The 57,671-nt window shown below is 60.9% G+C and carries 42 protein-coding genes (2 of these 42 only partly in view); 20 read left to right on the top strand and 22 right to left on the bottom strand.

What is annotated here, in order from left to right; translation table 11 throughout:
• Positions 1-1,462 carry the 5' portion of a flagellar basal-body MS-ring/collar protein FliF gene (gene fliF / locus F8A90_RS09205; RefSeq protein ID WP_200016786.1) on the bottom strand. Its footprint begins 305 nt before the window's first position, so only the first 1,462 of its 1,767 coding nucleotides appear in the window; its start codon is at positions 1,460-1,462; its stop codon lies off the left edge, out of view.
• Positions 1,463-1,731: 269 nt separating this feature from the next.
• Here fliF and fliE point away from each other — a divergent pair, with 269 nt between their 5' ends.
• Complete coding sequence (fliE, locus tag F8A90_RS09200) at positions 1,732-2,094, top strand: flagellar hook-basal body complex protein FliE (protein WP_233593261.1); 363 nt, start codon at positions 1,732-1,734, stop codon at positions 2,092-2,094.
• Positions 2,095-2,306: 212 nt separating this feature from the next.
• Here fliE and F8A90_RS09195 read toward each other — a convergent pair whose 3' ends face one another.
• Positions 2,307-3,452, bottom strand: coding sequence for a FliC/FljB family flagellin (locus tag F8A90_RS09195; RefSeq protein ID WP_200016785.1), 1,146 nt, complete (start codon positions 3,450-3,452; stop codon positions 2,307-2,309).
• Positions 3,453-3,869: 417 nt separating this feature from the next.
• Here F8A90_RS09195 and F8A90_RS09190 point away from each other — a divergent pair, with 417 nt between their 5' ends.
• On the top strand, positions 3,870-4,628 hold the full coding sequence (locus tag F8A90_RS09190) for an RNA polymerase sigma factor FliA (protein WP_200016784.1): 759 nt from the start codon (positions 3,870-3,872) through the stop codon (positions 4,626-4,628).
• A 201-nt stretch (positions 4,629-4,829) separates the two neighbouring features.
• On the opposite strand, the gene F8A90_RS09185 is transcribed toward F8A90_RS09190, so the two are convergent.
• Positions 4,830-6,431, bottom strand: coding sequence for an MFS transporter (locus F8A90_RS09185; protein ID WP_200016783.1), 1,602 nt, complete (start codon positions 6,429-6,431; stop codon positions 4,830-4,832).
• A 763-nt stretch (positions 6,432-7,194) separates the two neighbouring features.
• On the opposite strand from F8A90_RS09185, the gene F8A90_RS09180 reads away from it, so the two are divergent.
• The 7 genes from F8A90_RS09180 to F8A90_RS09150 all read left to right on the top strand — a co-directional run bounded on the left by F8A90_RS09180 (position 7,195) and on the right by F8A90_RS09150 (position 14,619).
• Complete coding sequence (locus F8A90_RS09180; RefSeq protein ID WP_200019960.1) at positions 7,195-8,184, top strand: DctP family TRAP transporter solute-binding subunit; 990 nt, start codon at positions 7,195-7,197, stop codon at positions 8,182-8,184.
• A gap of 209 nt (positions 8,185-8,393) precedes the next feature.
• Complete coding sequence (locus F8A90_RS09175) at positions 8,394-8,921, top strand: TRAP transporter small permease (protein ID WP_233593260.1); 528 nt, start codon at positions 8,394-8,396, stop codon at positions 8,919-8,921.
• Positions 8,911-10,206 (top strand): TRAP transporter large permease, encoded by a 1,296-nt coding sequence (locus F8A90_RS09170; protein WP_200016781.1) that lies wholly within the window; start codon positions 8,911-8,913, stop codon positions 10,204-10,206. The genes F8A90_RS09175 and F8A90_RS09170 overlap by 11 nt, the downstream gene beginning before the upstream one ends.
• A gap of 418 nt (positions 10,207-10,624) precedes the next feature.
• Positions 10,625-10,867 carry a DUF1656 domain-containing protein gene (locus F8A90_RS09165; RefSeq protein ID WP_233593259.1) on the top strand — a complete coding sequence of 81 codons (243 nt, stop codon included), beginning with the start codon at positions 10,625-10,627 and terminating at the stop codon, positions 10,865-10,867.
• A 105-nt stretch (positions 10,868-10,972) separates the two neighbouring features.
• Positions 10,973-11,941, top strand: a complete 969-nt coding sequence (locus F8A90_RS09160; RefSeq protein WP_166018037.1) for an efflux RND transporter periplasmic adaptor subunit — start codon at positions 10,973-10,975, stop codon at positions 11,939-11,941.
• A gap of 3 nt (positions 11,942-11,944) precedes the next feature.
• A complete protein-coding gene (locus F8A90_RS09155) occupies positions 11,945-14,155 on the top strand; it encodes an FUSC family protein (protein ID WP_200016780.1) in 2,211 nt (736 codons plus the stop codon).
• A gap of 140 nt (positions 14,156-14,295) precedes the next feature.
• The gene (locus F8A90_RS09150) at positions 14,296-14,619 is read left to right on the top strand and encodes a hypothetical protein (RefSeq protein ID WP_166018033.1); all 324 of its coding nucleotides are present in this window, start codon (positions 14,296-14,298) and stop codon (positions 14,617-14,619) included.
• A gap of 167 nt (positions 14,620-14,786) precedes the next feature.
• Here the strand turns inward: F8A90_RS09150 and F8A90_RS09145 are convergent, their stop codons facing one another.
• The 10 genes from F8A90_RS09145 to F8A90_RS09100 form a co-directional block, all read right to left on the bottom strand.
• Positions 14,787-16,175 carry a GntP family permease gene (locus tag F8A90_RS09145; RefSeq protein ID WP_200016779.1) on the bottom strand — a complete coding sequence of 463 codons (1,389 nt, stop codon included), beginning with the start codon at positions 16,173-16,175 and terminating at the stop codon, positions 14,787-14,789.
• A gap of 548 nt (positions 16,176-16,723) precedes the next feature.
• A complete protein-coding gene (locus F8A90_RS09140; RefSeq protein ID WP_200016778.1) occupies positions 16,724-18,712 on the bottom strand; it encodes a beta-galactosidase in 1,989 nt (662 codons plus the stop codon).
• A gap of 70 nt (positions 18,713-18,782) precedes the next feature.
• On the bottom strand, positions 18,783-21,005 hold the full coding sequence (locus F8A90_RS09135; protein WP_200016777.1) for an alpha-galactosidase: 2,223 nt from the start codon (positions 21,003-21,005) through the stop codon (positions 18,783-18,785).
• A 59-nt stretch (positions 21,006-21,064) separates the two neighbouring features.
• On the bottom strand, positions 21,065-21,991 hold the full coding sequence (locus tag F8A90_RS09130; RefSeq protein WP_200016776.1) for an SMP-30/gluconolactonase/LRE family protein: 927 nt from the start codon (positions 21,989-21,991) through the stop codon (positions 21,065-21,067).
• A gap of 73 nt (positions 21,992-22,064) precedes the next feature.
• Entirely contained in the window at positions 22,065-22,679 is a 615-nt protein-coding gene (locus F8A90_RS09125; RefSeq protein ID WP_200016775.1) for a 2-dehydro-3-deoxy-6-phosphogalactonate aldolase, read from the bottom strand.
• A 48-nt stretch (positions 22,680-22,727) separates the two neighbouring features.
• A complete protein-coding gene (locus tag F8A90_RS09120) occupies positions 22,728-23,753 on the bottom strand; it encodes a 2-dehydro-3-deoxygalactonokinase (protein WP_200016774.1) in 1,026 nt (341 codons plus the stop codon).
• Positions 23,750-24,547, bottom strand: coding sequence for an SDR family NAD(P)-dependent oxidoreductase (locus tag F8A90_RS09115; protein ID WP_200016773.1), 798 nt, complete (start codon positions 24,545-24,547; stop codon positions 23,750-23,752). The genes F8A90_RS09120 and F8A90_RS09115 overlap by 4 nt, the downstream gene beginning before the upstream one ends.
• 152 nt (positions 24,548-24,699) lie before the next feature.
• A complete protein-coding gene (gene dgoD / locus F8A90_RS09110) occupies positions 24,700-25,848 on the bottom strand; it encodes a galactonate dehydratase (RefSeq protein ID WP_054556643.1) in 1,149 nt (382 codons plus the stop codon).
• Between the two features lie 95 nt (positions 25,849-25,943).
• Positions 25,944-26,741, bottom strand: a complete 798-nt coding sequence (locus tag F8A90_RS09105; protein ID WP_233593258.1) for a FadR/GntR family transcriptional regulator — start codon at positions 26,739-26,741, stop codon at positions 25,944-25,946.
• A gap of 357 nt (positions 26,742-27,098) precedes the next feature.
• Positions 27,099-29,573 (bottom strand): cache domain-containing protein, encoded by a 2,475-nt coding sequence (locus F8A90_RS09100; protein ID WP_200016772.1) that lies wholly within the window; start codon positions 29,571-29,573, stop codon positions 27,099-27,101.
• Positions 29,574-30,036: 463 nt separating this feature from the next.
• Here F8A90_RS09100 and F8A90_RS09095 point away from each other — a divergent pair, with 463 nt between their 5' ends.
• Positions 30,037-30,336: a hypothetical protein gene (locus F8A90_RS09095; protein WP_200016771.1), complete on the top strand. Its 300-nt coding sequence runs from the start codon at positions 30,037-30,039 to the stop codon at positions 30,334-30,336.
• A 368-nt stretch (positions 30,337-30,704) separates the two neighbouring features.
• On the opposite strand, the gene F8A90_RS09090 is transcribed toward F8A90_RS09095, so the two are convergent.
• Positions 30,705-31,064 carry a hypothetical protein gene (locus tag F8A90_RS09090; protein WP_166018012.1) on the bottom strand — a complete coding sequence of 120 codons (360 nt, stop codon included), beginning with the start codon at positions 31,062-31,064 and terminating at the stop codon, positions 30,705-30,707.
• Between the two features lie 284 nt (positions 31,065-31,348).
• Here F8A90_RS09090 and F8A90_RS09085 point away from each other — a divergent pair, with 284 nt between their 5' ends.
• Positions 31,349-31,522, top strand: coding sequence for a DUF2970 domain-containing protein (locus tag F8A90_RS09085; protein WP_082388754.1), 174 nt, complete (start codon positions 31,349-31,351; stop codon positions 31,520-31,522).
• Positions 31,523-31,710: 188 nt separating this feature from the next.
• Here F8A90_RS09085 and F8A90_RS09080 read toward each other — a convergent pair whose 3' ends face one another.
• The 6 genes from F8A90_RS09080 to metH all read right to left on the bottom strand — a co-directional run bounded on the left by F8A90_RS09080 (position 31,711) and on the right by metH (position 43,650).
• Positions 31,711-32,262, bottom strand: a complete 552-nt coding sequence (locus F8A90_RS09080) for a DUF934 domain-containing protein (RefSeq protein WP_233593257.1) — start codon at positions 32,260-32,262, stop codon at positions 31,711-31,713.
• Positions 32,255-33,907 (bottom strand): nitrite/sulfite reductase, encoded by a 1,653-nt coding sequence (locus tag F8A90_RS09075; protein WP_200016770.1) that lies wholly within the window; start codon positions 33,905-33,907, stop codon positions 32,255-32,257. Before F8A90_RS09075 ends, F8A90_RS09080 begins: the two co-directional genes overlap by 8 nt.
• 293 nt (positions 33,908-34,200) lie before the next feature.
• Entirely contained in the window at positions 34,201-36,798 is a 2,598-nt protein-coding gene (locus F8A90_RS09070; protein WP_200016769.1) for a sensor domain-containing protein, read from the bottom strand.
• Positions 36,701-38,056 carry an ABC transporter substrate-binding protein gene (locus F8A90_RS09065; RefSeq protein ID WP_233593256.1) on the bottom strand — a complete coding sequence of 452 codons (1,356 nt, stop codon included), beginning with the start codon at positions 38,054-38,056 and terminating at the stop codon, positions 36,701-36,703. Before F8A90_RS09065 ends, F8A90_RS09070 begins: the two co-directional genes overlap by 98 nt.
• A 197-nt stretch (positions 38,057-38,253) precedes the next feature.
• Positions 38,254-39,582: an MATE family efflux transporter gene (locus F8A90_RS09060; protein ID WP_200016767.1), complete on the bottom strand. Its 1,329-nt coding sequence runs from the start codon at positions 39,580-39,582 to the stop codon at positions 38,254-38,256.
• A 342-nt stretch (positions 39,583-39,924) separates the two neighbouring features.
• The gene (gene metH / locus F8A90_RS09055) at positions 39,925-43,650 is read right to left on the bottom strand and encodes a methionine synthase (RefSeq protein ID WP_200016766.1); all 3,726 of its coding nucleotides are present in this window, start codon (positions 43,648-43,650) and stop codon (positions 39,925-39,927) included.
• A gap of 386 nt (positions 43,651-44,036) precedes the next feature.
• Here metH and nfuA point away from each other — a divergent pair, with 386 nt between their 5' ends.
• The 6 genes from nfuA (at position 44,037) to F8A90_RS09025 (ending at position 51,959) form a co-directional block, all read left to right on the top strand.
• Positions 44,037-44,627, top strand: a complete 591-nt coding sequence (nfuA, locus tag F8A90_RS09050; protein ID WP_166018000.1) for a Fe-S biogenesis protein NfuA — start codon at positions 44,037-44,039, stop codon at positions 44,625-44,627.
• A gap of 320 nt (positions 44,628-44,947) precedes the next feature.
• Positions 44,948-46,747 (top strand): sensor domain-containing diguanylate cyclase, encoded by a 1,800-nt coding sequence (locus F8A90_RS09045; RefSeq protein WP_200016765.1) that lies wholly within the window; start codon positions 44,948-44,950, stop codon positions 46,745-46,747.
• Positions 46,748-47,130: 383 nt separating this feature from the next.
• Positions 47,131-47,688 (top strand): diaminobutyrate acetyltransferase, encoded by a 558-nt coding sequence (ectA, locus tag F8A90_RS09040; RefSeq protein ID WP_082388757.1) that lies wholly within the window; start codon positions 47,131-47,133, stop codon positions 47,686-47,688.
• Between the two features lie 282 nt (positions 47,689-47,970).
• Complete coding sequence (gene ectB, locus F8A90_RS09035; RefSeq protein ID WP_200016764.1) at positions 47,971-49,236, top strand: diaminobutyrate--2-oxoglutarate transaminase; 1,266 nt, start codon at positions 47,971-47,973, stop codon at positions 49,234-49,236.
• A gap of 159 nt (positions 49,237-49,395) precedes the next feature.
• Positions 49,396-49,788: an ectoine synthase gene (locus tag F8A90_RS09030; RefSeq protein WP_043334232.1), complete on the top strand. Its 393-nt coding sequence runs from the start codon at positions 49,396-49,398 to the stop codon at positions 49,786-49,788.
• 278 nt (positions 49,789-50,066) lie between these two features.
• Complete coding sequence (locus F8A90_RS09025; RefSeq protein WP_200016763.1) at positions 50,067-51,959, top strand: EAL domain-containing protein; 1,893 nt, start codon at positions 50,067-50,069, stop codon at positions 51,957-51,959.
• A gap of 105 nt (positions 51,960-52,064) precedes the next feature.
• On the opposite strand, the gene F8A90_RS09020 is transcribed toward F8A90_RS09025, so the two are convergent.
• Complete coding sequence (locus F8A90_RS09020; protein ID WP_200016762.1) at positions 52,065-52,592, bottom strand: DUF3833 domain-containing protein; 528 nt, start codon at positions 52,590-52,592, stop codon at positions 52,065-52,067.
• A 1,209-nt stretch (positions 52,593-53,801) separates the two neighbouring features.
• Between F8A90_RS09020 and F8A90_RS09015 the strand changes: the two genes are divergently transcribed.
• From F8A90_RS09015 to F8A90_RS09005, 3 genes are all read left to right on the top strand, one after another.
• The gene (locus tag F8A90_RS09015; protein WP_200016761.1) at positions 53,802-54,632 is read left to right on the top strand and encodes an ATP-dependent zinc protease family protein; all 831 of its coding nucleotides are present in this window, start codon (positions 53,802-53,804) and stop codon (positions 54,630-54,632) included.
• A 102-nt stretch (positions 54,633-54,734) separates the two neighbouring features.
• A complete protein-coding gene (locus F8A90_RS09010) occupies positions 54,735-56,297 on the top strand; it encodes an inactive transglutaminase family protein (RefSeq protein ID WP_200016760.1) in 1,563 nt (520 codons plus the stop codon).
• A gap of 1 nt (position 56,298) precedes the next feature.
• Complete coding sequence (locus F8A90_RS09005; RefSeq protein ID WP_200016759.1) at positions 56,299-57,315, top strand: alpha-L-glutamate ligase-like protein; 1,017 nt, start codon at positions 56,299-56,301, stop codon at positions 57,313-57,315.
• 109 nt (positions 57,316-57,424) lie between these two features.
• On the opposite strand, the gene F8A90_RS09000 is transcribed toward F8A90_RS09005, so the two are convergent.
• Positions 57,425-57,671, bottom strand: partial view of a DUF1826 domain-containing protein gene (locus F8A90_RS09000; protein WP_200016758.1) — the final stretch only. Its footprint extends 467 nt past the window's final position; only the last 247 of its 714 coding nucleotides appear in the window; the start codon falls outside the window, past its right edge — the gene reads right to left on this strand; its stop codon occupies positions 57,425-57,427.

Genomic DNA, 57,671 nt, shown 5'->3' with positions numbered 1-57,671 from the left:
AGGCGATGAAACCGATGATCAGGTAGCGGCCAAGCTCGATGGCCAGCGCCTGCATCTCGGGATTGTTCAGCCACTTCTCCCACCATTGCTGCGGCGGGCCGGCGTTCTGCTGTTCGGCGGTCATGAAGGGCGCATTGATCACGCTTAGGCTATCGCCACGTTCGGCATTGAAGCCCATCGCCTCGCGCACCAGCGAATCGATCTGTGCCAGCTGGTCAGCAGCGAGCGGCTCGCTGATCGGGTTGCCGTCACTGTCCATGCTGCGACGGTGATTGATCACCACCGCCACCGAGAGATTGTCGAGGCGACCCAGGCGAGCACGGGTGTGGCGCACGCGCTTGTTGACTTCATAGTTGATGGTGCTGCTGCGCTGATAGTTGCTCAGACCGCTGGCCGCGTCGTCTGTCTGTGTTCTGCCATCAGCATTCGCCGCGTCATCGGCATTGATGGGCGAGGCGGCAATTCCCGGGGGCGTGTTGGAGAGGGCGCCCGGCACGCCGCCGATGCCGAGCATCTCGCCGGCGCCGGTGTTGTTGAGCTGTTCACTGCGCACTGCTGCGCTGCCCGGTTGCTGGTTGGGCGTGTAGTGCTCTTCGGTCTCTTCGGCGTGGGAGAAGTCGAGCTGAGCGCTGACCTCGGCGCGGAAGTTGTCGCGTCCCACCAGTGGCGTCAGCAGGGCATTGATGCGCGATTGATAGCTGCGCTCCAGGGCCTGGGCGTATTCCAGCGCACTGCCATCGAGGTTGAGCGCATCGCCCGCCGGGCGCGACAGCGGATTGCCGTCCTGGTCGACGACAGTGATATCTTCGCTTGCCAGGCCCTGCACGCTGCCGGCCACCAGATGCTGGATGGCCTGGATCTGACGTGCCTTGAGCTGCTGGCCGCCCTTGAGTTCAACCACGACGGAGGCCGTCGCTGGGCGGCGCTCGCGCACGAAGACGGAATCTTCCGGCAGCGCCAGGTGCACACGGGCGCTGGACACCGGCTCGAGACTGGCGATGGTGCGCGACAGTTCGCCGGACAGGGCGCGCTGATAATTGACGTGTTCGGTGAACTGGCTGATGCCGAAGGCCTGGGTATCCATCAGTTCGAAGCCGGAACCGCCCTGACTGGGCAGGCCCTGCTGGGCAAGTGCTAGGCGCAGGCGATAGACATCTTCCTTGGGGACCTCGACGGTGGCGCCTTCATTGCTCAGTCGATAGGGCACGCCGGTCTGCTCCAGCTGTGCGACGATCTCGCCGCCTTCGCTGGCGGGCAGGTCGCGATAGAGCACGCTCCACTGGGTGCCAGCGCCCCACAGCAACAACGCGACAATGACGGCCACGCTGAAGGCAGCCGCCATGATGAGCGGCAGGCGTGGCAATGCCGCCAGGCGCGCCAGCAAGGGATTGGCTGGCTTGTCCGGTGATGATGACGTCGACGAGGTGCCCGACTGGGGCGCTGTCTGGCTGGGTGTACTCATGCAGATGTCCGATAAGCGCCGTGGTCTGAACTCGCAGCGGGTGATTCCAGCAAGCAGGGCGAGACGTGAAAGCGAAGGGCCAACAACCTCACGTTTCGCATCGCCTTTTTGCGTAGGCTGGCCATTATCGAAGCTGAGCGCATATCCAATCAGACGAATAGCGTCGCAAAACAGGGGTATTAGTCACCTTCAGCCACTCGACTGACTGGTAGTCTGAGCCCCACTGAAAGCGGCAGATGAATGGCGCGCGTTGAGAAAGGAGAGGCGAGATGGCGATTGAGGCAGTCGGCGCGGCGATGTCATCCGCGATGACGGGCAGTCTGCAGCAGCTCGATCAGATGGCGGCGCAGGCGGCCGGGAGCAACGCTCAGCCGGTAGGCGCAGTGTCAGAGGCCAGCGGCGCGGATGCGCAGGGCTTTGCCGGCATGCTCAAGGATTCGCTGGCGCGCGTCAGCCAGTCACAGCAGGTCGCGGCAGGGCAGGCCAAGGCCTTCGAGTTGGGCAGCCCGGATGTCAGCCTCGATCAGGTCATGGTGGCGGGCCAGAAGGCCTCACTGGAATTCGAGATGACCGTGCAGGTGCGCAACAAGTTGCTCAGCGCCTACAAGGAAATCATGAATATGGCGGTGTGATTAAAACTCGCATTCCAATGAAAAAGGGCAGACGCTATGCGTCTGCCCTTTTTTTGTTTGCCGCTGGTGCTGCTGGTTATCGCTGGCTGAGGTTGAAATGCAAGAGCGCTGTTAACTAAAAGGACCCATATCAACAAGGCCACTATCCTCTGCCAGCTGCGGGCCTGCCACTCTTGATGAGTGACAGGCCCATGCAGCATGCGAGCCAGAGATCAGCCCAGCAGTGACAGCACGTTCTGCGGCACCTGGTTGGCCTGGGTCAGCATGGAAGTCCCTGCCTGCTGCAGAATCTGTGCAGTGGTCATGCTGGAGACTTCTTCTGCATAGTCAGCATCCTGAATACGCGACTGGGCAGACGCCAGGTTGGTTTCAGTCGTCGCCAGGTTGGTGATGGCAGAATCGAAACGGTTCTGCACGGCACCGAGGTCGGAACGCTGGCTGTCGATTTGCTTGAGAGCAGCATCGATTTGGGCCAGTGCTCCAGGTTGAGTGGTTACTGCTGTCCCAGCGACAGCAGAGCTCCAGTCAGCGCCATCTGTGACAGTATAAAAATCCCCGTCTTCTGCTGTAGCACCGACTGTCGCTACGCCTGAATCATTTAGTGCCAATGTGGCATTTTCAGTATTACCATCTTCGTCTGTGTAGGTGATTGCCGACCAATTAGTACCATCACTCTTATCACCACCAGCATCTGCCAGAGCGATAAGATTCCCATCATCATCTTTTGCTGCATACTGAGCAATAGTTCCATCTTCATCTTTAACTTCGTAGATTTCACCCAAAGTGCTATTGACTGCAACTACTTCGCCCAGCTCAGGTTCTGCTTGTTGTGTAGGGTCAAAATTAGTGAGAGATAATGAGGCTACATCTGTTTGTTTAAGGTCAATTGTAATTTTTTCGCCGTCATTGGCACCTACCTGAATTTCAAGACCTTGGTCTGCGGCAAGTACGTCAATACCATTGAAGCTTGTCTGCTCGGAGATACGATCAATCTCCTCAAGACGCATGGTGATTTCATCTTGGATGGAGCTCAGGTCATCGGCATTGTTGGTGCCGTTCTGTGCCTGGACAGTCAGCTCACGGACTCGCTGCAGGTTATCGTTGACCTGGTTCAATGCGCCTTCAGCGGTCTGTGCAACAGAGATGCCGTCGTTGGCGTTACGCTGTGCCTGGGACAGGCCGGTGATCTGGGAATCCATGCGGTTGGCGATGGCCTGGCCGGCGGCGTCGTCCTTGGCGCTGTTGATGCGCAGGCCGGAGGACAGACGTTCCATGGAGGTGTTCAGGGCGTTCTGGGACTGATTCAGGTTCTGCTGAGTCACCATGGAAAGGGTGTTGGTATTGATCACTGAAGCCATGTGTCACTTCCTGTCGTAATGGGGAGATAGATGGCGTGTCGCCAGTAACGACTCCTGTGCCGTTGCTTCAGTTATCGTCGCGGCGCGACAGAACTTTAGAAATTTTTTGCGGCCTTTTGATGTTGCTCGTTCCGGCTGAGTTTCTGGCTCTGCCCGCGAGATGCTCGCGACATTCGTCGACCTGCTGGTGGGGGCGTGTCTCGTCTTACCTTTCTGTCTCTTCCAGCCTGCCTTCGTTTCCGTCTCCCCGAGGCGGAGTGGCGACGTAAGGCAGGAAAGCCGTCGCTGAGGGTAGCTATTCGAGCGAATGGTTTGTGGCGGGGGCGCGACAATACGCTGGGAACAGGAGTCCCGAGGATGGGGGCACGACCCTGAGTCAAACGACCCCGAGGGATGCAAGCGAGGACCAGGACGCCGATGTATACCGCCAAAGGGCGCATGGCCCAGCAGGATATCTACACCGAGTATCAGCCGCTGGTGCGCCGGATCGCGCTGCAGTTGCAGGTGCGCTTGCCAGCGAGTGTCGATCTCGAGGATCTGATTCAGGCCGGCATGTTGGGGTTGTGCGAATGCGTGGGCCGCTATGAGCAGGGCCACGGTGCCAGCTTTGCCACCTATGCCAGTCAGCGCATCCGGGGTGCGATGCTCGATGAGCTGCGCTCGCGAGACTGGTTGCCGCGCAGTGTGCGCCGGGCCGGGCGCGAGCTTGAGAGCGTGATCCAGCAACTGGAGCAGAGCCTGGGCTATCCGCCCGAGGAGACCCAGATCGCCGCTGTCATGGGGCTTGAGCTGGAGGATTACCGACGCCTGCTGCTGGATACCAACAATGGCATGGTGATGTCGCTGGACGAGATGATGGATGAGGAAGGCGGGCTGGCGGGTGGTCATGCCTCGCCCGAGGCGACGCCCTTCACCACGCCGTTTGCCTTGCCGCATGATGCGCTGGAAGAGGCCGATACGCGGCGGGCCTTGAATGAGGCCATCGCGCGGCTGCCGGAGCGCGAGAAGCTGTTGATGGCGCTCTATTATCAGGAGAAGCTCAACCTCAAGGAGATCGGCGCGGTACTCGATGTCACCGAATCGCGTGTCTCGCAGCTGCATTCCCAGGCCGTACGCCGTCTGCAGGGAGTGCTGGCGCCGCATCTGGTAGCGCGGGCGGGCAAGCGTCGCCGCTGAGCCTCTATCCTGAGACTCTATCGTTTTGAGCCTTCTTCGTTTCCCCGAGCTTTATCCTTTTGCTGAACCGTCTTGCTGTTACGCCTGCCCTTGTTCCTCCTATCTCAGTTTCTCCTGTCCCTGTGTCGCCCGCCCCAACCAAGAACACCGCCCCGAGAGGCGGTGTTCTTGTCTATCACTCGAGCATGTCGTCAGACGTGATCAGTAGCTCTCACGCTCCGGCTCCGACTTGACGCGACGTTCCTCTTCGCTGAGGTGCTGTGCCTGCTCGTCGATATGGCCATCCAGGTGCCAGTCGTCTTCCATGCCGGTGACGCGGTCGTTCATCACGCCTTCCTCATTGTCGACCTGCTGCACGACGCCTTCTTCTGCTTCGGAGGTTGCTTCCTGTTGCTGGGCGGCGAGTTCTTCCTCGCTCGGCTCCGGCTCAGGTTCGGCATCGAAGTCGAATTCCAGCTGACCGGTTTCCGGCTCGGTGATGGCTTCCTCGACCCAGGCGGCACTCAGCGGACTGGTGGTGGAGGGCGCCACCACATAGTGACCGGGGTGATCGCCTTCCTCGGCATCCAGCACCTGTCGCGGCTTGCTGGTGACACTGGCGGCCAGAATCACGATCAGTACGTGAATGGCGGTCAGGGTGTAGAGGAAGCCGACGGCCCCGAAGCGCTCCATCAGCAGACCCGCGGTGAGCGGGCCCAGAATCGCGCCCGCGCCATGCATCAGTACCAGCGTGCCGCTGGCGGAGATGATTTGTGGCGTGGTCAGCAGGTTGTTGGCCGCCGCCAGGAACAGCGAGTACTGGGTCAGGATCAGCCCGCCGAGCCCCGCCCCCAGCAGCGCCATGGTCAGCATGCTGCCACCACTGAACGGCACGCCGCCGATGGACAGCGCGATCGCCCCGAGACTGCAACCCAGAATCACCTTCTTGGCCGAGAGCTTGTCGGAGAGTTTGCCCAGCGGCCATTGCAGCAGGGCGGCCCCCAGGATGAAGGCACCCATGAACCAGGAGACTTCCTGCACCGGCAGGCCGGCGCGGTCGGCATACACCGCGCCCATGCCGAAGACGGTGCCGTTGGCGATACCGGTGGCGAAGCCGCCCAGGGTGCCCAGCGGCGCGAGGCGCAGCAGGCGCACCAGCCCCATGGCCTCCGGCTGTGCGCCTTCCGGTTGCGGTGAGGCGGAAAGCAGCATTGGCACCAGCGCCAAGGACATGATCACCGAGACCAGGATGAACAGCAGATAGGTATTCGGGTTGGCGACGTTGAGCAGCAACTGGCCGCCGCCCATGCCCAGATAGGTGATCACCATGTAGATGGCCAGCAGGCGGCCCCGCATCTGGTTGGTCGCCTGGCTGTTGAGCCAGCTTTCTGCCACCACGTAGAGACCGGCGAAGGCGAAACCGGTGATGAAGCGCATCGCGATCCACACCTCGGGCACCACATAGAGTGCGTGGATCAGGATACACACCGAGGTGATGGAGGCCAGCGCCGCGAAGGTGCGCACATGGCCGACCCGACGCAGCTTGCGCGGTGCAAGTGTCGAGCCCAGCAGGAAGCCGGCGAAGTACGCCGACATGATGATGCCCGTCATGGTGTTGCTGAAGCCTTCCGAGGAAGCACGAATCCCCAACAGACTGCCCTGCAGCCCGTTGGCCAGCATCAGCATCCCCATTCCCAGCAGCAGCGACCACAGAACGACCGCTGCGCCGAGACTGCTGGTCGGCTGCAGTCGTTTGGGCGACGTGTCGAGCGGCTCGGTCTCGAAGGTGGGAGTGGGTACGGCTTCCTGCTGGGGGTGCGGCATGGAAGGGGCCTCATCGGTCAGGGTCGGGACCGTTCAAGCGGTGCCGACGAGATGTCAGGTACGACACTTGCGTGCGTGGTGGTGGTCAGTCGTGATCGGTCCTTGCGGGAACGGCGCTCAGTCTACCGGCCGAATCCGCTATCTGCGACCCGTGGTGCGCCATTGCGTGGTTGAAAGGCGACATATCGTGAAGTTTGTCTCAAGGATGTAATGGGGTGGATAAATATACAGTTACCCATGAAATCATGCCCCGACACGGACTCGGGACACGCTGGCGTTGTAAAAGGCACGGCATCATGCAAAGGGGAATATCGTCAAACTCCCTGTTGGCGGGGCCTGCACCAAGGTTGGTCCTCTTGAATCGCTGGATGCACTCCTTGGCAATACACGCTGATGACACCCCATGGTCGAGCGTTTCGTACGCAAGAGGTCTTGGAAAACCCGAGGGGTGGATGAATATACAGTAATCGGTAATGCAGCGAGATGGCATGTGAGCGTCGAAAAAGCGCCGATCTGTCGCATGGTCGAATGGTCAGCGACCAAAGTAGATGCGAATCTGCCCGAGGACACACTCAACAACATCATAATCAAGAGGTTATTCATGACCCTGACCGCCGCACTCGCCAACGCTGGCCCCGCCTCTCGTCATCTGCATCACCGCTCTTCGGATCATTCAGCGGCTTCTTCTCTGGATCATTCGCCAGCTCTTGCTGAAAGCCATACCGCCCGCCCGCGTGTTGCTGCCACGGGGCGCTCTGCCCTGATGGCGGGCGTGCTTGGTCTGGCCTTGCTGTCACCGCTGATGGCCAGTGATGCCGAGGCCCGTGAACTGTCGGTTTCCACCGTGCTGTCAGATGCCTTCCCGTGGGGGCAGGCGGCCGAGAAGTGGGCGGAACTGGTCGAGGAGCGCTCCGGTGGCGAGCTCACCCTGCGTGTCTATCCGAATGCCCAGCTGGTGGCGGGAGATCAGACCAAGGAGTTCTCGGCCATGCGTCAGGGGCTGATCGATCTCGCGGTGGGCTCGACCATCAACTGGTCGCCCCAGGTGCCGGAGCTCAACCTGTTCTCGCTGCCGTTCCTGATGCCGGACCACGCCGCCATCGATGCACTGACCCAGGGCGAGTCGGGCAAGCAGGTCTTCGCCGCCATCGAGTCCAAGGGCATCAAGCCGCTGGCATGGGGCGAGAACGGCTTCCGTGAGGTGTCCAATTCCTCGAAATCGATCACTACGCCGGACGACCTGAAGGGCCTGAAGATTCGTGTGGTGGGCTCGCCGCTGTTCCAGGACACCTTCACGGCGCTGGGCGCCAACCCGACCCAGATGAGCTGGGCGGATGCCAAGCCGGCGCTGACCACCGGCGCGGTGGATGGTCAGGAGAACCCGCTGTCAGTGTTCGATGTCGCGCGCATTGATCAGGTCGGTCAGACCCATCTGACACTATGGCACTACATGGCAGACCCGCTGATCTTCGCCGCCAACCAGCGTGTCTGGAAGTCGCTCAGCGAGGAAGAGCGCACTCTGCTGACCGAGACCGCCAGGGAAGCGGGTGCCTGGGAGATCGCCATGAGTCGTGAAGGCAATGCCCAGCGGCTGGCGGATATCGAGGCGCGCGGCGTGAATGTCGTCAAGCTCGATGAGGATGCGATGCAGGCCTTCCGTGACGCCACCCAGTCGGTCTACGAAAGCTGGACACCGAAGATCGGTGAAGCACTGGTCGAGACGGCACGTGCCGAGGTGGAGGCCTCGCGCTGAGTCTGGCCATGATCGCCGCTGCTCACGGAGCAGATGACATCGGGAATAATGCGGTCTGTGCGCGTTATTGAGTGAAGAACCACGCCGGGGCCTGACAGCCTCGGCGTTCGTGTGGATCGCGTGTCATGTCGCAAAAGTCGCAACAATCGTCTCAAAGACCGTCTCAACAAACCTCACATCAAACTGGCACCAACGGAGCGCCTGCCCCCGTGGGCAGACCACCGCCACGCGTGCGGCCGGAATCCTGGCTGGCGGCGTTGGCGCTGGGTCTGATCGGCATCATCAGTCTGGCCAACGTGGTGGTGCGTTACGCCACCGATGCCTCCTTTGCCTTTACCGAGGAATTCTCGGTCTTCCTGCTGGTGTTATTGACGCTGGCGGGCGCCTCGGTGGCGATTCGCCGTCAGGCACATATTCGTATCGCGTTGCTGGAAGACGTGCTGCCGTTGCCGCTCTGGCGACTGGTCATGGTATTGCAGACCCTGGCGGTGCTGGTCGTGCTCGGATTGGTCATCTGGTTTGGCGGCACCTTCGCGCTGGAGGAGTATCAGTGGGACTCGCTGTCGCCGGGACTGGGCCTGCCCAACTGGTGGTACGTGATCTGGCTGCCGATATTGGCGCTGGCGATGGCCTGGCGTCAGCTGCAGCAGTGTGTCGAGCGTCTTGCGCAAGGGCCGGGTCAGGGATCCGGTCAGGATGCGTCGGCAGAGCACAAGGAGTCAGATCATGAGTCCTGATCTCTGGTTGCTCGCAAGTTTCGCCGCCCTGTTGATCCTCGGCGTGCCGGTGGCCTTCGCACTGGGGCTATCGGGGGCGGTAGGTATCGTCGCGGGGCTGCCGGTCAGCATGTTGGCCACCCTCGGCACCAATACCTACAACAGCATCGCCAAGTATCCGCTGATCGCCATTCCGCTGTTCATCCTGACCGGGCTGGTATTCGAGCGTGCTGGCGTGGCGGCGCGGCTGGTGCGCTTCGCCCAGGCGTTGATCGGGCCGCGTCATGGAGGGCTCGCGCTGGTGGCGGTGCTGGTGTGTCTGATCATGGGCGGCATGAGTGGCTCCGGCCCGGCGGATGCCGCCGCGGTGGCGATGGTGATGATCCCCAGCATGACACGGGCGGGCTATCCCAAGGCGTTCTCGGCGACGCTGATTGCGGCCTCGGCCTCCACGGCGATCCTGATCCCGCCCTCCATCGCGTTGATCCTCTATTCCATCGTGGTGCCGGGGGTGGATCTGCGCGCGCTGTTTGCCGCAGGGCTGATTCCGGGCTTGCTGGTGGGTGTGGCCTTGCTGTTGCCGGCCTGGTTCCTCTCGCGGCGCTATCGCTGGGAAGACCCGACTCAGGTCGAGCGTATCGCGCTGGGTCCGGCGTTCCGCGCAGCGATTCCCGCGCTGCTGGCCCCGGTGATCATCCTCGGCGGGCTGCGCTCAGGCCTCTTCACGCCCACGGAAGCGGCAGTGGTCGCGGCCGCCTACGGGCTGTGTGTCGGGCTCTTCATCACCCGTGAGCTCAAGCTCTCTCAGGTGTGGGAACTGCTAAGGGAAGCAGCGGTGATCTCGGGGGTGGTGATGCTGATCATCGCGCTGGCGGGCATATTCGCCTGGGCGGGCACCATGCTGGGTACCTTCCGCCATCTCGCTGAATGGCTGATCACGCTGTCGGATAGCGGAACGACGCTGCTGATACTGGTGATGGTGGCGGTGCTGATCGCCGGGATGCTGCTGGATGCGGTCTCCATCTACCTGATCCTGATGCCGGTGCTGATTCCGGTAATGCAGCACTTTGGCTGGCATCCGGTGTGGTTCGGTATCCTGCTGGCGATGAATATCGCGATCGGGCAGTTCACTCCGCCAGTGGCGGTCAATCTGATGGTGACCAGTAGCGTGGCCGGGGTACGGCTCGAGAAGACGGTCGGTTGGGCGATGGTCTTCGTGATGGCGATGCTGGCGGCGTTGGCGGTGGTGATGCTGTTCCCTGAGCTCGCCTTGTGGCTGCCACGCGTGCTCGGCTACGCGGTGTAGTAAACCTTCACGATCACACGCTTGTGGTCTTCACTATGCAAAACAAACGGCTTGCCTTCTGGGCAAGCCGTTTTGCGTCTCAGGACACCTTGGCCGCTGCTACCATCTGAATCACTGTTGTTCATGCCGGTTGTGCTGATTAGCGCTTGGCCAAATGGAAAGCGGACTCTAGTGGCGCGCTGTGCAGGGAATGGGGTGATTCTTCTGACGCAACGGTGCGCGGCGCGGAAAAATGTTAGCCTGCATATATTCTCAGCGATGACGCTGCCCACAAAGTTCGCCTGGTGGAACAGTTCACCCGCGGGCCTTGAATGCACGTCAGGCTGCCACCATCGTTGAACGCTGATTGCACGCATGGCCGTCGGATCTATATCAGTCGGGAATCAGCTATCGCATAACGCAAGTCAAGGACATCTCGATGAAGGAAATCGCCGCAGGCAACGATGTTGGGTCTGGCTTCAATGCGCTGCATGAAATGGTGGTCGGGGAATTCCTGATCAGCCCGATGTTGGTCTATGCCCTGGTCGCCCTGCTGGCGGCGGGCCTCATTCGTACGCTGCTGCATCGTCTGCTGGCCAATCACGAGCTCTGGTTCGAGGCCTGGTTCGATATCTCGCTGTTTGTCATCTGTCTGGCGGCGGTGGTAGCCCTCGTGACGTGACGTACGTCATGCCTTCAGCGTTTCGCCATTCGTCACCCTGATGTCCCCGCGAATCCTTTCGTGGCACCCATTTCCTCCAGTTCCTCTATCCCCCAAGGAAACCGCATGCGCAACCTGCGACACAAAGCCGTCAAATGGATCATTACTCTATGTCTGGTGGCGGCTGCAGCCTGGTGTGCCGTGTGGCTGTGGAATACCTACATGTACAGTCCCTGGACGCGTGATGCTCGGGTGCGCGCCGAGGTGATCACGCTGAGTCCGGATGTCTCCGGCTGGGTGCGTGAGCTGAACGTGGCGGATACCACGCGCGTCAAGGAAGGGGACGTCATCCTTCAGGTCGATCGTGCGCGCTACGAGGCCGCGCTCGCCAAGGCCAAGGCCAGTCTGGCCAGTGCCAAGGCGACCCTGAGCCTGAAGGAGCATGAAGCCAATCGTCGTGGTCGCTTGACCAATCGTGCCATCAGTGAGGAAGAACGCGACAGTGCGCGCCTGGAAGCCGAGGTCGCCCGCGCTGATGTGCAACAGGCCGAGGCCGCGGTGCAATCCGCGCAGCTGGATCTCGATCGTACGCGTGTGGTGGCACCCGCCGACGGCAGCATCCTCAACATGCACCTCAGTCAGGGCAATTACGTCACGGCAGGCACGGCGGTGATGGCGTTGATCAAGGATGATTCCTTCTACCTGAGCGCCTACTTCCAGGAGACCAAGTTGCAGCATGTGCGTCCGGGCGATCCGGTCCAGATCACGCTGATGAGCGGCAATGAAGACTTCAAGGGGCGAGTCGTGGGGATCGGTCAAGGCATCGCCGATGACAATACCGCGACCAATGCCCAGCAGCTGCCCCAGGTCAGTGCCACCTTCAGTTGGGTGCGTCTGGCGCAGCGCATTCCGGTGCGGGTGGAGTTCGATGATATCGAGGCGGTGCGTGCCTCAGGTGTCAATCTTGCCGCCGGCATGACGGCGAGTGTCAGGCTGATCGCTGCTGAGGACGGCAATGATGAGGTGACGCATGACAAGGCGGAATCTGCTGCCCAGTCAGTTCAGACCGTTCAAGACGCTGACGGGAAGCACTGATCCATGTCTCCCGCTCTGGCCGCCTTCCTCAGGCCTTCGCCGTTCGCGCTCAAGTTTGCTACCAAGGGTGTGCTGGCGATGGCGCTGGCCCTCTACGCCGCCTTCTTCTTCGATCTCGATCGACCCTATTGGGCGCTGATCTCGGCGGCGTTTCTGCAGACACGTCCCATGTCGGGCATGGTGGTAGAGAAGGGTATCTGTCAGGTCACGGGTACCTTCGTCGGTACCTGTGTGGCGGTGGTGATCATGGGCTGCTTTGCCCAGGTCCCCGAACTGGCGCTGGGCTCTGTCACGCTGTGGATCGGGCTATGCATCTATGGCGCCTCGCTGACACACAACAATCTGTCCTATGGCTGTGTGATGGCGGCGGTGGCCTGCATGATCATCGTGGTGCTGACGTCCTCGGCGCCGGACGACTTCTTCTCGGTAGCGCTGGCACGTCTCAGTGAGCTGAGTCTTGGTGCGTTGTGTGCCGTCGTCGTGAGTGCGCTGGTCTGGCCGATCCGCGTGCGTGATCATCTCGGCAAGCTGTCGGATACGGCGGTGAACGCCACCTTCCGCTATATGGCGCTGGCCTTCTCGATGCCGTTAGAGGGAGGCAAGACTACTGGAGGGCAAAAGGATCAGCATCAGGAACGCATGGCGATGCTCGAGCAGATGATGACCGGACTGGATGCGCTCAACAATCTCGAGATCGATGCCCACTCGGCACGTTATGAAGGCCCTCAGGGCAAGGGGCGCATTCGCGGCGTACACCTGCTGACGCGGCGTAGCATGCGTCTCTACGCGACCCTCAAGGCCCTGCACCAGCTGCGGCATCCCGAGTTCTTCGTGCCATCACAGCGCGATGACGGTGAGAAAAGCGCAGAACCTGGTGAGCTTGACCAGACCCGGAGACAGGAAGCCGAACGCTTCAGCCAGCCGACGCAGGACCTGATGCAACGCCTGGGGGCGGCCTTTCAGAGCATGGCAGACAACCAGGGCACGGCTCAGGCCCGCAAGACGCTCAAGGAGCTGCGCGGGGAATGTCTGCGTCTGTCACGCGGTCAGCGAAGCATTACCGCGCTGGAGGCTCGGCTGCTGTTCAGTCTGCGTGAGGTACTGGGGCATGCGCTTGTCATCCTGCAGGCACGTGAGGTCATCAATCATCCCGGCCGACATCAGCTGCGTCAGCCAAGCATGAGTTGGCACCGCGATCATGGTCGCGCCGCCATCGATGCGCTGCGTGCGATGACCATCTTCAGTGCCACAGCGATCTTCTGGCTTGCGACGGCGTGGGACAACGGTGCGGTGGCCATGCTGCTGGGCACGCTGTTCTCGGGCATCTTCGTCAGTCGCGGTGATCCGGCGCCGATCATTCCGATGGTGCTCAAGGGCCTGTTGCTGGCGGTCCCGAGCGTATTGCTGTTCGGCAATGTCATGCTCAGTCACGCTCAGCACTTCGTGCCCTTCGTGATCATCTTCAGTATTCCCCTGTTCCTCGGCCTGATGGGCTCCGTCGTGCCGGCGCTGGCGGGGATCGCCTTGCCCTTCGTGGTATTCAATATTCTGCTGGTGATGCCGGACAACGGCATGACCTTCGATGTCGCCTACACCCTCAATCGGAGTCTTGCAGCCGGGATAGGTCTGATCGTGACCATCATCGGATTCCGCCTGATCCCTGTGCCGGGAGCCGGTTGGGACAAGCGCCAGCTGATTCGCGCCACGGCGAGTGATATTCGTGAGCTGGCGGAGCGCTCCACCGAACGCCTGGACAGCTGGTTCGGCGGCCGTATGGGCGACAGGCTGCTGCGCCTGGCCCGGCATGAACAGACTCGCAGTCGTGAACAGGAAGCGCGCCGCAGTGGCGAAACTGCAAACGGCCAGCCAGATGCTGCGCAGGAGCAAGTGCTCGGCATGCCGCTACTGACGTTGGGCCTGACAGGGATGGATATCGGACGCGGCATAGGCTTCGTGCGGCGGGAATTGGGCAACGATGTGCCACGCCCGGTACAGCACGCCTTGCGCGAATTGATCCATGCGCTGGCGGATGACTATCAACGCTGTGCCCGAGGGGAGAGCCCTACCAGAATGCGTGCGGCCGGTGATCGATTATGCGAAGTGATCGAGCAACATCGCACCATGAGTCGGCACAAGCAGGCGCTGCTGGCGGGCTGGCTGACACGAGTTCAGCTAACCTTGCAGAGTGATGCGCTACGCCAACGCCACAGCTGATAGTGCGTTAATGAGAGTCACTTGCAGATTTTAACAAAATGTTCTTATAAACCGGCCCGCAGCATATCTTCTGCGCTATGATAATAAGGTCAGCTCAAAAATGAGCGAAATGTATTAGCGCCTTACTGTAGGAGAGAGCCATGGCTTTCATGAACGATATCAGCAATAGTGGGCGCAATGTTCCCGAGCGTTTTCGGCGCGTGACCTTCACGACGCAATATCTGCATGAGTTGAATCTCTATGTACTGCCGGCAAGCGAGGTATTGTTGCGTATCTCCCAGGCGGGCGAGGACCTGATGCTGCTGCAGTTCGACGACGAGTTTCATGCCGAATTCATTGCCTCGCGTATCGTCGAGTGGGTCGCCGAGAATCCCGGCACCGACCGCGATGACCTTACGCTATGGATCAAGACGCGGGCACGTCATGAGACGCTGGACCCGCAGCGGGTTCACCACGTCTACTGAGATGTCAGCGCGTTGTTGGCTAGCATGATTGCTCAACAAGAAGGCCACCCGAATGGGTGGTCTTCTTGTCATTGACCTTCTTGTCATTGACCTTCTTGTCGTTGGCCTGGCGTCATCTTGCTCCACTCATGTTCGAATACTTCCTGCAGTTGTGGCGCTGATAGGGCTTAGAAGCTGCCGACCAGGCTGCCCAGGGTCACGACCGCAATCAGGGCCAGCATCGGGAAGGCTACCGTCATCATGAACATCTGGCCGTAGGACTGGCGGTGAGTCAGCTTGCAGATCGCCAGCAGGGTGATGACCGCGCCGGAGTGCGGCAAGGTGTCCATGCTGCCTGCCGCCAGTGCGGCCACGCGGTGCATCAGTTCCAGGTCGATGCCGGCGTTGATGGCCATCTCGCGGTAGGTCTCGCCCAATGTTGACAGCGCGATGCTCATGCCGCCGGATGACGAGCCGGTGATGCCGGCCAGCACATTGACCGCCACCGCTTCCGAGATCAGCGGGTTGGTCGGATAGAGGCCGAGCACCGCCTCCTTGACCAGCGCGAAACCGGCCAGGCTGGCGATCACCGCGCCATATCCCACCTCTGAGGCGGTATTGAAGACCGGCAGCATGGCGCCGAAGCAGCCATTGTTGACGGTGGTCTTCAGGTCGGCCCACTGCTTCCAGCGTGAGATGACCAGCCAGGTGGAGGCGAAGGCCAGCGCGATCAGGATCGACCACATGCCGGTGGCACCCGCCGGATCAAGCGCAGGATAGGCCTCGCTCAGGTAGGAAAAATCGATGCGCGGGAAAACCAGGTAGGTCAGCAGGGCGTTGAGGCCGATGACCATCACCAGCGGAATCAGCGCCGTGATCATGCCCATCTGTGCGGCGGGCGCCGGGGATTCCTCCAGCGCTTCATCCTTGTGGACCCCATAGCCTTCGCCCTGTGCCTGAGCCTTGCTGGCACGCCCTTTCAGCCACCAGGTACCCAGCCCCAGCATGATCAGGCCCGCGATGATGCCCAGGCCTGGCGCTGCAAAGCTGTTGGTCTGGAAGTAGGGAATCGGGATGGCATTCTGGATGGCCGGCGTACCCGGGAGTGCCGTCATGGTGAAGGTGAAGGAGCCGAGTGCGATGGCCGCGGGCAGCAGTCGCTTGGGTGTGCCGGTGCGCTGGAAGAGCTGGGCACCAATCGGATAGACCGCGAATGCGACCACGAACAGCGAGACGCCCCCATAGGTGAGCAGTGCACAGGCCAGGACCACGGTCAGGATCACATGGCGTGTTCCCAGGCGTTTGACCAGGCCTTCGGAGATGGCATGCGCGGCCCCGGAATCGGCCATCAACTGGCCGAACAGGGCACCGAGGATGAACAGCGGGAAGAACTTGGCCAGATAGCCGCCCAGCTGACTCATGAAGGTCACGGTGTAGCTGGGCAGCAGGGCGGCGGCATCTCCTGACAGAACGACGGCGAGGGCGGCCATCAGAGGGGCAAGCAAGAGAACGGTGATACCGCGGTAGGCCAGGAACATCAGCAGCCCGAGCGATATCAGAATGGCAAGAATACTCATGGGGGTATCTCGTAGTTGGCGTTATCGTAGTCGTGGGTCGTCTGCCATTGACGACGGTTGTCCTGTCTACAGGTGCGTGGCCTGTTGTTTTTGCTATTTGTTGGCTTATATACAGAGACATCCAGCACACTAGAGATTGTCTGACATGAGAACAATGCGCCTTAAGTGGCAGCGCTGTGCGGTCAGCGAGCACTCAAGGGCCAACTCCATCTGGCCTTGCGCAGCGAAAAGAGAGGTTGTTCTACATTGAATTATATACCGTTACCTTGTGTCTGCTTTGTTCCGAAGAAATAGCAACCTCTGTCGACCGGTAAGCAGGGAGTTGTGTCAGCACGCTGTTGTCGTCACTCATGAAGCCTGGGCAGGGGACATGGGTACCCAGAATAGTTGTCCAAGAAATCAGTTAAAAAAAGCAGTCCAAAAAAAGCGGCGCCCGAAGGCGCCGCGGCAAGTGATCGAACAGTCTGCCGGTCGCGAAATCCGAGAGATGTCCTGCATTCAAGCAAAGTCGATTTTCGCGTTGAAGGAGTGGGCAGCAGTCGCCGCACTCAGGGGCGCTTTTCGTCACTGAACCAGATACAGACGTCAGCGGGGGCCAATACCCGGCTACCAGACAGCAGCCCGCTGTCATTGACGAGGCCTTCGGGCAGCCAGCGCGGCTCGGGCGCATAGTTGAAGGCGAAGCTAAGCGGCCCGCGCCGCCGTAGGCGTACACCGTCGGGCAGGGCATGAGTGGTGATGCCGCAGGTCTGACACTCCGCCTGCAGAATTGCCACCAGACTGTCTTCACTCAACCAGGCGGTCAGATAGCTGACGTCGCGATGCTGCAGGATGGCGGGTTCGCCATCCTCGAAGCGCGTTACCACCTGTGCACTGGTGCGCTGATGATCGAGCAGATCGCGCCAACGCAGGGCGTGACCGCGAGCGCCGTTGCTCAGCGTGACGGCCGGCTCGGCGCCTGGACGCAGGCCATCGACGCGGTCGACCGTGACGCCTGTAAGCTCGCTGAGCGCGCCGGGCGCCAGCTGCGCGGGGATCTGGAATTCCGGCGTGCGCGAGCCGGAGCGTGCACCGATCACCACTCGGCTCCCGGAATCTCTTGCTGCGCTCAGGCGTGCTGCCAATGCTTCATCGGCGATCACCTGACAGGGCAGCACGATCAACGAATAGCCACTGAGCGCATCGCGCGGTGAGACGATATCGACATCCAACCCGAGTCGCCGCAGTGCGCTGTACCAGCTCAGGTACAGCTCGAGCGGGTTGAAGTTCTCGGCGTGGGGCTGGATCTGACAGGCCCAGATGGAGGCGTAATCGAACATCAGGGCGACGGACGCCTGCTGGGCAGCCGTCGTGTCATGTTCTGCCAGTACTTGAAGCTCATCACGCACCTGCAAAAGCTCCGGCCATGCCGAGGCGGGCGAGCCATCCGGGCGCAGCAGGCCAGCGTGCATCTGCTCCTGGGCGAAGGGTGCCTGACGCCAGCGGAAGTAGGAGACGACTTCGGCGCCATGCGCAAAGGCTTCGTGGCTCCATAGCCGCACCATGCCGGGCAAGGGCGCGGCGTTGCTGATCGCCCAGTTGACCGGACCCGGCTGCTGCTCCATCACCCACCAGCGGCCCTTGCACATGGCACGGTAGAGGTCGTGATGGAAGCCGGCAAAGTCCGGATGACCTTGCTGGCGATAATGGGCCTTGGTGGCATCGTCGTGGGCGCCACGTTCCAGAAAGCCCAGCGGGTAGCTGTCCCAGCTGGCGATATCCAGGTCCTTGGCAACATCGAAGTGATCGAATTCGGTGAACAGGCCCATGAAGTTATGCACGATATCGCCGCTGACGCCCGCGGCACGCAGGGTGTCGACCTGCAGGCGGTTGTATTCGACCACCATGTCGGAGCAGAAGCGTCGATAATCGAGCACGATGGCCGGATGCGGTTCGGTCACGGTGCCGACGGGCGCCTCGACCTGGGAGAACTCTCTGACTTCCATGCTCCAGAACACCGTGCCCCAGGCCTCGTTGAGGGCCTCGACCGTGCCATAACGCGCCTCGAGCCATGCGGGGAAGCGGGCGCGGGCGGCCGCGGAGTAGCTGAGGATGGTGTCATGGCAGCCGTACTCGTTGTCGGTCTGCCAGGCGATGATCGCGGGATGGCGCGCGTAGCGTTCGCCCATCAGGCGCACGATGCGCTCGCTCAAGGTACGAAACGTCGGCGAAGAGAAGCAGTAATGACGACGCGAGCCATAGCCACGCGTGTCGCCATTCTCATCGACGGCCAGAATGTCCGGGTGGGCATCCACCAGCCACTTGGGCGGTGTCGCCGTGGGAGTGCCCATCACGATCTTGAGACCAGCCGCCGCCAGCACCTCGACGGCCTCATCCAGCCACTCGAAGCGCAGGTCACCCGCGCTGGGTTCCAGGCGACTCCAGGCAAATTCACCGATACGCACGATACGAATGCCGGCTTCCATCATGTCGCGAGCATCCTGTGGCCAGCGATCACGTGGCCAGTGTTCCGGGTAGTAACAGACGCCAAGCTGCATGGGGTTCATCCTTGAAACTGAAAATGGGGGGCGAGCAGAATGCCCTCAATCACGGCCTGCGCAACACATATCATGCCGCAACCGCCTGAAGGTGAATCAGGATCGCCTGGTCGGGGTCCAGCACCGGCAGGGCAAGGCCTTCACGCATCAGGTATTCGCCTGACACGACTACCGGCTCGCCGGCCTGTTGTCGGCTGATCCAGGCGGGTAGCTGCTTCATGCGTCGCTCCGGGTGCTCCGGCAATTCCAGCAGCTCTAGCCGGTAGGCCGTGTCGGCTTGCAGGCCGGTCAGCGGCTGGGCGGCAGGCACGGCATGACGTGGCATGGCCAGCTGGCTGATGCTGAAAAGGGCCTGCTGGCCATCCTGACTGACTACGCCATGGGCATGCTGGTGGTCATCCAGGCAATCCAGCCGCCAGCTGACACCGTTGTGCAGCAGGCCACGCAGCGCCTTGTAACGCGCTATCCAGCCGCGCAGCTCGCTGCGCTCTGCCTGATCGAGCTGACTGACATCCAGCTCCAGCCCCAGATGCCCGAAGAGAGCCGTGGAGGCGCGGAAGGCCAACGTCGTGCGCCGCGAGGTGGTATGAGCGTGTTCTGGCCCGATATGCGCGCCCAGCAACTCCGGTGGCAATACTCGACTGGCACCACGCTGGATATGAGTGCGCTCGTGAGGGTCGTTGCAGTCGGACGTCCAGACGCGATGGGTGTGCCGCAGAATGCCGTGATCGGTGCGCGCGCCACCCGAGGCACAGCTCTCGATCTCGACGCCGGGATGCGCCTTTCGCAGACGGGCGAGCAGTGAGTAGAGCGCGCTGACCTGAGCATGGGCGGCAGGTTTGCCGCGGCCTTCGTCCGACTGCCCGCCCGCGTGGGTCAGATCGCGATTCATGTCCCATTTCAGATACTGGATCGGGTATTCACTGAGCAGTGCATCGAGGCGTGCAAACAGGTAGTCACAGACCTCGCGGCGGGTCAGATCCAGCACGCATTGATAGCGCCCCAGCGGCTGGTCACGACCCTCCAGCCCAAGAATCCACTCGGGATGAGTGCGGAAGAGTTCACTGTCCGGATTGACCATCTCGGGCTCGACCCACAGGCCGAATTCCATGCCGTGCGAATGTACGGACTCGATCAGCGGCCCCAGCCCCTGCGGGTATTTGCCGGTATCCAGATACCAGTCGCCGAGGGCGGCGCGCTCGCCATCCCGGCCGACGAACCAGCCATCATCGAGCACGAAACGCTCGGCACCCACCTCACCGGCGGCAACGACCAACTCCTCGAGTCGCGTCGCATCGTGATCGAAGTAGAGTGCTTCCCAGGTGTTGACGTGTACCGGACGTGGCTTGTCAGCCACCGGCCAGTCAAGGCGGGCACGCAGGGTACGATGCATGCGCTGGCTGGCGCCATTGATGCCCGTATCCGACCACGCCATCACCACTTCCGGGGTGGTCAGGCTGTCGCCGGCAGCCAGCATCTGCTCGCCGGGCAGCAGCAGGGCGCCAATCTGCAATTGGGTGCTGCCATCGAACTGGCGCTCGATCAGGGTACGATGGTTGCCACTCCACGCCAGATGCGCGGTGATGACTTCGCCACGCTGCTCGCTGAAGCCTGGCGTACCGGTGATCAGCGTCGGCACGCGTTGATGCGAGCTGCGCCCACGACGGTTCTCGAGCGTGAAGGTGCCTTCGCTGAGACGATGACGCGTCTCGGTGAATTCCTGCACCCAGCGGCCCCCGAAGCTCAGACATTCCTCGAAACGTACAGGCAGCGGCAGGCAGGCAGCCGCCAGCCATTCGAGTCGGTAGGGCGCATGTGAGTGATTGGTCAGGGTCGTCTGCTGACGCAATACGCCCTCGCGGGTGATGGTCAGCGCCAGCCGCACTTCCAGCTCACTGAGGCTGTCGCGAAGCGTCAGGCGCGCATGGGCGCCGGTGGCATCCGTCGAGCAAGCCACATCGCTCAGGCGCATCGCCGTCAGCCAATCGCGACCTTCGCGATCACCGATCAGCGCGGGATAGCCGGCAAAGCCGAGTCCGGCATCATTGAACAGCGTGTTGGGCGGCAGCTGATCGAGACTGGCCTGGGGCGTGGCGGCAGCGCTCATCAGACGGTGCTGATCCGGGTTGATCGGCACAATACGCCCGAAATGGGCCAGCTTGAGCAGGCCATCGGCGAGATCCAGCTGCAGCTGGATGCCATCGGCACTCAGGCTCAACCACTGCTGATCACTTGACCAGGTTGCGTCAGGCGCAGCCGAAGGTCGGGAGGATGGGGCGTCTGCAGTCATCATGAAGGGTCCAGAAATAAAGAAAGATCAGAGGCGGAATGGCAGTGTCAGCCTAGTACCTGTCAGCCCAGTACCAGCGGTGGCTCTGCGAGTCCCTTGAAGCCATGTGCTGACAGATCCAACGCGAAGAGGTCACCGTCACCCGCCGCATGATCCGGCGTGGCCATGCCTTCATGCGCCGTGGTGATGTACAGCGTGCTCAGCCCCTCGCCACCGAACAGCGGGCACGATGGCTGGCTGACCGGCAGCGCCACATGGGCGATTTCCTTGCCGTCGTGATCCAGCCTTGCCACGCGGCCGGCACCCCAGAGCGCGATCCACATGTGGCCGTCGGCATCGATCACGGCGCCGTCCGGGCCACCACCACAATCGCGCAGGTCGGCCCAGACCTCAGGGGCGTTGTATTCACCTGCTGAGGTCAATGGCCAGCCATCGGCGTCCAGCTGCCAGCGCATGACCTGACCGGTGACGGTATCGGTGAAATAGGCATATTCGCCATCGGGCGAGAAGCACAGCGCATTGGGGATGGTCAGCCCCTGGAGAACGCGAGTCAGCTGCCCCCGATGCAGGCGATACAGGCTGCCTGCGCCGGTTTCGGCGTTCAGGCCGATGCTGGAAAGCCACAGACTGCCGTGGCGATCGACCCGCGCGTCATTGCTACGCGTGGTCGGCGTCGTGTCCGCCTCGAAGGGCATGACATCTTCCACGGCGCCGGTCTCGGGGTTGAAGCGCGAGAGCATCCCCTGGCCGACCAGCAGGTAATCGCCGTCTTGGGTAACGGCTGCGTAGGAGGTGCGGCGCGCAAGCTGAGTGATGACGTGATCACTGCCATCCGCGGCCGCGTGATGCAGCTCACCGGCGAGAATGTTCAGCCAGCGTACCCGAGCAGGCAGGGTGTCCGTGGCGGGCGTCCAGCCCGGCCCTTCGCCCAGCTCGCAGCCACTGGCGACGAGGTGCCTGGCAGTGCCAAGGCATGGTGATGACGTCATCTGCTGCTCCTTGCGATATCCGTGGGCTCTTTTCGCTGTCTCGCCACTCTTGCGGTGGCGTGGCTCGTCGCTATCAGTCGGCCGCCTGCCATGCCGCGACCAGGGTACGGGCACGCTCGCCCACCTCGGCGGCGCTCAGACCGGGCGTGTAGATGGCCGTGCCGAGGCCAGCGCCGTGGACACCTGCGGCGCGCCATTCGGCGAAGTTGTCACTGCCGATGCCGCCCACGGCGTAAAGCTCGGTGTCCTTGGGCAGCACGGCCAGCATCGCTTTCATGTTGACGATGCCGACCTGAGTCGCCGGGAACAGCTTGAGGCCCGAGGCGCCGGCAGCGAGGGCCGCGAAGGCCTCCGTCGGCGTGACGATGCCGGGCAGCGAGACCATCTCCAGGCGGCGGCTTTCGCGGATGACCTCGACATCGGCATTGGGCGAGACGATCAGACGGCCGCCGGCGGCGTGCACGTCGCGAACCTGCTGCGGGGTCAGCACGGTACCGGCACCGATCACGGTCTCGCCGCCATGCGCGCGCTCGCAGTGTTCGACCAGCGCGGCGATGCTCTCCAGCGGATTAGGGGAGTTGAGCGGGACTTCGATGCGGGTGATGCCGGCGGCGATGATCTCGTCGGCGATGGCGATGATGTCTTGCGGCGTGACACCGCGCAGAATGGCGACCAGAGGCAGGCTCATGGCGATCTCCAGAGAAAATGGCTATGTCATGGGGGCAATGACAATGGATCAGTGGCAATGCGTCACTGGGGTGGAAGCGGATAACGACGTGTGAGCCGACTGCCGCGCACGTTGGATGCGTCCGAGCCCTGCCAGAATCATGTCGGCGTTGGCCGCGGTGGTGACCTGATAGCCCAGATGCTCCAGGGCGACCTGATAGCGCTGGCAGAGCACGGTGTCGCCGATCAGGGTGATGGTGGCGTGATCCGAAAGCTCCGCAGTGGCGCCCGCCAGCTCTAGCCCCAGCACCAGGCCTGACAGGCGTGCACCGAGCAGCACCTTGCGAGCGTCCCCCTGGGGCAGAGTCGTGTCGAGCAGATCGCGGGCACGAATGCCGAACAGCTGCGCGGTGGTGCGCTCCGGGGCGGCAAGCGCCGTGTCGATGCCCGCCAGATAGGCATCCCGCTGGGCGGTTTCGGTGAGATCTCCTGCGGAGACGGAGTGCTTGAGCACCGAATCCTGGCTGAGCAGCTTATAGAGCTCGCCGCTCATGAAGGTGCTGAAGCCTGTGATCGCGCCATTGGCGAGATGCGCCCACTTGGCGTGGGTGCCGGGCAGACACACCGCACCGCTGTAGTCGGGCTGGGCGGCGACCAGGCCCGCCAGTTGGGTCTCCTCGCCACGCATGACGTCAAAGGCAGGCTGCTGCTGACAGAGGCCCGGCACGATGGCGACGGCAAGACGGTTGTCGCGGGTCGCGACATGGGTCAGCCGCTCACCGAGGGCGGCAAGTACATCATGAGCAGGCGTCTTCTTAGTGGGCAGTGGCAGGTAAGCCGCCTCCTGCCAACCCTGACGCGCGCCGGCCATGCCACAGATCAGCACCGGCATGGGAGCCGCCGCATCCTCTGGCAGCCAGTCATTGATCAGCACGCGCAGCACATCCTCGAACTCATCTGCCGCCAGCCCCAGCATGCCGCGGGCACTGCTGGCCTGGGCGATGACTGAATCGTCGCCATTGACGGCCCAGGCGCGCAGATTGCTGGAGCCCCAGTCGACGGCGATCCAGGCCGGCGTGACGCTGACGGCGCTCACACTCGGCCTCCGTCTACCACCATCGGCTGGCCGGTCATCATGCGCGAGGCGCTGGAGGCCAGGAACAGGCACGGATTGATCATGTCCTCGACCGGAATGGCCTCTTTCAGACACTGCTGATCAATGCACTCGTTCAAGTCCTTGTCGTTGACCCACAGCTCGCGCTGACGCTCCGTCATCACCCAGCCTGGAATCAGGCAGTTGACGCGAATGGCGTCCGGGCCCAGCTCGCGCGCCAGTGCCTTGGTCATACCCATGATGCCGGCCTTGGCGGTGACGTAGGTCGGGTAGCCACCCAGGCCCAGCATGTAGCTGTTGGAGGACAGATTGATGATGGCGCCGCCACCTAGCGCGCGCATGTCGGGGACGACGGCCTGGGCGGTGAAGAATTGCGGGCGCAGGTTGGTGGCGATGGATTCATCCCACTGTTCCACCGTCCACTCATCCAGCGTATGTCGGGTATCACGCGCGGCGTTGTTGACCAGCACGTTGATCAGGCCGTGGGCCTCACGCGCCTGCGCGACGGCGGCCTGCAGCGCCTCGATATCCTGAATGTTGCAGGGGATGAACAGCGGACGATTGGCATAGCGAGCTTCCATGGCGTCACAGAATTCGCTGGCATCGGACAGGCCGACGAAGGCGACCTTGGCACCCTGGGCGAGGAAGCCTTCGGTCAATGCGGCACCGATGCCGGAGCCACCGCCGGTGATGAAGACGCTGGCGCCTTCGAGATCCGGGTAGCGGAATTCACTGAAAAGGGGGGCTGTATCTGTCTTCTGTGTCGGGGTGGTCATGTCGCTGACTCTCTCTTACTTGACGGCAAGCCCATGGCGCAAGGCTTGCCATTCGCATGGCTATTGTCATTGTGGCGTATGGCGTGGCGCTGCTTGTCACTGAGGATTCTGTTGCTGAAGATCCTGTTACTGAAGACCCTGGTGACGAAGATCTACCATTCAGCGACGGAGCCGTCTTCGTGGGTCCAGAGCGGGTTGCGCCAGCGATGGCCGACCTTGGCACGCTCCTCGACGAAGGCTTCGTCGATCTCGACGCCCAGCCCCGGACCCTGCGGAATGGCGCAGAAGCCGTCCTTGATCGCCAGCGCATCCTTGTCGACCAGATAATCCAGTACGTCATTGTCCTTGTTGTAGTGGATGCCCATGCTCTGTTCCTGGATGAAAGCGTTGTGGCATACCGCGTCCAGTTGCAGCGAGGCCGCCAGCGTCAGCGGGCCGAGCGGGCAGTGCGGGGCCAGCGCCACATCGTAGGCCGAGGCCAGGGTGGCGATCTTCAGGCCTTCGCTGATGCCGCCACAGTGGGAGAGATCCGGCTGGATGATGTCGACCATGCCGTCCGCCAGCAGGTCGCGGAACTGGAAGCGGGTGTGCAGGCGCTCTCCGGTGGCGATGGGCGTCGCGATGCCCTCAGCGATGTGCTTGAGCGACGGCAGGTGCTCAGGCGCAACCGGCTCCTCGATGAACATCGGGTGGAATTGCTCCAGCTCACGCAGCAACGCCTTGGCCATCGGGCGGTGCACGCGACCATGGAAGTCGATGCCGATCCCCACGTCGGGGCCGACCGCATCACGGGCCTCGGCGACACGTGCCACGGCGTCATCGATCTTCTTGTGGGAATCGACGATCTGCATCTCCGGCGTGCCGTTCATCTTGAAGGCGGTGAAGCCTTGATCGACCAGTGCCTTGGCGCCTGCGCCGACATCTGACGGGCGGTCACCGCCGGTCCAGGCGTACATGCGCATCTTGTCGCGTACCGGGCCGCCGAGCAGCTGGTGCACGGGTACTCCCAGATCACGGCCCTTCAGGTCCCACAGCGCCTGATCGATGCCAGCGATGGCAGACATCAGGATCGGGCCACCACGATAGAAGCCCGCACGGTACATCACGTTCCACAGGTGCTCGATATTGCGCGGGTCCTGACCGACCAGATAATCGGACAGCTCGTGCACGGCGGCCTCGACGGTCGCGGCGCGGCCCTCGATGACCGGCTCGCCCCAGCCATAGCAGCCTTCATCGGTCTCGATCTTGAGGAACAGCCAGCGCGGCGGAACTTGCCAGGTCTTGAGTCGGGTGATTTTCACGGATGCATCCTTATGAGAATGGGCGTTTGAACGAAGGTCAGCGTCAGGCGAAGCAGGATGTGGGGTCGGCCGTCATCCGCTGACGCCGATCAGCATCAGAAGCGGCGATGCCCCAGCTGCGGGTGGTCCTGGAAGAAGCCGAGATCGCGCGCTGCGGTCTCCAGTACCCGCTCGGCACAGGTACGTGCCATCTCGGGCTGGCGCAGGCGAATGGCCTCCATCACCGCGCGGTGACGATCGAGGCTGGCGCGATGATGGCTGTGATCATGCTGCTGCGCGGACTGCTGGGTACTGTGGATCAGTTGGCTGATGGAAGGGCGCAGCAAACTGCCAAGCTGTGTCCACACCAGATTGTGGGTGGCGTGGTAGATGGCTTCGTGGAAGGCGACATCGTGCTCGGCATGCGCCTCGCGCGAGCTGTCATTGGCGGTATCGACCATGCCTTCAAAGGCTCGCTCCAGACGCGCGAGGTCCTGGGCGTTGGCCTTCATTGCGGCCAGCGCACTGACATAGGGCTCGACGGAGAGGCGGAAGGCGTAGATCTCGCGCATCAGGTCCGGGTTGATACCGTCGAGACCACTGACCCAATGGCTCATCAGTGGGTCCAGCAGCTGCCACTCGCTCATCTCGCGCACGATGGTGCCACGCCCGGCGGTACGCTCCAGCAGCCCGGCGCTCACCAGCTGTGCCAGGGCATTGCGAACACGGTTGCGGCTGGCGTCGAAACGCTGGCAGAGGTCCAGTTCACGCGGAAAGCTGTCACCGGGGCCGAGGCTGCCCGCGAGGATTTCCCGCGCCATGCAGGTGGCGATGGCTTCCATGCTATGCGGGGTCGCGTCGTCCGCCGAGGCGCTGTCAGTGGCGAGCGAGGCTGTCGCCAGAGAGTCGGTCATTGAGTGGCCTGTCATGAGGTGATGGTCAGGAGAGTCACTGCATCGCACCGTCTTCGAGCGCGGCGCTGACGCATGAGAATCCGAGCATCAGAATAAATGTCTGAACACACATTAATAAATGTCGGACATTTCAACAAGGCACAGACACTTCAACTTTGGTCGCGCGAGAAGTTCGCCCGGCACAGCTGCCAAGGACACAGCTGACGAGGGCGCGAGTAACAAGGGCGCAGCTAACAAGGCAGCGGGTAACAAGGGGGTACTAACAAGGAGTGCGTCCACAACGAACGGGACCAGACGCAATGTCTGGCCCCTGCCGCGCCTGGGAAGGCGGGTCACATGCAAAGCGCCATGACCGGGTCAAGCCGATGGCGGGTAGCGAGCCAGGTGGCCATTGAGGGCCAATTGCCATTCCTTGAGTGTCTGGGCACAGGATAGATCGAGCAGCGTGATCTCCAGCGTCGCGGTGTCCTCCAGCGATGACAGCAGTGAAACGAGGGAGTCGGCGGTGGGCGGCGAGGCAGTGCCATTGGCTGGCGCCTCGAACAGAGGCTCATTGCCTTCAGGGCGGCGGGCCACTTCGTGCGCAGGCGCGATATCCCGACATTGGTGCCCCATCACGATGAAGTTGCCCTCGCTGACGCGGAAGACACGCAACGGGTAGAAGCAGGCATTCAGGTGCGGCCCAAGCTGGGCATCGAGTGGCGAAAGCCGTTTTCCGCCAGCGTCGCGTCGCGATTCACCCTTGCGGCTCAGGCGAAGATGGCACAGCGTGATGTGCTGCCCCATGGCGTCCTGACACTCACGGGACAGCGCTTCGAGAGCGGCATCCAGCAGTGCGCGGGTGAAGCAGCCACTGTGGCTGTCGCGCCATCGGTTAGGGTCACGTTCTACCTGCTGCGGGCAGAGTCGATGCAGGGTGGGCGCCGGCGGTATCGGTTGCTCCGTCAGGACTTCACGCGCTGCCTGCAGCAACTCTGGTGGCAGATGGCCAAGACGGTGTTCGATATCGCATAGCGCCTGGGCCTCACTGAAACCGGCATGTCGCACCAGCTCGATGACCTGCACGACCAGCGCCAGAGTGCTGGCAGCGAGGGACGTTTCGACACGCGGCGTCGCTGCAATATCGGCCGAAGTCTGCTCCGCTTGTGGGCTTTCCACTGGAGGAAGCGCAGCAGGAGGTGTTGAAGAGGACAGCGAGGGTTGGGAGGGCTGGCCGGACGCGTCAGCGTTGCCGTTTGCATGCGGCGACAACCCGCTGCAGGCACCCAGCATGAACTGCTGGCTGGCACGTAACAGGTCAGCTTCGGCGGGCGCCATCAGGGCGTCTTCCATCATGCGTGCACCGATCTCGACATGACGACGCAGCAAGTGATACTGATCGAAATGCAGTTCATCGCGTGGCCGCAGCAGTGAGTCGGGCAGCGCCAGCTTGCCGATATCATGCAGCATGGCAACGCGTTCCAGCGTGGCGGTGTCCTGACGGTCCATCCCGAGTCGTGACGCGATGGCGCTGACAAGATTGGCAGCCAACAGGTCTTCTCCTGAGCGCTCGGGGCAGCGTTCCTCCCGAAGCATGCGCATCACCGATCCGAGCCTGTCTTCGCCGCGCTGCTCAAGCTCATGCTCCAGTTGATTCATGCGCTGGCGCATCTGAAGCTGTCGCTCACGATATTGGCGCAGAAATGCGTAGCCAAAGGCGAGGCAGAGCATCAAGGTCACCAGCAGCGTGATCAGGAAATGCCAACGCTCCAGCGCGTGTTTCTTGTTCATCAAGTCTTCGTGCGCCTGGAAGGCGGCTTCACTGATGTCATCGAGATAGACACCACTGGCGATGATCCACTGGAAGGGGGGATACAGGGCGGCGTAGGCGGTCTTGTCGACCTGCTCGGCGCCCGGGCGCTTGGGGAAGCGGTAATCGAAGTAGATGCCACTGCCGTTCAAGACACCCTCGAGCTCGGTGCGATACGGGAAGCGGCCACTGCTGTCCTGATACTCGGTCGACAGCAACTGGCCTTCGGTAGCCGGCAGTAAAGGATGGATCAAGCGGCGTGCATAACCCTCACCGCCGGCCGGGTCGAGGATCTCGTTGATCCAGACATAGCGGCTTTCCTCGCGCTCGATACTCGCGTGCAGAGACTGTCTCAGCTCATTGGCGACCAGAAAGGCCACCATCTTCGGGTCGATATGCACCAGCGCCCAGGGGGCAGGCTGCTGTCGACGATCAAGGCGCACGGCGCCGGGGCTGTCTTCTTCTTGCCCTAGAGGCACGGCAAACACCAGTCCGGCATCCGTACCGCGCAGGAATTGTGCCTTGCGCATGCCCGCATCGAGGCGTTGATTCAGCTCCTGATCCCACCAGTCAGGGTGGAGCGTAGTGGGAAGCTGCATGATATCGATCCAGTCCGGGTTGATGCGCAGGTCCGGAAACTGGCGCAACAGTTCGGTGCTGACGAAGGAACGATCGCGACCACTCAGATGGCTGATGCCCAGCGACGGGGAACGCATGGTGGTGATCAGAAGACGTTGCAGGCGGTGCTCGTAATCGCGATGTCGCGAGGCGATCATGCCCAGCGTCTGCTCCACCATGAGGCTGGCCTGTTGACGCCGCTCCCTGGCGACCAGCATCTGTGTCGCCTGGGCTTGCATGATGTCCTGCTCGCGACTCTGCGATTCCTGAAATACCAGCAGGCCGCCAAGCGAGAGACAGGAGAGTGCGGTCAACCCCAGCCACAGGCGCAAGGGTTTGCCGAACGGACGCTGTCTGTCCGGGGAGCGAAGATCGGGCGAGCCGGTATCTGGCCCATGTCGAGAGAGATCACTATCCTTGATCATCGAGTCACGTCATCCATGAGTGATGCGGTGGCGCTGCGAAGGGCGATGATGGCACTGTTTCGAGCATAGCGGCTAGCGCAACACCCAGGAGATGTCGTTTCAGGCCTCGATGTCATTCAGCCAACGTTACGATGTTGCCGTCCAGATGCCAAGTGAGGGCGCTCAACACTCCGTGAGGCCCCAGTTCAGGGCACCTGCGCACTTGACGTAGCGTGCGATGTCTTGCGAGCAGGCGTTGAAAGGGGCATGATGAAGCTAGTTTCTGTATGGCTTTCAAGAAGATATCTGTCATTTGTCAATGGCTGTCCAGAAGAGGCTCGCTAACATCTTGATTTGAGGCGCGCCGATCGAGTGTTGAAGGTGTCGTGCATAAGCTGCAAGTCAAATTGTCGCTCATCGTCCTGCAGTGGACTCATAGCGTTGTCTTCTTGCTGTCGACAAGATCAAAAGTGGAAAATCGTGCATGAACCGACATGATGAAAAGATCATTGCCAGTGCTCGCAAGCAGCGTGCTCTCTTTGATGAGCTCGAAAAGGCGTTGGCGGAAGAGCTGAATGCGCTGGATCGCTCTTCTCAGCCCGCGCCCGCCGCTGAGTCGAACCAGGAGGCCGATGACGCGCGCGCCCAGCAGCGTGAAGCGGAGTTCGTATCACGGCTCGAGAGCCTGATCGCGGAATTCGATCTTGATCGAGAGGCCGCCCAGACATGGCTGCGTGAGCTTGAGGCCTTCAACGGAGACGCAGATTCAGAGAAGTCAGCGTAAGCCCTCGTCTTGCCTGACGTTGCCTGCACTACGCCTTGAACTCCCTTTGAAATACGCCCTGAGCCAGGTCCTGAACCATCATTTGAGCTAAGTCCTGAGCGACGCAGATATGTCTTTGCGCGTCGCGATGGCCTGAGCAGGCCTGCAAGCTTGCAATGCACAGCGCCCAGCACTTCTTCCTGAAGGCTGGGCGCTGTGCGTTTCTCGCTTGGCTCATCTTGATCCGATGGATTATCAGGTCCGATGGATTTTCTGATGTCTTTTTATTGGCTTATTGGCTTGCCGGCTCATCTACGAGACCGCCTGCCTGTTTGACGGCAAGCTCCATTCGGCAAGGTTCCCACCAGTCCTCGGCCCACGACTGTGGCCTAGATCTCCTCCCAGATGGCTTCCTTCAATTCATCTGTCAGCCCTTGCAGGCGCTGCAAGCGCTTGACGGTATGTTCCTGCACATCACTGACAATGTCTGTCAGGCACTCCTTCGACTCCTGCGGGTCAACGAACCCGGTCGATAGCAGGCACTGGCCCATTTCCATGCTCTTGGTCTGCCACATGCGAATAAACTCGATTTCCTGCTCATATGCCTTGAGGCTAAGGGTCCACCATACCTGCTGACACCGCATCAAGGGGGCGAGGGGATGCACGAGGTCGTCTGGTCGATTCATCCAGGGCAGTGGGGTGCTGAACATGGCAGCGAAAGGCTGCATCGGTTGATTGGCGACTGGCATTCTGGACTCCTGTCTCATGGTATCTGATAGCTGATAAGAGCAAGTCTTGGAGGAAATACCTGCGGGGCGGCTGGTGTTTGGCGTTATTGTGACCAATAGTGATAGTGGCTGGTCTTGTGGCAGAGGCTTCGCAACCTGAGCTGAGTTGAGCATAGCTCCCTCTGCTGGAACGCGCGCGAGCATCCTGTGCTGTCCCCAGTCAATCCTTTCCTCAACAACCCTGTCCTCAGACAACCCTGTGCCCAGATGATGAATTGCGTGAGGTCACCGACAAGGAGGCGATCATGATCAATGAAGTCAAATCCGTACTGGCAGCATTCTTTGGTGTCCAGAAGGAGGCCAATCGCAAGCGAGATTTCGAGCACGGCCATGCGCTGGACTTTCTGGTGGTGGGGCTGGTGATGGCCGCACTGCTGGTGGGAGGGATGGCACTGCTATCCACGGTCGTCGCTGGCTGATGCCCCGCTCAGGCGACAGAGACGAAACGTCAGGCAAGACACTCCAGATACGAAATATTCGGCACGAAAAAGCCCCCGCCCAGGAGACCATCCTGGACGGGGGCTTTTGCTTGGCTCACTCGGCTGCGATTGCCTTCTATCCAGTGTCTATCTGAAGGCAGAAGCTGTGAGTGATCAAGAGCGGGCGATCAACGACGCGCGAACAGCGGCGTCTTCTGGTCGACGCCGGTCTGGTAGCTGACGCTGAACGAGCTCAGGGCATGCAAGGCATCTTCCACGTATTGATCGTCACGCAGGTCAAAGGCACTGATGCCGCAACGGCTCATGTAGTGGAGTTGATCCACCAGCACGTCACCGATGGCGCGAATCTCACCCTGATAGCCGAAGCGCTCGCGCATCAGGCGGGCGATGGTGTAACCGCGGCCATCATTGAAGTTCGGGAAGTCGACCGCCAGCAGCGGTGCGTCAGCCAGTGCCTTGCCCAGTTCCGGCGTGAGCTCGGTGTCACTGGCAAGCCAGGGCGCCAGATGATCAGAGCCTTCGCCGGCGGCGACCAGCGCCTGCCATTCTGCCAGCGGCAGCAGGGCGGGTTGCTGATAGCTCGGCAGATTGCCGTCTTCATCCAGACGCACGACCTGCCAGGCATCTTCGCTCACCAGCTGATTCTGACGGATGACGCCACCCTGGCGCTGATCGGTCAATTCACGTGCTGATGTCATTTCTGCAGTCACCTCAGGCATAGACCCGCTCCTTGAACGGCTTCATGCCGATGCGGTGGTAGGTATCGACGAAGACTTCATCTTCCAGACGCTGCTCGACGTAGACCTGCAGCACCTTGTCGATGACGTTCGGCATGTCTTCGGCATTGAAGGACGGGCCGAGGATCTTGCCGATCGTGGCGCTGTCGTCACTGCGTCCGCCCAGCGAGACTTGGTAGAACTCCTGGCCTTTCTTGTCGACACCGAGGATGCCGATGTTGCCGACGTGGTGATGGCCACAGGCGTTCATGCAGCCCGAGATGTTCAGGTCCAGCGGGCCGAGATCGTACAGGAAATCGAGATCTTCGAAGCGGTCCTGCAGTGCCTGAGCGATGGGAATCGACTTGGCATTGGCCAGCGAGCAGAAATCGCCACCCGGGCAGCAGATCATGTCGGCCAGCGTACCCACGGTCGGATTGGCCATGCCGAGTGCTTCCAGCGCCTTCCAGAGTGCCTCGAGTTCATCGACCGGCACATCTGACAGCACCAGGTTCTGCTCGTGAGTCACGCGCAGCTCACCGAAGCCATACTGCTCCGCGAGGTCCGCCACGGCGTCCATCTGGTCGGCAGTGACGTCACCCGGCGCCAGTTCACGACGCTTGAGCGAGAGGGTGACGGCCTTGTAACCCGGTACCTTATGGCCGACGACATTGTTGGTCACGAAGCGCGCGAAGGCACGGTTCTCGCGGCGCAATGTCTCATAGGCCTCGATGGCCTCGGCGCTGACTTCACGGCGCTCAGGCTCGGGGAAGTAGCTGGTCGCCTTGGTGACGGCGGAGTCGGTCAGGGTTTCCGGGCCATCCTTGAGGTGGGCCCACTCTTCCTCGACGCGACGACGGAATTCCTCGATTCCCAGTGCCTTGACCAGGATCTTGATGCGCGCCTTGTACTTGTTGTCGCGACGGCCCCACTGGTTGTAGACACGCACGATGGCGTCCAGATAGGTCAGCAGGTGCTGCCAGTCGAGGTCTTCGCGCACGATGTCGCCGACCATCGGCGTACGGCCGAGACCGCCACCCGCCAGGATGGTGGCCTTGACGCTGCCATCCCCGGCGCGGTTGAGGCGAATACCGATATCGTGCACCTGGATGGCAGCACGGTCGGCGCTGGCACCGGTGACGGCAATCTTGAACTTGCGCGGCAGATAGGCAAATTCCGGATGAAGCGTGGACCACTGACGGATCAGCTCACACCACGGACGCGGATCGACGGTCTCGTCTTCCGCGATACCGGCGAACTGGTCAGTCGTGGTATTGCGGATGCAGTTGCCGCTGGTCTGGATCGCATGCATCTCGACCTGAGCCAGTTCGGCGAGAATTGCCGGGACATCTTCCAGCTTCGGCCAGTTCAGCTGCAGGTTCTGGCGAGTGGTGAAGTGTCCATAGGAACGGTCATAACGACGACTGATGGCCGCCATGGCGCGCAGCTGGACAGCGCTTAACATGCCGTAAGGAATGGCGATACGCAGCATCGGTGCATGACGCTGGATGTAGAGGCCGTTCTGCAGGCGCAGAGGGCGGAATTCTTCATCTCCCAGACGGCCTGCCAGATAGCGATCCATCTGGTCCTTGAACTGAGCTACCCGCTCGTCGACCAGTGTCTGGTCGTAGGTGTCATAGCGATACATGTCAGGGGTGTCCTGCGGTCGGGCATCAGATGATCGTCCACTGATGCGAATCTTGTTGATGCTGAAGCCACCATACCCTCTATTCTTTATTCTTTAAAAGAATAAATCCTCATAGTTTTCGATGATGACGTTATTAAGAAGGGCGCGTTGAGTTTGCCTACCAGCAGCGGAAAAGAAAAGACCAGCCGCCTGAGGATAGGCGTCTGGCCATGTTTCCTGGAGTTTCTCGACAGGCACGGATCTGCCGCATACCGAGCTTGCGCTGAACCGACAACGACATGAGTCCGACGATATCAGTTCAGGTCATTGCCTTTGCCTGGTGCGCTCCTGACAGGTTTGAGCAGACTGACCCGCGCATCCTCATTGACGTGAAAGCGCCTCTCGAAGGCCTGCTGCGGCATCGGGCGGCCGAAGAGATAGCCCTGGAAGGCGTGGACGCCCATGTCCTGGAAGATCCTGGCTTGTTCCCGGTCTTCGACCCCTTCGACAACGATTTGCATGCCGAGTGATTGGCCCATCGCGACAATGACCCGTGCAAGCTCCCTGTCCCGGCGGCTGGTCTCGACATTCATGACGAAGGAGCGATCAACCTTCAGAATGCCGAAAGGCAGATCATGCAGGTAGGAGAGGCATGAAAAGCCTGTCCCGAAATCATCCAGCGAGAGGTTGACGCCCAGTCTGCGTATGGCCTGCAGTTGATAGCGCAGGCTGTCTTTGCTGTCGAGCATCAGGTTCTCGGTAACCTCGATCACCAGCTGCGAGGGACGAATCGGGTAGCGCTCGAGTAGTGACTCGAGCTGGTGCAGCATGCCTTGATCCCTGAACTGGATGACGGAGGCATTGACGGACAGATAGCGCTCCTCGATCCCGAGCCGTCGCCATTCGCATAGAATGACGGCAGCCTCTTCCAATACCCAGTTGCCGATCTCGACGATCTGTCCTGTCTTCTCTGCCGCTCCAATGAACTCATCGGGTGGCACCTGGCCGAGCTCTGGGTGCTCAAGGCGTATAAGTGCCTCTGCGCCCAGCAGTTCCGGAGCCTCGAGATCTGCGCTGTCCGCTCGGAAGATGGGCTGTAGGTAAAGGCGGAACCAGCCCATGGTCAAGGCTTCACGAATCATGCGTTCCTTCAGGAACAACGGCTCACCGTCTTCCAGCGCGCTATCACGGACACAGGTACGGTATTGATTGCCTCCCTTGTGCTTGATGTCCACCACGGTAAGTTCCAGCAGACGCATCAGGCGGCTGGGGCTCTCGTCATCTGCCTGTGCCTTAAGACCCGCCATGCTCAGGCTGAGATGGATGGGTTCGCCAGCCTTGAGCAACGGCTGGGAGAAAGCGATTTGAATCCGATGGACGAGTGGACGCAAATCATTGATATCACAGGTCATGACGAATTCATCACCCCCCGTACGTCCGATCCAGCCGGGGTCACATTCCTTGAGTCGTGCGCCAACCTCTTTCAACAGCAGGTCGCCGTCCATCGGCCCCAGGTGGTGATTGATGCTATGGAACCGATCGATATTGACCAGCAGCAAACCAAAGACAGCGTCACGAGCGATCAACTGCTGTACATGCTGATTGAGTGACAGTCGGTTGGGTAACTGGGTCAAGGGGTCAATCAGCTCATGCTCCAACAGCCGCTGCTGGGTTCTGGTCAGTTCGGTGATGTCCGTCAGCAACATCATCGTGCCCCGTGACTGGCTGCCATTGGCGGCCGGAATGACTACCTGGACCTGACGTTCTTCCTGATGTTGGCAGTTCAATGTCATCACCAGGTCGTTGCAGGCATTGCCCAGTCGCAAGGCCGTGCTGATGCGATTGATGTACTTGCCATTCTCACTGCTGATGAGAGTGTGGAAGGGCATGCCGACAAGATGTTCACGCGCCCAGCCGGTCACCTCCAGCATTTGCTCGCTGACATCCTGCACAGTGCCCTTGTCGTCGATCACCAGCAGCAACGCAGGGGTATCACGATAGAAGTGTTGATAGCGCTCTTCGTTGTTTCGCAGCGCTTCCATCATGTTGAAGATTCGCTCTCCCAGCTTGTTCAGTTCCACGATGACCTTGTTGATCTCACGCGAGTGAACGGGGGGGATTTGTTGGAAGGTGGCATGCTGGCCCTCCAGCTGCCGCATGCGCCTCACGGCCTTGCTCAAGGGGTCCATCACATAGCGCTTCAACTGCCAGGAAAGCATCAGCAGGATCGACAGAATGATGGTCAGGGCGATCGCGAACAGCACAGCTCCACCCTGGTAACGGGTGGCAAGCAACGGGGCGTTGGTGCTCTCCAGTTCAAGCCTGCCAACGGCCTGCTTGACCAGTGAGTTCTGATAGACAAGTGGCTTCGAATGCGTGACGGGATCCAATGCTGTGCCGCTCTTGGCAATCTCCTCGACAAGCTCCCCCTCATGATTGAAGTAGCGCACGGCATGAACACTGGCGTGGTGACTGAGAGTCTCGAGGTAGGCATGGATTCTCTCATCGTCGAAGTTCCATATGGCGTCCGGCATCGACAGCGCCACGATACCCATCATTTCCTGATGGTCATCATGCATGTGCTCGACGGCCTCGCTGGCATACAGGTAATAACTCACGGCTCCACTGATGGCACAGATGGTGAATACCAGCGGTGCAAGTATCCGCAGTATTCGCCATCTGAGCGGTGACGCATGCTCGCCATCACTCTCGGGCGCCGTACCGGGGGCCTTGGCGAGTTTCGGGCCATCATTGATCACGCTGTTCTCCCTCGGTGGCGATGGATGTTGCCCTGCGAGCTCTCCTTGCGCCTCCTCATTGGGGGGTGTCCATGAGCGCGCTGGAACGTGCAGTCTTCTTCTGGGTAGCAGAAGCCTGAGGGGGCAATCCGGATGCCGGGGCCTGGTGGCCAAGCATCTGCGTCAATACCCTCATCGGATCAAACTCATAGTCATCCCGCGATGCCTGCAAGCCGAAGGCGGCGAAATCTGCAGCTTCCCAGTCAGGGTTCTCCAGAAGCGGGCCATATCGCGCCACATTGTCATGCGTGATGGCGCTCATCGGGAAGTTGACGGTTCTGGGGGACCAGTCCTCGATATCGGCATGATCTCTAGCCATCACCATCGCCCAGGCTCCCGCCATGAAATGACCGCCGTCCGTCAACAGCATGCGCTGGTCCTTCACCATGCTGATCCCCTCCGGTGACCAGTTGAGCCCTGCCACCAGCACGTCCACGCCGGGCGTGAGGTCCGCTGACTCGAGCGCAAGAATGGCCCCCTCGGCCATGGCATCATTCGCCGCCCAGATCAGATCATTCTGACCGCTTGAGCGGCTGACCCACTTGAGATATTGCGCAGTAAGATGTTCGGCATCCCGGGTATTCCAGCGCGCCTCGAGTATGCGGTCTATCTGGACATCCTGGTCCTGGGAAAAGCCGGCCACCATGCCGGTATTGCGGGCAATCGAGGCAGGGGTTCGGGTATCGCCGATCAAGGCGAGTCCATGCAGTTGGCCGGTGGGCGAGCCTTCTCGCGCCACCTTGATCAACTGGGTCGCCATGCGTTTGCCCGCAGTGTGGTTGTCCGGGATGACGCTGCCGATCCAGGAGGGGTGGAGGGACCCCGGGGTGCCATGGGCCAGCGCCTCTTCGCGGGTCAGTCCGTTCAATAGCATCACGACATGGGTGTCGTGGCCATCCGCAATCGTCAACAACTCGGATGCCGCCTGCTCTTCATTGACCAGCAGGAGGTAATCCGGAGCGGCAGGGCTTTCCAAAGCCTGAATCGCAAGTTTCTTGAGCAGGTAGGGATTGCGCTCGGCGTAGACGACTTCCAGTGAGATATTCAGGTCCAGGGCGGCTGCTTGCATGGTGTCGGTCACCATGTCCCAGAATCGTTCGCCACGAAGCCCGGGGTTCACGAAGGTGGCGGTCAGCGTGCGTCCCGGGATCGCCTCCTGTGCACCACGCTCTCTCGACTGACCTGAAGGGTAGGCTGAGGTTTGAGTGTTTTCGGAGGCCCGAGACGTGAGATCGGAGGAGGAAGAGTAAGAAGATGAAGAGTAAAAAGGTGAGGCGTTGACCAGCCCGCTGAGGGCAAGGCAACCACACAGGGCGATAAGCCTTGGCAAGCCGAGTCGTGGTTGTCCTGTCCTGATGGTGGTATCGGACATGGCGTTCTCCTTATTACTTTAACTTGCAATTCAATCAGGATACGCGACTGGGCAAGCCATCAATCGATTTCATCAAGGTTGCCATTTACCAAGCTTCAACGATTGAACGACATATATCACTATCTCTTGATGTCTTCCATGGGCTATGGGCGCGAGTGGCAGCAGAGGTTGCTGGCGTGCTGCGCCAGTAAACACTCTCAAAGGCGCAAGGCTTGCCATGCTCTGCGTTGCCAGATAAGCCCGAAGACGAGCGAGTTGAGCAGGCGATAGGCGAGCTGTATCGCCCAGATGGTGACGAGGCCGCCTTCCTGATGGACGCCCCACCACCAGGCCGCGGGCAGAAAGATCAGCCACTGCAGGCTCAAGGTGGCAAGCATTACGGTGCGATGGGCGCCGGCGCCCAGCAGTGCCTGGGCCAACACGATAGCAGTGCAGTCGAGCACGATCATGGCGGCCGTCATCTGCAGCGGCAGCAGGCCCAGTTCGATCAATTGCGGGCGATGCAGGAACAGCCCGAGTACGCTCTGGGGCGCGACCCATAGCGGCAAGCCCAGCAACAGCAGACACGGCAGTGCCACGCGCACGGTGTCCCACCCCCAGCGATGGGCCTCTTCATGCTCGCCGCTGCCCAGGGCCTGACCCACCAGACTCATGGCGGCCAGCCCAAGCCCGACACCGGGCAATATCAGCAGCAGGGAAAGATTCACCAGTACATGGCCGACCGCGACACTGGCCGCATCGATCTGACCGAGTATCCAGAACAGCATCGCGTAGCCCGCCGCGAACCACAGCTGCTGAAAGGAGTGGGGCACCGCCAGCTTGAGCAGCGTCAGGTAATGCGTCATCGGCGGCCAGGCGTGCAGGACACCGTGCAGACTGCGCTCGCCCAGCGTCGCCTTGATCCACAGCGCCAATGCGACCAGCAGGGACAGTGTCGTACCGGCCCCGGCACCATCGGCGCCCATCTGCGGGGCGCCGAACAGACCGTGGATCAGAATAATGCTGAGCACGACATTGACCGCCTGGGTGATCAGCATGATGCGCAGATAGATGCCGGTGCGCTGCAGGCCATTCCAGAAGCCTCTGAAGCAGAACGCCATGGCGACCGGTATCAGCCCCAGCACTCGCCATTGGAAATACGAGGCGGCCGTTTCATGTACGCCGGGTTGATCATTGATCAGTGACAGCAGCGGCTCTGCCCAGTGATGGCAGGCGAGGGTGACGGGAATGCCGATCGACAGCGCCAGCACCAGACCGGCATTCAGGCCTTCGCCACATCGCTCTGGCACCTCCTCGCCCAGCCGTCGCGAGGTCTGTGCCTGGACGGCGGAAGACAGCCCGAAGATCAAGGCCGTAACCATGAACATGGCATAGCCACCGATCCCCACACCCGCCAGCGCCGTCTCGCCCAGGCTGCCGACCAGTGCCGCATCGATGAGGTTGAGCAGGCTCTGCGACAGCATCGCCCCGATGATCGGCAGCGCCAGCTTCAGAATTCGTGTGTTGCGCGCAAGATCTCCCAGCATCAGACGCTCCCACGCGGGGAGTTGGAATGGTGAGAGGAATGGGGGGAGTGGGAGGAATCCAAAGCCTCGAAGGCGGCTGACAAACGGGGCACCAGTGAACTGGGCTGCGATGAACAGAACAGCGATAAACCGAGCAGAGACCAATAGGAGAGTAATAAACAAAGCAGTGACAACGGCAGCACGGGCGACTCACGACAGCGGACAAGGAAGAGCGACATGATAGCGCGCTCCGCAAACTGAAGACATCGCCTCTCAGACGACAGCGCGCCCCACCTCGTGAGAGGTGAGGCGCGCCGAGCTGACGTTGGCTCCATCAGCAGTCGAGAAGTCTCAAGTAGCGGATCAATCGGCGTCGGGATCGTAGCTCAGCACCGGTGACAGCCAGCGTTCCATCTCGGAAAGCTCCATTGCCTTGCGGCTCGCCAGGGACTGCACCTGATCGCGGGTGATCTTGCCCGTGGAGAAGTACTTCGATTCCGGATGCGCGAAATACCAGCCCGAAACGGCGGCCGCCGGCCACATGGCGAAGCTCTCGGTCAGCACCATGCCGGCATGCTTTTCAGGCTCGAGCATACGGAACAGTGTGGCCTTCTCGGTATGGTCCGGGCAGGCGGGATAGCCGGGCGCGGGGCGAATGCCGCGATACTTCTCGGCGATCAACGCCTCATTGTCGAGCACTTCCTCGCGATCGTAGCCCCAGAACTCCTTGCGCACGCGCTCGTGCAGGCGCTCGGCAAAGGCTTCGGCGAGACGGTCCGCCAGCGCCTTGACCATGATGGCGTTGTAATCATCGCCCGCCGCCTCGTACTCCCCCGCCAGTTCATCCGCGCCATGTCCGGTGGTCACGGCGAAGCCACCGATCCAGTCCGGCTTGCCACTGTCGCGCGGGGCGATGAAGTCGGCGAGACTGTGACAGACGCCATCACGATTCTTGGTCATCTGCTGACGGATGTGATGCAGGCGCTCGACCACCCGGGTACGTGACTCATCGGCGTAGACTTCCAGGGTGTCATCGTCGACACAGTTGGCCGGCCAGAAGCCGATCACGCCACGCGCCAATAGCACCTTGTCATCGATCAGCTTGCGCAGCATCACCCTGGCATCGGCAAACAGCGAACGCGCCGCTTCCCCGACCGTCTCATCCTGCAGAATCTTCGGGTACTTGCCCGCCAGCTGCCAGCTCATGAAGAAGGGCGTCCAGTCGATGCGCTCGACCAGTTCATTCAGATCGTAGTCATCGAAGACCTTGAGGCCGGTGAAGCTGGGGGCCGGCGGGGTATAATGCTCCCAGTCCGGCTGGAAACGGCGCTTGCGCGCCTCGTGGTAGTCAAGGTCCGCGGCCTTGGGGCGGCGCTTGGCATTGCGCTCGCGCACCACGGCGTACTCGGTGCGAATCTGGTCGACATAGGCTGCCTTGAGTTCCGGCGACAGCAGACGCGAGGCCACGCCCACCGCGCGCGAGGCGTCGGTGACATAGATGACCGGCTGATCATACTGCGGTTCGATCTTGACGGCGGTGTGTGCCTTGGACGTGGTCGCACCACCGATCAGCAGCGGCAATTCCAACCCTCGGCGCTGCATCTCCCTGGCGACATTGACCATCTCGTCCAGCGACGGCGTGATCAATCCCGAAAGCCCGATGATGTCAGCCTTCTCGTCGATGGCGGTCTGCAGGATCTTCTCCGCCGGCACCATCACGCCAAGATCGATCACTTCATAGTTGTTGCATTGAAGCACCACGCCGACGATGTTCTTGCCGATGTCATGGACATCGCCCTTGACGGTGGCCATGACGATCTTGCCCTTGGCCTGGGTCTCACCACTTTTCTCGGCCTCGATGAAGGGGATCAGGTGGGCGACCGCCTGCTTCATCACGCGCGCAGACTTCACCACCTGGGGCAGGAACATCTTGCCAGCACCGAACAGGTCACCGACCACGTTCATGCCGTCCATCAACGGCCCTTCGATGACCTCAATGGGTCGGGCTGCCTGCAGGCGCGCCTCTTCGGTATCTTCCTCGATATGGACGGTGATGCCCTTGACCAGCGCGTGCTCGATGCGCTTGTTGACCGACCAGCTGCGCCATTCGAGGTCTTCCTTCTTCTCGCCGCTGCTGCCATCGCCCTTGTACTTGTCGGCGATGTCGAGCAGACGCTCGGTGCTGTCAGCGCGGCGGTTGAGCACCACGTCCTCGACGGCGTCGCGCAGCTCCCGGGGCAGGTCATCGTAGAGCGCCAGCTGGCCGGCGTTGACGATCCCCATGCTCAGGCCCGCCTGGATGGCGTGATAGAGGAATACCGAGTGGATCGCTTCGCGGACCGGATTGTTGCCGCGGAACGAGAAGGACACGTTAGAGACGCCACCGGAAATCATCGCGTGGGGCAGGTTGTCATGAATCCAGCGCGTGGCCTCGATGAAATCGACCCCGTAGTTGTTGTGCTCCTCGATGCCGGTGGCGATGGCGAAGATGTTGGGGTCGAAGATGATGTCCTCGGCCGGGAAGCCGATGTCATCGACCAGCATCCGGTAGGCGCGCTCGCAGATCTCGATCTTGCGCTGATAGGTATCGGCCTGACCGACATCATCGAACGCCATGACTACCACGGCAGCGCCATGGCGACGACAGATCTGCGCTTGCTGCCGGAAGCTTTGCTCGCCTTCCTTGAGCGAGATGGAATTGACTACCGCCTTGCCTTGGATGCACTTGAGCCCCGCCTCGATGATGTCCCACTTCGAGGAGTCGACCATGATCGGCACTCGCGAGATGTCCGGCTCCGAGGCGATCAGATTCAGGAAGCGCACCATGGCCTCCTTCGATTCCAGCATGCCTTCATCCATGTTGATGTCGATGACCTGAGCGCCGTTCTCGACCTGCTCCAGTGCCACCTCAAGCGCGGTGGTGTAGTCCTCTTCCTTGATCAGGCGACGGAAGCGCGCAGAGCCGGTGACGTTGGTGCGCTCACCGACATTGACGAACAGCGAGTCCGGCTGGATGTTGAAGGGTTCAAGCCCTGACAGGCGGCAGGCCGGCGCGATATCCGGTATCTGGCGTGGCGGGTACTGGGCCACCACGCGCTTGACCGCCTGGATGTGCTGCGGAGTGGAGCCACAGCAACCGCCGATGATGTTGAGCAGACCATCAGCGGCGAAGGTGCCGATGATCTCGGCCATCTCGTCCGGGGTCTGGTCGTACTCGCCGAATTCGTTGGGTAAGCCGGCGTTGGGGTGCGCGGAGACGAAGGTATCGGCCTTCTCGGACAGCTCGCGCAGATAGGGGCGCAGCTCCTCGGCTCCCAGGGCACAGTTGAGGCCGACGCTCAGTGGGCGGGCATGACGTACCGAATTCCAGAAGGCTTCGGTGGTCTGGCCGGATAACGTGCGTCCCGAGGCATCGGTGATGGTGCCGGAAATCATCACCGGCAGGCGCGGATGACCTTCGTCGAACAGCTCCTCGAGAGCGTAGATCGCCGCCTTGGCATTCAGGGTGTCGAAGATGGTCTCGATCAGGATGAGATCCACTCCGCCCTCGAAGAGCGCCAATGCGGCCTCACGATAGTTGTCGCGCAGAATATCGAAGGTGACGTTGCGCTTGGCGGGGTCATTCACGTCCGGCGAGATGGAACAGGTGCGGCTGGTCGGGCCGAGTACCCCGGCGACGAAGCGCGGGATGCCGGTCTCGGCGGCCACGGCATCCGCCGTCTTGCGCGCCAGGCGTGCCGATTCGAGATTGATCTCGTGGACCAGCGCCTGCATGCCGTAATCGGACTGCGATAGCTGAGTGGCATTGAAGGTGTTGGTCTCGACGATATCGGCGCCGGCCTCGAAGTAGGCGCGGTGGATCGCCTCGACGATATCAGGACGAGTCAGCGCCAGCAGATCGTTGTTGCCCTTGATGTCACTGGGCCAGTCGGCGAAGCGCTCGCCACGGAAGTCTTCCTCCTCCAGCCCGTAGCTCTGCAACATGGTGCCCATGCCGCCATCGAGGATCAGGATACGCTCCTGCAATGCCTGGCTCAGCGCGTCGGGCAGGGGCAGATAATAGGGAATAGGGGATTGGGCTTGCGCCATGACGGACTCCAGCGTGCGTGACCTGTCGCGTTGTTTCCCTAGCGTGAGCGTGTAACTTTCTCGGCCAAGCCAGTACTGTTCCAGGTCAGTACTGGCTTAGCCAGTCATTTGTCGAGAAAGTCACACGCCACAGGCGCGAACTCATTGCTATTGAGAGGCGCTGGCGAGGGATCCGCTCACGAAATCCCTGCCTGGCCAGATGGCGCTATCGTATCAGACTGTAGAATCGTCACGATGAGCATGATTCATGCGCAACATGAGTCAGTCAGGAGTGCCCGCCGCGCGCAGGGCACCAAACCCGAGTGATTTGCTCAGGATTGCGAGTGCAGCAGGTTTTCCTTAACATGGAGCCATTAGTCACCTGACATCAAGAGAGTCTCTGCGCCATGAGTGAGAGCATCCAGATTACCGATAGCGCCCAGGAGTATCTTGCCGAGCTGCTCGAGAAGCAGAACGTCGAAGGTATCGGCGTGCGCATCTTCATCACCCAGCCGGGCACTCCGTATGCCGAGACCTGTCTCGCCTACTGCCGCCCGGGCGAGGAAGAGCCGACGGATGAGATCCTGGATCTGCCGAAGCTGAAGGTCTATCTCGACACGCACAGCGTGCCGTTCCTGGAAGAAGCGACCGTCGACTTCAATGCCGATCGCATGGGCGGGCAGCTGACCATCAAGGCGCCGAACGCCAAGATGCCCAAGGTCAACGCCAACAGCCCGCTGGAAGACCGCATCAACTACCTGCTCTACAGCGAGATCAATCCGGGTCTGGCGGCTCACGGTGGCGAGATCAAGTTGGTGCAGCTGACCGAAGAGCAGGTCGCCGTGTTGCAGTTCGGTGGCGGTTGCCAGGGGTGTTCCGCCGTCGATCTGACGCTGAAGGATGGTGTCGAGAAGACGCTGATGGAGCGTATCCCGGAACTGACCGGTGTGCGTGACGTCACCGATCACACCGACACGACCAACGCCTACTACAGCTGAGGTCGGGCCTGGCTTCAGGTCCGTGGCCAGGATCAATCCAGGTACAGGTCAGAAACACAATCTCCCACCGATTTTCGGTGGGAGATTTTTTATGGGTGCGACGTCAGACTCTCACCCTATTAAACGACCTGACGCAGGGTTGGGACATCCAGGCCAGGGCGTCTGGCGTATAGAGGGTGCTCAATGAAGTTGCTGAGTAAAGTATTAGATTTATCTGGTATCGTGGCAGTAGCTTTTTCATGCTGTCAGCGCCCCTCAGCTGGCCGGCATGACGCGTTTTTCCATCGAACGTTTCCTCCCATCGTCAAGAGATAGCCTTCATGAGTCTGGCCAACCTGCGCTTTCGCACCATCAACATCATCATCTGTGCGCTTTCCGCCTTGGCGGGTCTGGTGTTGCTGGTCGTGTTGGCATTCATTACCCGCAACGTGTCCGACCTGCAGCGTGACTGGCAGGAATATCAGCAGGCGCGCTCTGACAAGCCGCGCCTGGAAGGTCAGCTGACCAAGGCCCTGGGCTATGGCGGCATGGTGCATGACTTCAAGAATCTCGTGCTGCGTCAGGACCTCGAGCTAATCGGCGAGGTGCAGAACGAGATCGGTGCCGCTCGCAGCGCTCTGAGCCGTTACCAGAACCTTGGATTGACCCAAGGGGAGGAAAATGCGGTAGCGGGTCTGCGTGCCACTATCAATCGCTATGAGTTGATGGTGCCCAGAATACGCACGATGATCGAGCAAGGGCGTTCGAGTGCCGATATCGACAAGGTGGTTCAGATCGATGATTTCCAGGCCGTCTCGGGGCTGGATACCCTGCGGCGTATCTCCATCGCGGAACTGCGTGACAATGACAATCCGCTCGAGAACGGCATGGGCAAGGCTCGCCTGGTGGCCAACCTGCGCCGGGATCTCGGCTATGGCGAGATGATCCACCACTTCAAGAATTACGTGCTGCGCAGTGACGCCATCTATGGTCAGCAGGCGGCGCAGGATATCGAATCGCTGCGCGCCACCCTGGCGGCATATCGTGCGCTGGGCATGAACACCGCCGAGCAACGTGCCATCCGCGATATCGCCGATGTCATCCAGTCCTACAGTGACCGCTTGAACAAGGTCAACCAGTTGCATGACGAACAGGCGGATCTTTCACCGAGTGAGATCGATCAGCGGGTCAAGGTCAATGATGCGCCGGCGCTTGACGCACTGGCGGTGCTGGATCACGAAAGCCGCATGCGGATCGGGGCCACCTCTGCCGCGGTCGGCAAGACGCTCAAGCTGCTGGCCACGGTAGCCCCGGTGGTCAATGGCCTCGCGCTGGCGATGATCGTGGTACTGATCGGCATCTCCATGTGGCTGTTCGGGCGTTATGTGCTGGTGCCGATACGTCGTCTGACCCAGACCATGAATACCCTGGCCAATGACGATGTCAGCGTGGTGATCGACAGCACCCAGCACACCAATGAAGTGGGCCAGATGGCGCGGGCGTTGCAGAAGTTCAAGTACAACATCATCGAGAGCAACAACTACAAGAAGCGCATCACGCAACTGGCGATGCATGACTCTCTGACGGGACTGCCCAATCGACAGCATTTCTATGAGCGTGTCGAGCATTGGCTTGAAAGCGTCAATGACGAGGGCGGTCAGATGGCATGTCTGATGCTGGACATCGACAAGTTCAAGCCCATCAATGACACCCATGGCCATGCTGCCGGAGATGTGGCGCTCAAGGTGATCGCGGAGCGGCTCAATCAGGTGGTGCGCAAGGGCGATTTCGTCGCGCGTCTGGGAGGCGATGAGTTCGTGGTGCTGGTCCACAATGCGGACATCCAGGCGAATCTGGGTCGCCACGGCGAACTCGCCCAGCTGGCCCAGCGCATCATCGACAGCCTGGGCAAGCCATTCCTGTATGAAGAGCACAAGCTGGAAGTGGGCTGCAGCATCGGGATTGCCATCGCCCCTCAGCATGGCAGTGGGCGTGAACAGCTATCCCACAATGCGGATATGGCGCTCTACGCCGCCAAGAATGAGGGCCGCAATTGCGCGGTGCAATTCAGCCGCCATGATGAGCTTGGCCAGATTGTCGCTATTGCCAGCAAGAAGCATGAGGGGCACAAACAGCAGTGACGGAAGCTCAGGGGTTCTAGCCCTGGGGATCAAGCACTACAGAGTTCAAGCACTAGAGCAGAAGCCGCCTCAGTGGCAATGGAAATGGCAGTGGCAGTGGCAGCGACAGCAAGGCCTGATGCCGCATGAGCAGGCAAATTTACGGCGCCCCTCGGGGCGCCGTCTTGCGTCTAAGGGATCCAAACCACCAGCGGGCGGTGGGCGAGGGCGAGTGTTGCCCAGTACTGGCCTCGGCTTGCACGCTCATCGATACGGGGCTTGGGATAATTCTACGTTATCCATACGCTTCACGAGAATAATTTATGGTTTGCGACATCCATAACGGTTTGTTATGGTTTATAGCGAATTCGCCAACTGCGAAATATTTTATGAAAACCATGACAATGACTTCCACGATTCAGGGCCTGGCCCACCACACCCACGATGCCGTGATCAACCGCGCCAGCGCGCCGTTGTTCATCCGTCAGCCGACAACCGATGATGGTTGGGGCATCTATGAGCTGGTCAAGGCCTGCCCGCCGCTGGACCTCAATTCAGGGTATTCGTACGTTTTGCTGGCCACGCAGTTCCGTGACAGCTGCGCCATCGCGACAGATGAGGAAGGTGAGGTCGTCGGCTTCGTTTCCGGTTACACCCGCAACGACGCCCCGCAAACCTTCTTCCTGTGGCAGATCGCCGTCGGTGAGAAGGCGCGTGGTACTGGCCTGGCACGTCGCTTGATCGAAGCCGTGATGAAGCGTCCCGAAATGGCGCACGTGCGTCACCTCGAGACCACCATCACGCCGGACAACGAGGCGTCCTGGGCATTGTTCACTCGCCTCGCCGAGCGCTGGCAGGTGCCGCTGCACTCGCGTGAGTACTTCTCATCAGACCAGCTGGGTGGCGAGCACCTTGCCGAAAACCTGGTGCGCATCGGCCCGTTCCTGCCGAGCGACATCTGAGTGCTCGACGCGCTCAAGGCTCTTGTGCCGCCAGAGCCCATGTGCAGCACGGGCGAATAGCAAGTCGCAAGAAGTCCCGGACGGGACGCCGTCATGATTCTTGTGTCGGTCGTCGAGAAGAATCACGTCCCGTCCGGCAGATGTTCACGACAGGAAGGTTGTGACATCTCCTGCTGACCCCATGTGTGAGTGAGGTAGGGTCAGTGTCATTCGTTGGATCGTCTTTACATTCTGGTATGGCCATTTCAGTAGTCGGCCATCCATCACCAGGGAGGTGACAGCATGAATACGCAGATTCTCGAACAGATGGAATCCGAGGTACGCACTTATTCGCGTTCTTTCCCGACCGTTTTCACCAAGGCGCAGAATGTTCACCTGTTCACCGAGGACGGCAAGCGCTACATCGATTTCCTCGCCGGTGCCGGTGTGCTCAACTACGGGCATAACCATCCGGTACTCAAGAAGGCACTGGTCGATTACATCAGCAATGATGGCATCATCCACGGCCTGGATATGTGGACTTCCGCCAAGCGCGATTTCCTCGAAGCGCTGGAGGAAGTGATCCTCAAGCCGCGTGGTCTGGACTACAAGGTCCACTTCCCGGGGCCGACCGGCACCAACGCGGTGGAAGCTGCCATTCGTCTGGCGCGCAAGGTCTCCGGCCGCCACAATATCGTTTCGTTCACCAACGGCTTCCATGGTGTGACCATGGGTGCGCTGGCCACCACCGGTAACGCCAAGTTCCGTGATGCGGCAGGCCTGCCGGCGCAGGGTGCGCAATTCGTACCTTACGATGGCTACATGGGTGAGGGCATCGACACCGTTGCCTACCTCGACAAGCTTCTCAAGGATTCCTCCAGCGGTCTGGATCGCCCGGCAGCAGTGCTGGTCGAGACCGTGCAGGGTGAGGGCGGTATCAACCCGGCCTCCATCGAATGGCTGCAGCGTCTGGATGCCCTGTGCAAGGAGCACAAGATCCTGCTGATCGTCGATGATATCCAGGCGGGTTGTGGTCGTACCGGCAAGTTCTTCAGCTTCGAGCACGCCAACATCGTGCCGGACATCGTCTGCAACTCGAAGTCGCTGTCTGCCTCCGGTGTGCCGTTCGCGATGGTGATGATGCGTCCCGAGCTGGACCAGTGGAAGCCGAGCCAGTACAACGGCACCTTCCGTGGCCACGCCTTGGCCTTCGTGACCGGCGCCGCCGCACTGCGCCACTTCTGGAGCGATGACAAGTTCGAGCGCGATATCCAGCGCAAGGGCCGTATCGTCGAAGACCGCTTTCAGAAGATTGCCGCCAAGGCCCGCGAGAACGGCTTCGAAGCGCATGAGAAGGGCCGTGGCCTGATGCGCGGTATCGATGTCCGTGACGGTGAGCTGGCCGATGCCATCACCTCACGCTGCTTCGAGCAGGGCTTGATCATCGAGACCAGTGGTCACTCCGGTCAGGTCGTCAAGTGCCTGTGCCCGCTCACCATCCGCGACGAAGACCTGCTGGAAGCCCTCGATATCATCGAGGAAAACGCTGCCGCTGTGTTGTCCAAGTAACGCTGTCTTCCCGCGGGGTGCCCGGTCATCGGCGCCCCGCGGGTCGTTGGTGAGCCTCTGGCTTGCCATCCCCACCGATTGCCCATCCAGGTCATCCCTTCGTTACGGTAATCGCCATCTGTCAGCTGTCGATGTCAGGCAGCCTAGTGAGGAAAACACATGATCGTTCGCAATCTCGAAGAAGCCCGCAGCACGGATCGTCTGGTCAAGGCCGAGAATGGCAACTGGGATAGCACGCGCCTGCTGCTCGATGAAGATGGTGGCAAGTGTTCGTTCCACATCACCCGCATCTTTGAAGGCACCGAGACCCACATCCATTACAAGCACCACTATGAAGTGGTGTATTGCATGGAAGGTGAGGGTGAAGTCGAAACCCTGGCCGATGGCAAGATCTGGCCGATCAAGCCGGGCGACATCTATATTCTCAACGAGCATGATGATCACCTGCTGCGTGCCACCAAGACCATGCACCTGGCCTGTGTGTTCACCCCGGGTCTGACCGGCAAGGAAGTCCATCGTGAAGATGGCTCCTATGCACCTGCCGAAGCCTGAGATCCTGTCTCGACGTGAGTAAGGCGCGAAGCGTCTGACCTCATAGGGACAAGCGTCATCCAGAAAGCCCCGTAGCCTTGCTGCGGGGCTTTCTGCATCGTGGTGGTGAGAAACCGCTCCGTGAGGTTGCCGCGCAGCAGAACGTGCAGGGGTTTCCACGCTCAATTATCGTTAATGGTGCGCAGCTTGCCGGCTCTGCCAGTCAACAGTCGAGACGAGTATGCTCAAGTACGAACATGCGGTTATATCTCCTGGAAATTCCAACGAGGCAGTAGGCCATGGCAGATTCCACCCCAAAGACGACCCTCGCGCCGGGTGGCCGGCCCGGCTTCAGGCCGGCGGCACCTCATCCGCGCGAAGAAGAGCGTCTCAATAGCCTGCATTCTCTGCATGTCTTGGATAGTGACCATGAAAAGCGCTATGACGATCTGACGCGCCTGGTCGCTGATATCTTCGATGTGCCCATCTGCCTTGTGTCGCTGGTGGATGAAGACCGCCAGTGGTTCAAGGCCCATTGCGGGCTGGATGCACGGCAGACGGGCAGGGATCTCGCCTTCTGCGCCCACGCGCTGCATGAAGAGCGCTTTCTGGTCATCAATGATGCGCGCCAGGATGAACGCTTCTTTGATAACGCCCTGGTGACGGGGCCACCGCATGTCTGCTTCTACGCGGGTGCCGTGCTGCGTGACAGCAGCGGCCTGCCGCTGGGGACTCTGTGCCTGATCGACCACAAGCCCCGTCAACTGGATACGGCCCAGCTGGAGCGGCTGGAGCGCTGTGCACTGCTGGTCGAGAACGAGCTCATCCAGCGTGATGCGCTGCTGGCAGAGCGCGCACGCGCCACTCTGCAAGCCAATATCGACCCGATCACCGGCTACAGTCTGCGTCGCCGCTACCTGCAGCGAATGACGGCCTGGCTGCAGGAGCGCGCCAGTCAGGGGGCGCTGCAGGTCATCCTGGTCAAGCTGCAGAATGCCGAAAGGCTGCGCAAGCAGCAGGGCGTCGACTTCTACGAAGGCGTGCTGCAATCCCTGTCCCACCAGCTCAATGAAAACTTCGATGACGATGGCCTGCTCAAGGGGCGCGTCAGTCACGACACCCTGATGATCCTGTTGCCGCGTGACCAGGCATTGCACGGCATGCGCTGGCATCGCTTCGTGGAGCAACCCTGGCTGCTGCATCTCTCCGCCAATAACCGTCCGGATTTGTTGATCGGAGCGGGCACCTTCGTCATCGACAGCATGTCAGCGGCGGAACTGGTCGAGGTTCTAGAAGAGGAGCTTGTCTGTGCCAGTGAATGGGCACCGAAAGAGAAGGGCGTGCAGTTCGCGGATCTCACGGACAACCTCAACCTGCGCCTCGAGATGAACAACCGCTTTGCCCAGGCACTACGTGACAATGAACTGCGCATCCATCTGCAGCCCATCGTCACTGCGGACCGTCAAAGCCTCAGCGGGCAGGAAGTGCTTCTGCGCTGGCAGGACAAGAATCGCTGGATCACGCCCCATCAGATGTTGCGTATCGCCAGACACGCCGGATTGGATGAGGAGCTCGATATCTGGGTGCTACGCAGAGGCTGCGCCTTGCTGAGCCATTGGCTGGCGACCAGGAAGAGCAACGACACCTTGCTGCCACTGTCGCTGAACATCACGGCGTCGCGCCTTATCGAAAGCGAGTATATGGATGCCCTGCGCCGTGTCCTGCGCCTTTACCGGCTCAAGGGGGATTGCCTGCGCCTTGATGTCAGCGGTGTCGAGAGTTTCGTCGCGACGCCTGAGCCACTGGTCCTGGCGATGAAATCGCTGGCCAATGACGGCATCAGCTTCTGTGTCGATCGCTTCGGTCCTGAGCATGACAGCCTGCGGCTGCTGAGCATGCTGCCCATCACCAGCGTGAAACTTCATCCGCGCTGGATCAGTCTGCTGCAGACCGATCTACGTCAGGCACGCCTGTTGAAAGCCTGGACAGCGGCCTTGCATGCGCTGGAGATCTCCGCTGTGGCGGTCGGCATCGAACACGCACGTCAGCGCCAGACCATGATGGATCTGGGCTTTGACCAGTTGCAGGGCTATGCCTTCGGAGAACCCATGGCGCCAGAAGAGGATTACGGCAAGTGGTTGTCCAAGGTGGAGACATCGCTCGAGCAGCATGCGGGCGATTCTACTGTCTAATGAGGGTTGGGCCGTCACGAGCTGGAACCGACAAAGGCTGGCGCTATCAAGGGGGGAAGTCCTCAGGCAAGGCTTGAAGCCATCAGGGGCCCACGCGCACGAGCGTCATTTCGGCTCAGCTGTCGATGCATCACAGGGACAGCGCTGAAATGCCAGGGTGATATTGGCGGCTTCGAGGCCCAGTTTGCGCATCGAGGTCCGGTTCAGGATGCGACCATCCGGTTGCAGGTACATCCAGTCATCCATGTTGAACTCCCAGGTACTGTCGTCGATCGGCACCTGGAGCACATAGTTCATCCGCAAGGCGTTACCGCGGGTCGTCGCCGTCGCTTCGCCCGTCACATCTGCCGCTCGCCCAGTCCATTTGCGATCACCCGCCGGGGTAAAGGTCCAGCGGCGATGTTGTGTCTCGCCATCGGCGTAGACGAAGTCTTCCTCCAGAATCAGCTGGTCGCCTTGCATGCTGCCGATGACATCGACCACGAACCGCCGCGTCACCTCGCCACGGTAATTCTGCACCATGCCCCAGCCACGCGTGTGGCCCAGGAAGTAGTCATCAATGCGAAGCTCAGGGCCGCTATCCGCGAAATCCTCTATCTGAGGGCCGCTACAGGCTGACAGTCCCGCTGCCATGATCAACACGGCTGTGCGGCCGCTGATGCGCTGAAGGCGTCGAAAGCCGCTATGCAGGAATCCGGCGCTAGCTGACCGGCAGGACGAGAAGAAGGGCATCGCTGACTCCGCTTCGCGCCGACCCGTGAGTCATCACGGCGCGCGGCAAGGTTGAGTGACAAGATGTACGGTGAGGGTCACACACAGTACGAATTATTCTACAATACTTGTGCGTAAATTCTATCAAGGATAAGTTTGTTCGCGCTCTTGGGCAACCGGGCTGTATGACAGCTTGGATCGTGAACCTGGCCGTCGCTGATGCAAGGTGACAGGTTTCACTCGCTGGGCCTGGCTCGACGGACTCGACCTGATGGACCTTGCCTGATAAACCAAAGCGGCTGGCCATGCGGGCGCTCAGGATCACATACAAAGCCTGTAGGTAATGGTTCGTATAATATATATTATGTTAAATACGATGTTTCGTGACGCCGCTCAAGCCATGTCCGTCGATGCTATGTGCATGGATTCTGCGTGCCTGGATGCCTGGGCCTCGATCGCCAGGCACCAGACCTCCTGACCTGGCTGGGATAGATCCTGGCTGGCTTGGCGTCAATGCCAGCCCCTGAGTCAGCAAGCGGATGTCATTGAATTTGCTGATGTCATCTCTTTTGGCATGCCTTGTCAGTTTGGCGACAGTCTGACTCGCCGTGTCGGCGTGCTCTCGACCGAGATCGTATGGCTCCCATGCTGTTGACCCGTCGCTGCTGATCCAGTGACATCCTGAACAATGCGCAAACAGTGAGGTCTGGCTGTGCAAACTGTCGCAGAGGCTGCTTCTGCCTGGAGGGTGAATTCGATCAAGATTTTCGTCACCTGGAGGCGACGCAAGCCAAGCTGGCGTGATACCTCCAGCCAGCTGACGGCGGTCACAGGCCACGCCTGGTGGGAGCTTGTATGCTCTGTCCTCGACGGGCGACAGAAAGTGATCGCTACGTTGGTGAATCGCAGGAAATGGCTCGGCGTCAGGTGCTGAAACATGGACAGTCACCATTCGGGCTACGTATGATCGCCCCAAGTAACGCTTCGGTGCTATAACGCCCAGGCTATACAAGGGAATACCCGGGCATCGTCGTGTCAGTGTGCTGACTGACTGACGATGGACAAGAATTATGTCTGCCGTTCACACAGGTTGTAGAGCGGCAGCAAGGCTGAACAGGAACCTTCTCCCCTATGCTGATCCGCAAGCTGCTATTGCCTGTTACCTTGACCAGTGTCGTCGTCATGGCCGGCTGCGTCCCGGCACAACCGCAACCGCAGAAACCGGTATTGACGCCAGATGCCTTCTCGCAGCGCATCGACGCCCTGCAGGAACAGCTGGCAGGCCAATGCAACGTCCAACAGCAGCAACTTGCCGACCAGCAGGCGCTGAGCCGCTCTCTGCGTCGTGACGTGCGAGAAGTCGGCAGTCAGCTACGCCAGATCCATGCCGAGATGGAACGGCCCGCACAGCCACAGGCCGTGGAAGCCTGCAAGGCCGTGACCGATAACCCCATCCTCGACAAGACCCTGCTTGGGCGTGTCGAGTGGGTCGGCTTCCCGACCATCAGCAGCTACTTCAAGGCACGTATCGACACCGGTGCCAACACCTCGTCGCTGTCGGCGCGTGATATCACCGAATTCGAGCGCGACGGAGCCAAGTGGGTCAAGTTCAAGCTGGCACTGCGGGATGACGGCAAGTATTTCGTGTCAGGCGATCGTGACAAATGGGTCGAAGCCCAAGTCAGCCGCACGGTGACCATCGTCCAGGCCTCCGGCCGCGAAGAACGTCCCGTCGTCAGCCTGCTGATGACGCTGGGTGACATCAAGCAGAAGGTCGAGTTCACCCTCAATGATCGTCGCGATCTCACCTATCCGGTATTGCTGGGCCGCCGCTTCATGATGGACATCGCTGCGGTAGACGTCAGCCGTACCTTCATCAATGCACGTCCGGAATACCCGGGCAGTGCTCCCAGTAACGAAGCGGCCAAGGACGAGGACCCGAACGAAGGCAACCGCGACTGAGTGGCAAGCGCCCTCCTGTCTCCTCTGCCCGGCTTCGCTGCCTGACATGGCTCGGTGCTCCGCCGAGCCATCATGACTGCTCCAGACATTTCAAGGACTCCCATGTCGCGTTTTGCTTTCTATCTCCTGGTCGGCCTGTTGATGCTGATCGGTGTGGGCCTGACCGCCTATCGCCATATTTCGTTTGATGTGCCCTGGGTGCCCGGTGCACAACAGAAAGTGTGGGATATCGAAGCTCAGGTGGCCTTCACGGCCACTGGCGGCCCGGTCAAGGCATCGTTGGCGTTGCCGGAAAACCAGAAAGGCTACAGCGTTCTGACCGAGAACACGGCCTCCTCGGGCTTCGGGCTGTCCTATCTGGATGACCTGCCGGGCCGTCGTGCCGAATGGTCGATCCGTGAAGCGGCAGGCTCGCAGCTGCTGTATTACACCGTGACCATGCTGGAGTCCGACAATGCGACGCCTGCGGCCATCAAGCGCCTGCCGGCCCCTCAGGAAGTCTCCTGGGAGCGTCCCTACGATACCGCCGCGGCCCAGGTCATCGATCAGGCCCGTGAGCGCAGTGCCGATTCGTTCACCTTCGCACGTGAGTTGATCAAGCAGTTCGACAATCAGCGTCAGGGCGAGAATGCGCGCCTGCTGCTGACCCAGTTCGAGCGTCCCGAGCTCATGCTGCGCCTGCTCAATGAGGCCGGTGTCAGTGCGCGTCTGGTCAGCGGTCTTAGCCTGGAAGACGGACGTCGTCGCCAGACTGTCTCGTCCTGGTTGCAGGTCTTCGCCGAAACGCCGCAGGGCAACGAGGCGGTGGATATCGATGCCGCCGATGGCGAAGAGATCAACACCGACTGGGTGCTGATCAACCCGGAAACCGGCAAGCAAGGTGAGCCGGACAACCTGCTGCTGTGGGAAGGTCGTGGCGCGCCGATGCTGGAAGTCGAAGGTGGCGTGAATTCCCGTGTCAGCTTCTCGATGATCCGTCACAACGAGCCTGCGGCCGTCGCGGTGCGCAACAAGCTGGCCAATGACGAGCTGCTCAACTTCTCGATCCACTCGCTGCCACTGGAAGAGCAGGCGCTGTTCAAGACCATCCTGCTGATCCCGATCGGTGCGTTGGTCGTGGTACTGCTGCGTGTGCTGGTCGGCCTCAAGACCTCCGGTACCTTCATGCCGGTATTGATCGCCCTCGCCTTCATCCAGACCAGTCTGGTGACCGGCTTGATCGGTTTCCTGCTGATCGTCGCGACGGGCCTGGTGATCCGCAGTTACCTGTCGCGGCTCAATCTGCTGCTGGTGGCGAGGGTCTCGGTGGTGATCATCACGGTGATCGCGATCATTTCCATCTTCTCGGTACTCGCCTACCGCTTCGGCCTGAACGCCGGCCTGACCATCACCTTCTTCCCGATGATCATCCTGTCGTGGACCGTCGAGCGCATGTCGATCCTGTGGGAAGAGGAAGGTCCCAAGGAAGTGCTCAAGCAAGGTGGTGGTAGCCTTCTGACCGCCGTGCTGGCCTATCTGGCGATGAACAATCCGTGGGTGCGACACCTGACCTTCAACTTCCTCGGTCTGCAATTGGTGCTGATGGCCTTCATCCTGCTGCTCGGCAACTACACCGGCTATCGTCTGCTGGAATTGCGCCGCTTCAAGCCGCTGACGGAGGATTGAGATGCTCTCGTCATGGCTGAATCGCTGGTCGCGCAACTGGACCATGCCGGGCGCCTTGCGCGCCCGGGGGGTTGTCGGCATGAATCGCCGCAACATCGGGTATATCTCGAAATACAATGACCGCCGTCTCTACCCGCTGGTCGATGACAAGCTGCAGACCAAGCTGTTGTGTCAGAAATATGGCCTGGCCTCGCCGGAGATGATCGGCAAGGTCGCCAGCCAGTTCGAGGTCGAGCGTGTCGTCGACATGGTGCGCGATCACGCAGGTTTCGTGATCAAGCCGGCCAAGGGCTCAGGCGGCAAGGGGATTCTCGTCATTGAGCACCACGATGGCGAAGAGTATGTGAAGCCCAGCGGCGCGCGTATCACGCGTGCCGACATGGAGCGCCACGTCTCCAACATCCTGTCAGGGCTTTATTCGCTGGGCGGCTCACCGGATGTCGCGCTGGTCGAAGGCTTGATCTCCTTCGATCAGGCCTTCGCCGAGTTCACTTATGAAGGGGTGCCGGACATTCGCGTCATCGTCTTCAAGGGCTATCCCGTGATGGCGATGATGCGCCTGTCGACAGCGGCTTCGGATGGCAAGGCCAACCTTCACCAGGGGGCGGTCGGTGTCGGACTGGATATCGGCAGTGGCTGGGCGGTGCGCGGCGTGCAGTACGATCGTCCGCAGTTTGCGCACCCCGATACCGGGCACGATATCTTCTCGCTCAAGGTGCCGCAGTGGGACACCCTGCTCGAGCTGGCTGCCGGCTGTTACGAGATGACGGGGCTGGGGTATCTGGGCACGGACATGGTGCTGGATCGTCGCCATGGCCCGATGCTGCTGGAGCTCAACGCCCGCCCGGGGCTGGCCATCCAGATGGCCAATGGCGAGGGCCTGCGCAAGCGGCTCGAGCTGATCGAGCGTCAGCCCGATGGTGTGCCGGTTGCCGAGCGTGTCGCCTTTGCGCGCAAGCACTTCTCGCGCAGCAAGGAAGATGTCGCCAATGTCGGCATGGCGCCCATCGCGGACTGATATCAGTCCTGAAGGTCTGCTGAATGATCAGGCAGCCTGACCACCCGGAAAAACAAGAACACCCCGCCTTGGCGGGGTGTTCTTGTTTGCGCACTCACCTGGCCTCAGCTCAGCCGGGGTCCATGCTCAACATCAGGCGACTACCCATGGGCACCACCGGTGAGCGATGGATCAGCCCTCGCCCTTCGTTGCCCGGCCAGCACTCTCCCTTGAGCAACGCCAGGCTACCCGGGCGCAGCTCATGTATCTCGCCGGGGGCCAGGCAAATGTCCTGATGACCAGGTTGGCCGTGGCCCAGCGCCAGTCTGTCGGCAGCATGTTCCGGCAGCCACTGGGTGCCCGGGCCATCATAGGTC

The sequence above is a fragment of the Cobetia sp. cqz5-12 genome, assembly GCF_016495405.1.
Taxonomy (GTDB): Bacteria; Pseudomonadota; Gammaproteobacteria; order Pseudomonadales; family Halomonadaceae; genus Cobetia.
Note: the sequence above shows the minus strand (reverse complement) of the source record. Positions and strands in the feature narration are given on the sequence as shown.

Bases quoted from the DNA above. Each gene is read 5' to 3' on its own strand.
- fliE (WP_233593261.1), top strand. From the start codon at position 1,732: ATGGCGATTGAGGCAGTCGGCGCGGCGATGTCATCCGCGATGACGGGC.
- F8A90_RS09195 (WP_200016785.1), bottom strand. From the start codon at position 3,452: ATGGCTTCAGTGATCAATACCAACACCCTTTCCATGGTGACTCAGCAG.
- F8A90_RS09190 (WP_200016784.1), top strand. From the start codon at position 3,870: ATGTATACCGCCAAAGGGCGCATGGCCCAGCAGGATATCTACACCGAG.
- F8A90_RS09185 (WP_200016783.1), bottom strand. From the start codon at position 6,431: ATGCCGCACCCCCAGCAGGAAGCCGTACCCACTCCCACCTTCGAGACC.
- F8A90_RS09180 (WP_200019960.1), top strand. From the start codon at position 7,195: ATGGCGGGCGTGCTTGGTCTGGCCTTGCTGTCACCGCTGATGGCCAGT.
- F8A90_RS09170 (WP_200016781.1), top strand. From the start codon at position 8,911: ATGAGTCCTGATCTCTGGTTGCTCGCAAGTTTCGCCGCCCTGTTGATC.
- F8A90_RS09165 (WP_233593259.1), top strand. From the start codon at position 10,625: ATGAAGGAAATCGCCGCAGGCAACGATGTTGGGTCTGGCTTCAATGCG.
- F8A90_RS09160 (WP_166018037.1), top strand. From the start codon at position 10,973: ATGCGCAACCTGCGACACAAAGCCGTCAAATGGATCATTACTCTATGT.
- F8A90_RS09155 (WP_200016780.1), top strand. From the start codon at position 11,945: ATGTCTCCCGCTCTGGCCGCCTTCCTCAGGCCTTCGCCGTTCGCGCTC.
- F8A90_RS09150 (WP_166018033.1), top strand. From the start codon at position 14,296: ATGGCTTTCATGAACGATATCAGCAATAGTGGGCGCAATGTTCCCGAG.
- F8A90_RS09145 (WP_200016779.1), bottom strand. From the start codon at position 16,175: ATGAGTATTCTTGCCATTCTGATATCGCTCGGGCTGCTGATGTTCCTG.
- F8A90_RS09140 (WP_200016778.1), bottom strand. From the start codon at position 18,712: ATGCAGCTTGGCGTCTGTTACTACCCGGAACACTGGCCACGTGATCGC.
- F8A90_RS09135 (WP_200016777.1), bottom strand. From the start codon at position 21,005: ATGATGACTGCAGACGCCCCATCCTCCCGACCTTCGGCTGCGCCTGAC.
- F8A90_RS09130 (WP_200016776.1), bottom strand. From the start codon at position 21,991: ATGACGTCATCACCATGCCTTGGCACTGCCAGGCACCTCGTCGCCAGT.
- F8A90_RS09125 (WP_200016775.1), bottom strand. From the start codon at position 22,679: ATGAGCCTGCCTCTGGTCGCCATTCTGCGCGGTGTCACGCCGCAAGAC.
- F8A90_RS09115 (WP_200016773.1), bottom strand. From the start codon at position 24,547: ATGACCACCCCGACACAGAAGACAGATACAGCCCCCCTTTTCAGTGAA.
- F8A90_RS09105 (WP_233593258.1), bottom strand. From the start codon at position 26,741: ATGACCGACTCTCTGGCGACAGCCTCGCTCGCCACTGACAGCGCCTCG.
- F8A90_RS09100 (WP_200016772.1), bottom strand. From the start codon at position 29,573: ATGATCAAGGATAGTGATCTCTCTCGACATGGGCCAGATACCGGCTCG.
- F8A90_RS09095 (WP_200016771.1), top strand. From the start codon at position 30,037: ATGAACCGACATGATGAAAAGATCATTGCCAGTGCTCGCAAGCAGCGT.
- F8A90_RS09090 (WP_166018012.1), bottom strand. From the start codon at position 31,064: ATGCCAGTCGCCAATCAACCGATGCAGCCTTTCGCTGCCATGTTCAGC.
- F8A90_RS09085 (WP_082388754.1), top strand. From the start codon at position 31,349: ATGATCAATGAAGTCAAATCCGTACTGGCAGCATTCTTTGGTGTCCAG.
- F8A90_RS09080 (WP_233593257.1), bottom strand. From the start codon at position 32,262: ATGCCTGAGGTGACTGCAGAAATGACATCAGCACGTGAATTGACCGAT.
- F8A90_RS09075 (WP_200016770.1), bottom strand. From the start codon at position 33,907: ATGTATCGCTATGACACCTACGACCAGACACTGGTCGACGAGCGGGTA.
- F8A90_RS09065 (WP_233593256.1), bottom strand. From the start codon at position 38,056: ATGTCCGATACCACCATCAGGACAGGACAACCACGACTCGGCTTGCCA.
- F8A90_RS09060 (WP_200016767.1), bottom strand. From the start codon at position 39,582: ATGCTGGGAGATCTTGCGCGCAACACACGAATTCTGAAGCTGGCGCTG.
- metH (WP_200016766.1), bottom strand. From the start codon at position 43,650: ATGGCGCAAGCCCAATCCCCTATTCCCTATTATCTGCCCCTGCCCGAC.
- nfuA (WP_166018000.1), top strand. From the start codon at position 44,037: ATGAGTGAGAGCATCCAGATTACCGATAGCGCCCAGGAGTATCTTGCC.
- F8A90_RS09045 (WP_200016765.1), top strand. From the start codon at position 44,948: ATGAGTCTGGCCAACCTGCGCTTTCGCACCATCAACATCATCATCTGT.
- ectA (WP_082388757.1), top strand. From the start codon at position 47,131: ATGACTTCCACGATTCAGGGCCTGGCCCACCACACCCACGATGCCGTG.
- ectB (WP_200016764.1), top strand. From the start codon at position 47,971: ATGAATACGCAGATTCTCGAACAGATGGAATCCGAGGTACGCACTTAT.
- F8A90_RS09030 (WP_043334232.1), top strand. From the start codon at position 49,396: ATGATCGTTCGCAATCTCGAAGAAGCCCGCAGCACGGATCGTCTGGTC.
- F8A90_RS09025 (WP_200016763.1), top strand. From the start codon at position 50,067: ATGGCAGATTCCACCCCAAAGACGACCCTCGCGCCGGGTGGCCGGCCC.
- F8A90_RS09020 (WP_200016762.1), bottom strand. From the start codon at position 52,592: ATGGCAGCGGGACTGTCAGCCTGTAGCGGCCCTCAGATAGAGGATTTC.
- F8A90_RS09015 (WP_200016761.1), top strand. From the start codon at position 53,802: ATGCTGATCCGCAAGCTGCTATTGCCTGTTACCTTGACCAGTGTCGTC.
- F8A90_RS09010 (WP_200016760.1), top strand. From the start codon at position 54,735: ATGTCGCGTTTTGCTTTCTATCTCCTGGTCGGCCTGTTGATGCTGATC.
- F8A90_RS09005 (WP_200016759.1), top strand. From the start codon at position 56,299: ATGCTCTCGTCATGGCTGAATCGCTGGTCGCGCAACTGGACCATGCCG.